Origin of the sequence: Actinomadura formosensis, assembly GCF_050948385.1 — a bacterium.
Lineage (GTDB): Bacteria > Actinomycetota > Actinomycetes > Streptosporangiales > Streptosporangiaceae > Spirillospora > Spirillospora formosensis.
The window spans coordinates 1,867,770-1,924,575 of record NZ_CP192011.1; the positions used below are offsets into that span (position 1 = coordinate 1,867,770).

Here is a 56,806-nt window from a genome sequence, read left to right on the forward strand (position 1 = left end):
ATGCCGAACAGCATGGCCAGCATCAGGATCGGCATCGCCGGGGCGATCGACCCGGTCGCGGTGAAGCCCAGCGGGCCGGACAGGTGCCCGTCCTGGAAGATCAGCACCACCGCGCCGAACGTGGCCGACAGCGACAGCAGGTTCATCACGATCGCCTTCAGCGGCAGGACCACCGACCCGAACGCCAGGAACAGCAGCACGAACGTCACCCCGCCCACCAGGACCGCCAGCCAGGGCAGGGTCGCGCCGATGCTGCCGAGCTGGTCGACGACCTCGGCGGTCATGCCCCCGACGTGGACGTGCGCGCCGGCCGGCGGCGGGACGTCCCGGACCCGCTTGACGAGGTCGCGTGCGGCGCCGGAGTCGGGGTGCGCGTCGTAGCGGAGCGCGATCCGCGTCGTGGCGCCCTTGGCGCCGGTCACCGCCGTGCCGGTCACCCCGGGCACGGCGTCCAGACGGCCCCTGTACGCCTGGACCGCGGCCCGGTCGGATGCCCCGGTCACCACGGCCTCGATCGGGCTGGTGGCGTTGCGGGGGAACTGCGTCTCCAGCGTCTCGGCGACGGCTCTGGCGTCGGTGCCGGCCGGCAGTGCGGCGGCGTCGACACCGCCCCAGTTGATGCGCAGGAACGGGCCGCCGAGCGCGGCGAGCAGCGCCACCGTCGTCACCGCGTAGACCACCGGACGGCGCATGACGCTGCGGGCGACCCGTCCCCACCAGCCGCGCGACGGCCTGCGGCCGCGCAGCACCGACAGGGCGTTGACCTTCGGGCCGAGGACGGCGAGCAGTGCGGGCAGGACGGTCAGCGCGCCGATCATGCACACGAACACGGTCGCGATGCCGCCGTAGCCCATGGAGACGAGGAAGTTCTGGTCGAACAGCAGCAGTCCGGACAGGGACACCGCGACCGTGACTCCGGAGACGGCGACGGTGCGTCCGGCGGTGGTCATGGTGGCGGCGAGGGCGTCCTCGGTCGAGGTCCCGTCCCGCCGGAGTTCCTCGCGGAACCGGCTGACCATGAACAGCCCGTAGTCGATCGCGAGTCCCAGGCCGAGGAAGGTGGTGATGTTCACCGCGAAGATGGACACGTCGGTGACGTAGGTGAGCGCGTGCAGGGCGGTGAACGAGCCCAGGATCGCGATGCCGCCGATCAGCAGCGGCAGGCTCGCCGCGACCAGGCCGCCGAAGATCAGCACCAGCAGCACGAGCAGGATCGGCATGGCCATGCCCTCGGCCCGCCCGATGTCGGACGAGACGCGCTCGTTGACCGCGGTCTCGGTGCCGACCGAGCCGCCGACCTTGGCGGTCAGCCCGCCGCCGACCTTCGTCAGGTCGTCCTGGATCACCTTGTAGCCGTCACTGCGGGCGCCCTCGTCGGCACCGGTGAGCCGCAGGACGGCGTAGGTGGCGGTGCGGTCCTTGCTCACGAACTGCGCCGCGCCCGTCGTCCAGTAGGTGGCGGTCGAGGCGATCTTGTCCTGCGGCAGGGCGGCCAGCGCCTTCTCGACCGACGCGCGGTAGGACGGATCGTCGACCGTCGTCCTGCCCTGGTAGAGGACGACGACGTCCGCCTCGTCCCGGCCGAGGTCGCGCTCGGCGATCTGTGCCGCCTTCGCGCTCTCGCTGCCCGGCGTCTCGAAACCGCCGGACGAGGTCAGCGCGCCGAAGACGCCCGTTCCCCACACCGCGGCGAACACCAGCACGGCGCCCGCGGCGGCGAGGACCCACCGCCTGCGCCGGTGCACCCACCGTCCCCATCGATCGAACATGTTCGGCTCCCCCGTCTCCGTTACACTCCGTCAGGATGGTGAACGCTGTAAACTGCGAATGGCGTTAACTTCGCATACGGCGTTAGCCTTCGTCAAGGGTGTTCTTGGGGAATCATGCGGAGGACGGCCAGGGCAGGCAGAGCGGGAGAAGAGGCGGCGTAGTGGAAACACGGCGTGATCGGCTGCGCGCGGCGACGGTCAAGGAGATCTCCGAGACCGCCCGGCGGATCCTCGTCGAGGAGGGGCCCGAGGCGGTGACGCTGCGGGCCATCGCCCGCGAGATGGGCATGACCGCCCCGGCGCTCTACCGTTACTTCGGCAGCCACGGCGAGCTGCTGCGGCACCTGGTCGGCGACCTGTTCACCGAGCTGACCGGCGAGCTGCACGAGGCCATGGCCAATGTGCCGGCCGGCGACCTGAGCGGCAAGTTCATGGCGGTGGCCCGCCGGTTCCGGCTCTGGGCCCTGGCACATCCGCGCGAGTACGCGCTGCTCTTCGGCGCGCCGGTCCGCGGTGTCAGGCACCAGGAGGAGATCGACTTCGCCGAGGGGTGCGCCCGCCGGTTCGGCTGGACGTTCATGGAGCTGTTCCTGGAGCTGTGGAGCAAGAAACCGTTCCCGATCCCGGCCGACGAGGACATGGACCCCGTCCTGCTCCCGCAGCTCCGCCGGTACCGGGACACCGCCCTGGGCGTGGACCTGCCCCTGGGCGTGATCCAGCAGTTCCTCAAGTGCTGGATCCGCCTCCAGGGCAGCGTCAGCCTGGAGGTCTTCGGGCACCTGGAGTTCGCCCTGGACAACGCCGCCCCGATGTTCGAGCTGATGCTGACCGAGATCGCCGACGACCTCGGCCTCACCTACGCCCCGCCCTCCGCCTGACCGGCGGGACGGGCGAGGAGGGCCGCCGGCGGCGCGAACGGGACGGCGCGAACGGGACGGCGCGAACGGGACAGGGCCGCCCCGCGATGTCCGCCGCTGTCCGGCCCCGCTCATGCGAAGGCCCCCGGACCGGCGGGTCCGGGGGCCTTCGGCGGCACGGTCAGTAGGACGGCTGGCTGGGGTCGATCTGGTTGACCCAGGCCAGCACGCCACCGCCGACGTGGACGGCGTCGGCGAAGCCGGCGTTCTTCACCACGGCGAGGGCCTCGGCGGAGCGGACACCCGACTTGCAGTGCAGGACGATCTTCTTGTCCTGCGGGAGGCGCTCCAGGGCGGAGCCGTTCAGGAACTCGCCCTTCGGGATCAGCGTCGCGCCCGGGATCGAGACGATCTCGTACTCGTTCGGCTCGCGGACGTCGACGAGGAAGATGTCGTCGCCGTTGTCCTGCATGGCCTTGAGGTCGTGGACGGTGATCGTGGAGTCCTTCGCGGCCTCGGCGGCCTCGTCGGACACCGCGCCGCAGAACGCCTCGTAGTCCTCCAGCAGCTCGGTCTGCGTCGGGTTCTTGCCGCAGAGCGGGCACTCGGGGTCCCTGCGGACCTTGACCGAGCGGTAGTTCATTTCGAGGGCGTCGTAGATCATCAGCCGGCCGACGAGCGGCTCGCCGATGCCGGTCAGCAGCTTGATGGCCTCGTTCACCTGGATCGAGCCGATCGACGAGCACAGCACGCCGAGGACCCCGCCCTCGGCGCAGGACGGGACCATGCCGGGCGGCGGCGGCTCGGGGTAGAGGCAGCGGTAGCAGGGGCCGTGCTCGGCCCAGAAGACCGACGCCTGGCCGTCGAACCGGTAGATCGACCCCCACACGTACGGCTTGCCCAGCAGGACGGCCGCGTCGTTCACCATGTAGCGGGTCGCGAAGTTGTCGGTGCCGTCCAGGATCAGGTCGTACTGGGAGAAGATCTCCATGATGTTGTCGCGGTCCAGCGCGGTGTTGTGCACGACCACGTCGATCAGCGGGTTGATCTCGCGGACCGTCTCGGCCGCCGACTCCACCTTCGGCCTGCCGAGGGACGACTGCCGGTGGATGATCTGCCGCTGCAGGTTGGACTCGTCCACGACGTCGAAGTCGATGACGCCGAGGGTGCCGACGCCGGCGGCGGCCAGGTAGAGCAGGGCGGGGGAGCCGAGACCGCCCGCGCCCACGACCAGGACCTTGGAGTTCTTGAGGCGCTTCTGACCGGACATGCCCACGTCGGGGATGATCAGGTGCCGCGAGTAGCGGTTGACCTCGTCGCGGGTGAGCTCCGGGGCGGGCTCGACCAGAGGTGGCAACGACACGGTGGGTGCTCCTGTGCTGACGCTCGGCTGCTAGGGAGGGCGGGACGCCATCGTCCTCTCCGCACAACCTTCCCATGTCCTGCGGAATTCCCCGGCGGCCGCCCTGTGGTGACGCCCACGTCATCGGGCCCGCCGGAATGAATCTTTACCAAAGGGGCAGAAGCGAACGGTGCGGGGCCGGCGGAGGACCGGCCCGTTGTGATGGAGGTGACGGGCCATGGGGTTCTTCAAGCGGCTCACGCGGGGCCGGGACGGCCGGGCGGCGGCGGGGACGCACCGCCGGCCGGGCCTGCGGGAGCGCAGGGCCCGGCAGCGCACCCGGGAGGCGGAGGCCAGGCTCCTGGAGACCGAGACTCTGATCCACCGGGAGGCGGACCGCATCCGCCGCGACATCCAGACCTCCTCGTAGGGGCGGCTCGCCGGGCCGGACGAGGTCTGCGCACCGGAATGTGAGGTCCCCTCACCGGAATGTCAGGACGGAATGTCGTAAAGCACAGTTAATCTTGGCTGTTGTGGCATTCCCGCCTCCCTCCCAGCAGCCGCCTCCGCCGCGGCCCCCGTACCGGCCCGGCATGCCCGGAGTCCCCGGGGGGCCGCCCGGTCCCGGCGGTCCGTACGCGGGGCCGCGGGGGCCGATGGGGGCGCCCCCGCCGGCCGTTCGCGCCGGCCGCCCGACGGTGCTGGGGCTGACCGGGCGTCAGTGGATGGTCGCGGCGCTCGCCGTCGGCTGCTGCTATCTCCTCACCACCGGGATCGCCATGACCGGCGCCTGGACGACCCTCAACCGCGAGCCGACGAACGCCGAGCTCCAGGTCGCCGCGAACAAGGAGGTCGCGCGGCGCTGGCAGGCGTGGCCCGCGGACCGCATCTTTCCCGGCCGGATTCCGTACAGTCCCGCCGGCGACCACAGCGAGTACGCCTCGCGGACGGGCATCGTGCCCGACACCGGCTGCGCCCAGGCCGTGGACGAGGAGATCGCGGTGACGATCACCAGGCACGGCTGCCGGGCCGTCCTGCGCGCCACCTACGTCGACCAGTTGCAGGGCGTCGTCATCACCGTCGGCGTGGTCGCCTTCCCCGACCCGTGGAAGGCCGACCGCGCCTACAAGGAGCTGCCCGGCTCGCAGGGGCCGGGCGAAGCCCGCACGGTGCGGCCCGCGCTGCACGCCGCCGGGTTCCCCGGGACGGCGTCCGCGAGGTTCACCGACGAGGCCCGGCAGGACCGGACCATCGACCGCGGCGGCCCGTACGTCGTGCTGACGACCTCGGGGCAGGCCGACGGGCGCCCCGCGTCGGTGATCAAGAGGGAGCGGCCGGGCGAGCCGTTCGCGCCGGCCCCGCAGCTCGCCCACGCGATCGCGCGGTCGCTGTCGGCCAAGGCGCTGCCCGACTGCGACGACCCGGAGTGGGAATGCTGATGCCGGCGCGGACGGCCGCCGTCCTGCTGGCGGGGGCGCTGGCCGGGGGCTGGCTGGTGCCCGTCGAGGCGCACGCGGACGCGGTCCGCGACCGGCAGCGTCCCATCCTCGGCATCCTCGGCATGGACGCCGCCTGGAAGACCACCAAGGGCGCGGGGGTGACCGTCGCGGTCGTCGACTCCGGCGTCGACCCGAACCACGCGGACCTGCGCGGCAAGGTCACCACCGGCCCCAACATGCTCGCCGACATCGACCGCGGGGCGAGGCCCGCCCGGCTGCACGGCACCGGGATGGCGTCCATCATCGCCGGGCACGGCCACGGCGCGGGAGGCCGCTCCGGGATCATCGGGCTGGCCCCGCAGGCGCGCATCCTCGCCATCCGGGCGATCGCCGAGCCGGAGGACGCCGGCTACGTCCGCTACCGGACCTCGCAGAAGGCGGAGAGCCCGGTGGCGCGCGGCATCCGCTACGCCGCCGACCACGGCGCCGACGTCATCAACCTCTCGCTCGGCCGCACCGACGAGGTGCCCGACGACCGTGAGGCCGTCGGGTACGCCATCGGCAAGGGCGCCGTGGTGGTCTCGGCGGTCGGCAACGACGGCGACAAGCAGCGCCTCCTGGACGGCGACGGGTTCGCGCCGTACTCCTACCCGGCGTCCTATCCCGGCGTCATCGCGGTCGCGGCGACCATGCCCGGTCACGCCCGAGCGCCGTTCTCCAACCGCAACTACTCGGTGCTGGTGTCCGCGCCGGGCGCCGACATACCCGTCGCGGGTCCCGGCGGCCGGTACTTCATCAGCGCCGGCACCAGCGACGCCAGCGCGGTCGTCTCCGGGATCGCCGCGCTGATCCGCGCGAAGCATCCGAAGATGTCCCCGGCGCTGGTGTCGCAGGCGCTCGTCCAGAGCACGCGGCACGGGCCGCGCGGCGGCTACGACCCCGAGGTCGGGTTCGGTGAGGTGCACGCGGCCCGCGCGCTGGCGGCGGCGGACTCGATCGCGTCGGCGCGTCCGGGCCCGGCGCGGGGGAAGGCCGCCGGGCAGCGGTTCGGCGCGCAGGATCCGGGGCCGGTGCGGGTCATCGAGCGTCCGGCCTGGGTGAGCTGGGTGATCGCCGCGATCCTGGTGCTCGGGGTCGGCGGGACGGCCGGGGCCGGCGCCCTCGCCCTCACCTTCCGGCGCCGCCACCCGAAGCCCGCGGACGGCCCGTCCCCTGGCCCGCCGCCCGGCCCGCCCCTCGGCCCGTCCCTCGGCCCGCCTCCCCGGAGCCCGCAGGGCGCCGCGCCGTACGCCCCGCGGACGCCCCCGTTCTGAGCCGGCTTCGGCTAGCCTCCGGAGCGTGTCGAGCGCCGAGATCCAGGGCCCGGACACCGGGCCGGAACCGGGATCTCGCGAGCCGTCCGGCGGCCGGTGGACGTCGCGCCGGACGGCGGCGCTGGTGGCGGCGTCCGCGTGCGCGACGGTGCTCGTCGTCGCCGGGGTGCGGCTGTCGGCGGAACTGGGCCGCGGGCCGACGGCCGCCGAGCGCGTCGCGGCGATGGCGGCGGAGGTGTCGGGCCGCTACCGCACCTGGCCCGCCGGGCGGATCTTCCCCGCCGAACTCCCGTACACGCTCGGCCAGTCGTCCCCGGAGACGGCCCGCCGGGTCGGGATCGGCACCGACACCCGCTGTGAGACGGCCGCCGACGACACGCTCGTCCGCTCGCTGGCCGCCCGCGGCTGCCGGGCCGTGCTCCGCGCCACCTATCTCGACCAGGCCCAGGGGCTCGCGGTGACGGTCGGGGTGGCGGTGTTCCCGGACGAGCGGCGGGCGCGCGAGGCGGTCGACTGGTTCCCCGGCGGCACGCCACGTCCCGGCCTGCGGGCGCTGCCGTTCGCGGGCTCGGCGGCCGCCCGGTTCGGCGACGCGGCCCGGCAGACCTCCGCCGCCGCGCAGCGCGGCCCGTACGTGGTCGCGGCGACCGTCGGGTACGCCGACGGGCGTCCCACGCTGCGCGGCCCGCAGGCCGACCTGTCCGAGCTCGCGCCGCAACTGGTGCGGGGGGTGCTGCGTCCGCTGACGACGCCCGCGAAGGTCCGGTGCGGCGACCGGGAGTGGCGGTGCTGAGGCGCCTCGCCGCCGCGCCGGCCGCCGTGGCGCTGGTCGGGGCGCTGGTCGGGGCGCCCGTGGCGGGGCCCGCGCCGGCCGCCCGCGCGGATCAGGTCCGGGACGCGGTGATGCCCGTCCTTGAGTCGCTGAACGTGCCGCGTGCGTGGGAGATGACGCAGGGCGGCGGCGTGACCGTCGCCGTCCTCGACACGGGGGTGGACGCGGAGCAGCCCGACCTCGCCGGGTCCGTCACGTCCGGGCCCGACTACACGCGCGGTGCCGGGCCGCCGGGCGTCGCGCCGAAACGGCTGCACGGCACCAACATGGCGTCCATCATCGCCGGGCACGGGCACGGTCCCGGCGGCGCGCTGGGGATGATCGGCGTCGCGCCCGCGGCGCGGCTGCTGTCGGTGCGGGTGATCCTGGAACGCGACGAGCCGGGCTTCGCCGAGTTCACCGGCGGCGCGCGCTTCGCGGGGACGATCGCGCAGGGCATCCGCTACGCGGCCGACCACGGTGCCGACGTGGTCAACCTGTCGCTGGGCCGCTCCTACCCGACGCCGCGCGAACGGGAAGCCGTCGCCTACGCCATCCGCCGCAATGTGGTCGTGGTGGCGGCGGCCGGTAACGCGGCGGGTAGCGAAGCGGTGGAGCGGGGGGCCGGGCGGGGCGGGCACCCCAGGTACTCGTATCCCGCGTCGTTCCCCGGTGTCATCTCCGTCGCCGCCGTGGACGCGGAGGGGCGCCACGTCGCGTTCTCCAACCGCAACTCGGGTGTCGTGGTGTCCGCGCCCGGCGTGCAGATCATCGGCGCCGGGCCGGACGGCCGGTACTGGATCGGGGACGGCACGAGCCCCGCGACCGCGTTCGTGTCCGGCGTCGCCGCGCTCATCAGGTCACGTCATCCGGGGCTCGCGCCGGCGCTGGTCGCGCAGGCGATCGTGACGGGCACCCGGGACCGCCCGGCGCGCGGCTATGACCGCGGTGTCGGGTTCGGGCGGGTCGACGCCGCCGCCGCGCTCGCCGCGTCCGACGCCCTCGCGGGGGCCCGGATGGGCGGCGCGGGCCTGCCGGGCGATCGCCGGTTCGCCGCCGGGCCCGTCCGCCCGGTCCAGGTGGTGCATCGTTCGGGCAGGCGGGTCTTCACCTACGCGCTGGCCTGCGCCCTGGCCCTGGTCGGCCTGGCGGGCGCGGCCGTGTTCCTGCGCGGCGCCCCGCGCGATCCGGGAGAATCGGCGGATGTGGTCCGAACCTGACGAGTACGCCGAGGCGGTGCTGGACGCGGTGGAGCGCATCCCGCCGGGCCGTGTCCTGTCCTACGGCGACGTGGCCGAACTGGTCGGCCGGGGCGGCCCGCGTCAGGTCGGGCGGGTGATGTCGCTGTACGGGGGCGCCGTCCCGTGGTGGCGGGTGATCCGCGCGGACGGGAGCCCGCCGCGGTGCCATGAGGGACAGGCGCACGAGCACTACCGCGCCGAGGGCACCCCGCTGCGCCCGGACGGCCGCCGCGTCGACATGGGCAGGGCCCGCTGGTCCGGCCCGTCCTGACGCCTCACCCGGCCCGGTGGAGCCGGAAGGCGCCGAGGATGACGGCCGCCAGCACGAGGGGGCTGAGCGCGGCGGCCAGGACGGGGGAGCCGGTCATCAGCGCGCCGGCCACCGCGGCGCCCGCGGCGAGGCTGAGGATCACGCCCGTGCGGAGCCCGGACGCCGCGCCCTGACCGACCGCGAGGGCCCCCATCATCGACGTCAGCGTCCCGGTGACGAACGTGGTGGTGATGCCGTCGGCCGACAAGCTGCGGGCCGCCGCCGTCTGCGCGCCCATCGCGGTGGACGACACGGCGATGAGGGCGAGCAGCGCGCCGCCGCGCGGTTCGGCGTCCGCCAGGGCCCAGCCCGCGAGGAACACGGTCTGCAGGGCCAGCACGAACCCGAGGACGGCGGTGACGCGGGGCGGCCAGATCCGCCCGGGGCGGGGACGGCCCGCGACGAGGAACCCGGCGAGCAGGCCGAGCGCGAACGCGAGCGTCGCCGCGCCGCAGCGTGCCAGGTCGGCGCCGTTCCCCTCGCCGGCGGCGAGCCCGAACAGGACGATGTTGCCGGTCATGTTGGCGGTGAAGACCTTCTCCATGCCGAGGAAGCCGACGATGTCGGTCGTCCCGGCACCGAACGTCAGCAGCATCAGCAGCGCGGCGCGCAGCCGGAGCGGGGCGGCGGGGGACGGGGTGCGGGGACGTGCCCCCGCCGCCGCGGCGGGCGCGGCGGCGGGGGTGAGATCGGACGAGGCGGTCACCGTGCTCCTAGTAGATGATCAGCCCGGCGACCGTGGCGACGACCAGGCCGGCGATGACGGGCAGGAACGAGCGGCGGACCAGTTCCAGCACCGGGACGCGGGCGAACCCCGCCACGGCGATCAGCGACGACCAGGCGACCAGCACGCCGCCGCCGGCCCAGATGCAGCCCATCTGCCCGATCGCGGCGAGCAGCGCCGGATCCACACCGGACGCCGGGCCGAGCGAGCCGGCCAGCGAGCCGGTGAGCGGCAGCCCGGAGAACCCGGAGCCGTCCAGCCCGGTGATCATGCCGATGATCAGCACGCCGAAGCCGACGACGTACTGGCTGTCGGGGATGGCGTCCTGCATCCGGACGACGATGTCGAACAGGAAGCCCGGCGCCGCCTTCCCCTCCTCCATGCCCATGATCTTCCCGGCGAAGTCGGCGTTGCCGATGAAGAAGAACCCGGCGATGGGAATCACCACGCCCATCGCCTTCATCGAGAACACCAGGCCGTCCACGATGTGGTCGGCGCACCGCTCCAGGCTGTTCCGGCCGTCCTTCGCGATCGTTGCGGACAGCAGCAGCGCGGTGGCGATCCCGCCGACGAGCGCCGCCGCGTCCCCGCCCACGACCTCGGGGACCAGGTCGGTGAACTTGCCCAGCATCAGGTAGCCGACCAGCCCGATGAGGGCCAGCGGGACGATGGCGGCGAACGCCTTGGACCGCCGCGGGCAGTCGGCGCCGGGCAGGTCGCCGTCCGATGCCGCCAGTGCCGCGCGGGCCATCGCGTCCCTCGGCTCGTCCGCCCCACCGCCCGTGCCGCCCGCCCCGCCGCCCGTGCGGGACCCGCCCGATCCGGGGCCGGGGTCGAGGACGGCCACCGGCTCCTCTCCGCCGCCCGCCGTCTGGAGCACGCGCCGCCGCGGCAGCACGCGGATGAACGACCGGCGCGGCGCCGGGACCGCGACCTCCGACTCACCGGCCTCCCAGCGCTCCAGCAGCAGGGCGTCCGGCTTCTGGAATTCCGAGCGGGTCATCAGGTAGCCGAGGACGAGCGCGACCCCGCCGGTGATGAGGGACAGCACCATGGACCGGTCGGCGACCGCGCCGGTGTCCACCCCCGCCGCCTTGGCGGACAGGCCGGGCGCCACCTGGATGACATAGTCGCTGGACAGCGCCATGCCCTGCCCGGCGATGGCGATCGCGACCCCCGCGCTGATCGGCGGCAGCCCCGCGGCGATCGCGGCCGGCAGCAGGATGGCGCCCATCAGCGGCACCGCCGGCGTCGGCCAGAAGAACAGGCTGATCACGTAGGTGACCAGCGCGAGGACCCAGAAGGCGGAATGGCCGGACCGCATGACGACGCGGAACGGCTCCACCATGCGGCGGTCGGCGCCGAGCGCGCGCAACGACCCGAGCAGCGCGGTCACCAGCGCGATGATCAGGAAGATGCTGAACAGCTCGGTCGCCGCGGTGAGGCTGGCGTTGAAGATCGACTCCAGGCCCGTGACGAAGTCGCCGGTGAACACCCACGCGGTCAGGAACGTCGCCGCGAGTGCGGGGATGACGACGTTCTTACGGGCGATCATGACGGCGACGATGAGGACGATTCCCGACAGATAAAACCAGTGAGCGGCTCCCAAAGCGCGCCCCCTCCCTGTACGCGCGCCCTTTCGAGGCCGATGGACGCAACGGTTGCAGAGAATGTGCTCGATCGGTCCTAGGTGAACAATGAGGAACCTGCACACTACGCGGGTAGTCATTTTGTGCACCATGCCTGGCTTCCCACCGATGAACGCGCACCGCGCCGGGGCCGTGTGCACGGTGCCCAAGGAAGGTGCGGAATTCTCGGCACTCGGTCCGTATCGGTGCTGATCAGCGCCGCCGAGACTGGGCGGCATGTCAGCACAGAGCACCTCGGCGGCCGGTTTCGGCCTTCCCGGGCGCGGTCCCGCCGTCGCGTCCGGCGGCATGGTCGCCTCCAGCCACCCGGCGGTCAGCCTGGCCGGCGCCCGCGTCCTTGCGGGCGGCGGGAACGCCGTGGACGCCGCCCTCGCCATGGCCGCGCTGTCGTGGCTCGCGCTGCCCGGCCAGTGCGGGGCCGGCGGCGACGCGTTCGTGCTGCTGCGCCGCCCGGACGGCACCGTCGCCGCGTTCGGCGGCAGCGGCTTCGGCCCGGACGGCGGCGAGCCGGCCTTCTACCGCGACCGGGGCCTGTCCGCCGTCCCGCTGGAGGGCGCGCTCGCCGTCGCCGCCCCCGGCGCGGTCGCCGCGCTGGCCGCGCTGCACGCCGACTCCGCGTCCCGGGGGCTGCCCGAGCTGTGGGCGCCCGCGATCGCCGCCGCCGAGGACGGGCTGCCCTGCACCGTCAAGACACGCGCCGACATCGTCGAACGCCGCGACGCGCTCTCCCGCGACCCGGGGACGGCCGAGGTCTTCCTGCCCGGTGGCCGCGTCCCCCGTGTCGGCGAACGCATCTACCAGCGCGCGCTGGGCGCGTCCCTGCGCCGCCTGGCCGGCGACCCGGGGGACCTGTACTCCGGCGGCCTCGCCGAACGGTCCGTGGCCGCGCTGGCCGAGGCCGGGGCGCCGTTCTCCGGCAACGAGTGGACGGCGAGCGGACGCTCGGCCCCCGAACCGGCGCTGACCCGCACGTACCGGGGGGTGACCGTCCATCTGACCCCGCCGCCGACACCCGGCTGGATGGTCGCGCAGCAGGCCGGCCTCTGCGACGGGGTCCTGCCCGGCCTGCCCTGGCTGTCGGCGGAGGCCGTGCACCGGATGGCGGCGGCCGCCCGCCTGGCCTTCGCCGACCGCTTCGCGGGCTGCGGCGCCGGCGACGACCACTGGCGCGGCCTGCTCACCCCGTCCGCGCTGGCCGCGGCCCGGGCCCGCCTCGACGCCGGGGAACTCCCGGTGACCGCGGCCCCGCCCGTCCCGGCCGGCGGTGACACCACCTCCATGGTCGCGGTGGACGCCGACGGCCGCGCGGTCAGCCTCATCCACTCGCTCGCCTTCACCTTCGGTGCCCGGGTCACCGTCCCGGGGACGGGCATCGTCCTCAACAACCGGCTCGGCCGCGGCGCCTACCTGATCGACGGGCACCCCAACGAGGTCCGCCCGCGCCGCCGCCCCCTGCACACCCTGAACGCCTGGCTGGTCACCGACGCCGCCGGCCGCCTCCTGCACGCCGGCAACACCCCCGGCGGGGACGGCCAGGTCCAGTGGAACACCCAGCTGCTCTCGCACCTGCTCGACCACGGCCACGACCCGGCGACCGCCGTCGCCGCGCCCCGCTTCACCGTCCACCCGGGCAGTGACGCCGACGTCCTCGGCCACCCGCCCGAGCTCCGTGTCGAGTCCCGCCTCGGGCCCGCGCGGATCGACGCCCTCCGTTCGTCCGGCCACGACGTCACCGTCCAGGGCCCCTGGGACGCGGGCGGCAGCGCCCAGGTCATCTCCGTCGCGGACGACGCTCTCCTCGGCGCGTCCGACCCCCGCCAGGACGGGGTGGCCCTCGGTGTCTGAGCCTCCCGTGTCCGAGCTGCCCGCCATGCCCCGTCCCCAGGGCGCCTACGTTCCCGCGGTGGCCGAGCCGCTCCGTCCCGGCGACGTCCTGCTGGCCACCGCCGGCATGACCCCCCGCGTGGACGGCCGCCTGACGGTGACGGGTCTCGTGGGCCGCGACGTGGACGTGGCCGAGGCCCGCCGGGCCGCCGCCTTGGCCGCCCGCAACGCCGTGGCCGCCTGCCGCGGGGAGCCGGGCGGCATCCGCCGGTGGGTGCGGATGACCGTGTACGTGGCCTGCGCTGACGGGTTCACCGAGTTGTCCGCGGTCGCGGACGGCGCCTCCGCCGCCCTGGCGGAACTGACGCCGGCGCTCGGCCGCCCGGCCCGCAGCGCGATAGGTGTCCGCGCCCTGCCGGGCGGCGCCCCCGTCGAAGTCGAACTGACCGCCATCGCCGGCCCCGCGCCCCCGGCCGCGGGCGCGGCGGACCCGCCCGCGCGCAGATCCCGGCCGGCCGATCCGGAAGTGGAGGACGAGTGACCGTGCACCAGGGCCTGAACTTCGTCGGCGGGGCGTGGGTCCCCGCGTCGTCGGGCGCGACGTTCCGGCGGCGCAACCCGGCCGATCCGGGCGACGTCGTCGGCGAGTTCCCCGAGTCGTCGGGCGCCGATGCCGGCGCGGCGGTCGCCGGTGCCGTCGAGGGGGCCGCCCTGTGGGGCGCCGCGCCCGCGGAGAAACGGGCCGACGTGCTGGAGGCGGCGGCGCGGTGGCTGGAGGAGCGGGCGGACCGGCTCGTCGCCGAACTGGTCCGCGAGGAGGGCAAGACGCGGGCCGAGGCCGCCATGGAGATCTCGCGGACGCCCCGGAACCTGCGGTTCTACGCGGCCGAGGCGCACCGGATCACCGGGCAGAGCCACCCGGCGGCCGATGGCGGGATCGTCTACACGCGGCGGGAGCCCGTCGGGGTCGTCGGGGCCATCACGCCGTGGAACTTCCCGCTGAACATCCCGTCCCGCAAGATCGGGCCGGCGCTGGCCGCGGGCAACGCGGTGGTGTTCAAGCCGAGCCCGGTGACGCCGCTGCTGGCGCAGCGGCTCGTGGAGGCGCTGCTGGCGGGCGGGCTGCCGCCGCTGGCCATCGCACTGGTGCACGGCGGCGCCGACGCCGGCGCGGCGGTCGCCGCGGACGAGCGGGTCGGGGCCGTGACGTTCACCGGGTCCACCCGGGCCGGACGCGCCGTCCACGCGGCGGTCGGGCCGACGCGGCGGGCGCAGCTGGAGATGGGCGGCAAGAACCCGGTCGTGGTGCTGGACGACGCCGACCTGGAACGCGCCGCGCAGCTCATCGTCAAGGGCGCGTTCGGGCTGTCCGGGCAGGCGTGCACGGGGACGAGCCGCGTCATCGCGCACGAGGCCGTCCACGACGAACTGCTCGGCCGGGTGGCCCGCGCCGCCGAGGCCCTGGTGGTCGGGGACGGACGGCGCGACGGCGTCGACATGGGGCCGCTCGCCGCCGACTTCCAGCTGGAGAAGTTCCTCGGCTACGTGCGGATCGGCGAGGAGGAGGGCGCCAGGCTCGTCACCGGCGGGCGGCGCCTGAGCGGCGCGGGGTACGGCGGCGGGTACTTCGTGCGGCCGGCGGTCTTCGACGGTGTGACGCCGCGGATGCGGATCGCGCGGGAAGAGATCTTCGGGCCGGTGCTGGCGTTCCAGCGCGCGTCCGGGTTCGACGAGGCGATCGAGCTGGCGAACGGCACCCCCTACGGGCTCTCCGCCGGGATCGTCACCCGGGACCTCGACCGGGCGCTGGAGTTCGCGCGGCGCTGCGAAAGCGGGCTCGTCAAGGTCAACCAGCCGACGTCCGGAATGGCGATGACCGTGCCGTTCGGCGGGCTCAAGGAATCGAGCACACAGACGTTCAAAGAGCAGGCGGGTCCTTCGATGATGCTCTTCTACACGCAAGAGAAAAGCGTCTACATATCACCGCGGTAATTGGTCCTGGGAAGGGCTGGAAGGGAGCAAGGAAATGGCAGAGCTGCTGTCCAAGGACGCGTTCCGGGCCGAGTTGCAGAACGCCATCAAGGGACGCGAGGCGAAGGACGCCTCGTTCAGCCAGGCGTGGGCGGACGGCCTGCTCAAGCGGGAGCACTTCGCCCGCTGGGCGGAGAACCACTACCACTACGTGGGGCCGTTCGCCGACTACCTCGCCTACGTCTACGCCAACACGCCCGACGAGTGCACCGGTGCCAAGGACTTCACGCTCCAGAACATGTACGAGGAGGAACTCGCCGACATCCGGCACACCGACCTGCTCATCCGGTTCGCCGAGGCGTGCGGCACCACCCGGGAGCGGGTCGAGGACCCGTCCAACATGAACGCCATCACCCGCGGCCTCCAGGCGTGGTGCTACGCGGTCGCGATGCGCGAGCACTTCGTGGTGGCCACCGCCGCCCTCGTGGTCGGCCTGGAGTCGCAGGTCCCGAGCATCTACAAGAAGCAGATCGTGCCGCTGCGCGAGGTGTACGGGTTCAGTGAGGACGAGATCGAGTTCTTCGACCTGCACATCACCTCGGACGTGGTGCACGGGGAGCGCGGCTACCAGATCGTCCTCGACTACGCCGACACGCCGGAACTGCAGCAGCGCTGCCTGCAGATGTGCCGGTGGGGCGCGGAGATGCGGTTCTCCTACACGCAGGGCCTCTACGACACCTACGTGAAGGCCGACCTGGTCGGCGCCTGATCCGATTCGACCCGGCGGCGGGACGGGACCGTCCCGCCGCCGGCCCACACGCGAGGAGTAACCGTGGAGCAGCAGACGGGCGAGTGGGTGCAGGCGGCCCCGCTCGCGGAGGTGCGCAGGCGCAAGCGCCTCGCGGTGACCGTGGAGGGACGGCGGATCGCGCTGTTCCTCGTCGGCAACGACGTCTACGCGCTGGACGACGTGTGCGTCCACAAGCAGCGGTCGCTGTCCAAGGGAGCCGTCCTGAACGGGCGGGTGATCTGCCCCGGGCATCAGTGGGTGTTCGACCCGGCGACCGGCCGGGCGGAGGGCCGGGACGAGTGCCAGCCGAGCCACGCCGTCCGCGTCGAGGACGGTGTCGTCTACGTCGACCCGCGAAGGAGGGACCCCGAATGATCGAGTCCGTCGTGGTGGCCGGGGCGGGGCAGACCGCCGCCGTCGCCGCCCGCACGCTGCGCCGCCGCGGCTTCGACGGCCGGATCACGCTGGTCGGCGCCGAGCACGACGCCCCCTACCAGCGTCCGCCGCTGTCGAAGGAGTACCTGGCGGGGGAGCAGGACCGCGACGAGCTGAGCCTGCTCACCCCCGACTGGTGCGAGTGCAACGGCGTGGAACTGCGGCTCGGGGCCGCGGCGGCGGCGATCCGCCCCGCCGAGCGATCCCTGGAACTGGCGGACGGGACCACCGTCCGGGGCGACGCCGTGCTCATCGCGACCGGCGGGCGGCCCCGCAGGCCGCCCGGCCTGGACGGCGACCGCGTCCGCTACCTGCGGACCATCGCCGACGCCGACCGGCTCCGCGCCGAACTGCGGCCCGGCGCGCGGGTCGTGGTGGTCGGCGCGGGGTTCATCGGCTGCGAGGTCGCCTCCGCCGCGATCGACCGCGGCGCGCACGTCACGATCGTCGAGCAGGCCGGGCGTCCCCTCGGGCACGTCCTCGGCGACCCGATGGGCGACGTGATGGCCGCGATGCTCCGCGCGAACGGCGTCGACCTGCGCACCGGTGAGAAGGTCGAGCGCTACGCCGAGACCGCGTCCGGCGCCGTCCTCACCACCGCCGGCGGAACGTCCCTGGAGGCGGACGTGGTCGTCGTCGGCGCCGGCATGGTGCCCAACGTCGAACCCGTCACCGGGGCCGGAATCGACACCGCCGGCGGCATCCCCGTCGACGCGTACTGCCGCACGGGCGTCGACGGCGTCTACGCGGCCGGTGACGTGGCCCGCCAGTGGCAGCCGCGGCTGGGGCGCCACGTGCGGGCCGAGCACTTCGACAACGCCAACGCGCAGGGGATGGCGGCGGCCAAGAACATCCTCGGCCTGAACACCCCGCACACCGCGCCGCCGTGGTTCTGGTCCGACCAGTTCGGGCACGGCGTCCAGCACGCGGGCCACGCCGACGGCACGGACCGGCTCGTCGTCCGGGGCCGCGTCGAGGACTTCGACTTCATCGCCTTCTACCTCTCCGGCGATGTGCTGCGCGCCGCGTTCGCCATCGACCGCGGCGGCGACCTCGCGATCGCCCGGCAGCTCATCGCCTGCGACGCCGCCCTGGACTCCGACGTCCTGCGCGACGAGGACGCCGACCTGACCGACCTGTTCGACGCACTCAGCTGAGATCGAGGAGCGACCCATGGAATACCAGCGCGTGGCCCGCTCGGGCCAGGTGCCCGAAGGCGTCGTCCGCCGCTTCTTCGTGGGCGAGGCCGAGGTGGCCGTCGCCCGCCGGGACGGCGAGGTGCACGCCATGTCGAACTACTGCACGCACCTCGACTGCCTGCTGTCGTCCGGCCACGTCACCGAGGACGGGCTGCTGTGCTCCTGCCACGGCAGCGTGTTCGACTTCGCCTCCGGCGAGCCGATCACGCCGCCCGCCACCAAGCCGATCGAGGTGTACCCGGTGAAGGAGGAGGACGGGCAGATCCTCGTGCACATCCCCCCGGAGGACACCGCGAGCGGCCGGCCGCGGCGGCGCAGGCCCGTTGGCCGAGGCTGAACCGCGGCGGGGCGCCGGGCCGCGCCCGGGGGACTGGGCGGCGCTCGTCCCGCTGCTGCTCGGCACGTTCACCGGGACCGTCGCCAACACGATCGTCAACGTCCCGCTGACCCTCATCCTGCGGGACCTGGACGCCTCGATCTCCGCCGGAACCCTGATCGTCGTCGCGTTCACGCTCACGTTCGCCGTGCTGCTGCCGGTGTCGGGGTGGGTCGGCGACCGCTGCGGCCCGCGCCGGGTGTTCGTCGCCGCGATGCTGCTGCTCGGGCTCGGCTCGGCGGGCGCCGGGCTCGCCGGCGACCTGACCGTCCTCGTCGCGATGCGCGCCGTGCAGGGCGTCGCGACCGCCGCGATGCTGCCCGCCGTCATGGCGCTGATCGCGGCGCGGTTCGACGGCGGGCGGCGCGGCCGGGCCCTCGGGCTGTGGGCGGCCGCCAACGGCGTCGGCCAGGCCGCCGGGCCCGCGCTCGGCGGCGGCCTCGCCACCTGGTTCGGCTGGCACGCCGTGTTCTGGCCGGTCGTGCCGCTGTGCCTGGCCGCCGCCGCGCTCGCCGTCCGGTTCGTGCCGGCCGGGCGGGCGCGGCGCGTCCCGCTGGACTGGCGCGGCGCGACCCTGCTCACCCTCGCCGCCGGGCTCACCCTCGGCGCCACCTCGTCCGCCACGGTCCTCGGCGCGGCCTCCCCGGTCGTGTGGTGCGGCGCTCTCGCCGGCCTCGTGGTCGCCGCCGCCTATGTGGCGTCCTCCCGTGGCCGCCCGGACGCGTTCCTGCCGCCGAGGCTGCTGCTGGAGACCCGCTACCTGCGCTCCTGCCTCACCGTGTTCGCGCAGATGTTCTGCCTGGGCGCGACGCTGCTCGCCGTCCCCGTCCACCTGACCACCGAGCGGCACACCGGCACCCTGTACGCGGGGGCCGTCCTGCTGAGCCTGCCGGTGGTCATGGCGGTGCTGGGCCCGGTCACGGGCGTGCTGATGGAACGCCTGTCGCCGCGCACGGTGCTGCGCGGCGGCCTCGCCGTCCTCACCGCCGGGCAGGTGCTCCTCGCCGCCGTCCTCGCCGGCTCGGGAACGGTGCCGTGGCTGCTCGCCGGCCTCGCCCTGACCGGGGCCGGCGTCGCGTTCGTCCAGACGCCCGCCGCGACCGGCGCCACCCGCTCGGCCGCCGGCCGCCGCGGCGCCGGCCTCGGCCTGTTCAACCTGCTGCGGTTCGGCGGCTCCGCGCTCGGCGCCGCCTGGGTCGGCGCCGTCCTCGACCAGGCGCCCGCGTTCGGTGTCATGTTCGCCGTCTGCGCCGCCACCGCCGTCCTCGGCCTGCTCTCCTCCTTCGCGGGCCCCGACCCCGCCTGAGTCAGCGGGGGGCGGCGGCGGGCGGCGCCATCTCGTCCGCGAGCACGCCGGTCACCGTCGTCAGCGTGTCGATGTGGTGCGCCAGCCAGAACGTGAACTGGGCGTCCGCCGACCTGATGTCCATGCGCAGCGCGCGGGACGCCCGGTCGAGCTTGTAGAGCATCGTGTTGCGGTGCATGCCGAGTTCGCGGGCCGCCGCGTTCAGGTTCCCGGACGTCCTGATGTAGGCGAGCACGATCCGCTCCAGGTCGCCGCCGTTCGCGCGGCGCAGCGGGGTGAGGGTCTCGCGGGCGAACGACTTGGCCTCCGTGCTGCCCGCCACGTCCTTCAGCGCCGCGAAGATCCGCAGGTCGTCGTAGCCGCAGACGGGATCGGCGGCGGTGTGCCAGGCCAGGCCCATCGTCAGCCGCGCCTCGTGGTAGCCGGCCGCGACCCCCGCGGCGCCCTGCCCCGGGCGGCCGTGCGCGATCCGCAGATCGTCGCCCAGCAGCGGGCGCAGCGCCAGGTGCAGCCGCTCGGCGAACCGGGCCGCCTCCGCGCGCTGCCGGATCGGGTCCGGCCCCGCCGCGACCTGCTGGATCACCACGATAGTCGAGCTGATCGCGGCGGTCAGCACGCAGCCGCCCGGTTCGAGGTCCTGCGCGGTGCGGGTCGCCGTCACCGTCTTGCGCAGATAGTCGCGGCCGACCGGCAGCAGCGACGCCGCCGCCACCACGTGCACGGCGAAGTGCCCGTCCACATCGAAACCGTGATGCCGGGCCCGCGCGCCCAGCTCGTAGGAGTCGGCGAACCGGCCGTGGACGAGCGCCTCCACGAAGTCGCCGCGCGCCCGCTCCTCGGCCGCCCGCACCGACCGCTGCCGCAGCATCTCCGACCCGACCAGCGTCGCGCCGTGCTCGGCGACCACGCGGTGCTGCGCCAGGTCGTGCGGGTCCGGCGGGCAGTCGCGCTCCACCATCACCATCCGCCCGAACACCTGGCCGCCCACCAGGACGGGCGTGACGAGCGCGTGCACCGGCGGCCCGTCCGGACGGATCCGCAGCCGCACCTCGGCCGCGTGCGTGTTCCCGTCCTCGAACTCGGGATGGTCCTCGGGACGGGCGAGGTCCTCCGGGAGGGCGTGCAGCAGGGCGTCGGGGTCGGGCGGCTCGGCGTCCGGCGCCTCCTCCCAGGCCAGCCGCTCGCCGTCCGCGTCGCAGATGAGGACGCTGCAGCGGGACAGCCCGACGACCGCGCGGGCCATCGCCGGCACGCCCGGTCCGCGCGCGAGGACCTCCGCGAGCGTGCGGTGCACGCGGGAGCCGTACTCCAGGACGTGCGCGGACAGGGCCAGCGCCTTCTGCCCGATGAGCCGGCTCACCGCCCGGTAGTCGGCCTCCGCGGGCAGGACCAGCAGCGGGATGGCGGCGGCGTCGGCGGCGCGGGCCGCCATGGTGAGCTCGCGGGAGAGGTCGGACTCGACGCCGGGTGGATGCCAGGCCAGCAGCGCGGCGGCGTCCCGGCGGGCGAGGCCGGTGACCAGGGCGGCCGCCTCGTCCGGTGCGGCCAGCGTGGTCACCGGGAGGTGGACGGCGATGCCGCCGAGGTCGGGTTCGGTGCTCGCCGCATCGGCGAAGCGGCGGGTCTCCGACAGGGGGAGACACCAGCCGACGCCGCGTCCGAGCCCCGCGCGGCCGGCGAGCAGCGTGCCGCGCAGCAGCGGTTCGGCCAGCAGGGCCCCGACCGGTACGTGCCCGTCGGTGCTCCCGTCGATGGTCGTCACGATCGCAGGGTGATGTGCCATGTGCCCACATCCCGTCGGGTTCGTTCGGCAGAGTGTACATAGCCTCGACGCACGGGGGCCTTCGAGACTGACGGGAGTGGAGGAGTTCGTGGCGGACGGCGCAAAGGGAAAAACCGTCCCTCACATCCTGCTTTACCGTCCTGAATACGGCAATACCCCGCATTTTTAATTCGGGGTGGCGCCCGAAGTGGAGGTCCCGTGCACACCGTTCACCGGCTCACCCTGGAAGACGCCCTCGTCATGCTGACCGCGGCCGAGGAGGAGGCGCGCCGCATCGGCGTCAAGCAGACGATCTGCATCGCCGACGACGGGGCGCACCCCATCGCGGTGCACCGGATGACGGGCGCCCGCCTCACCGGCGTGGAGATCGCCATCGCCAAGGCGTTCACCGCCGCCGGGCACCAGCGCGACACCCACAAGTTCAACGAACCGCCGAACGGCCCCGCCCTGCCCGGCAACGAGGCGTTCGGCATCAACCAGATGCACCCTGGCAAGTTCGCCATCTTCGTGGGCGGGTTCCCGATCGTCCACGAGGGCGAGGTCGTCGGCGCCGTCGGCGTCAGCGGCGGCAACGGCGAGCAGGACAAGGCCGTGGGCGCCGCCGCCCTGCGCGCGTTCAGGGAGAAGGTCGCCACCGCCTGAGGCCGCGATGTGGGTTTTCTCCCTGGCGACATGAGTGCGTTCTGGTCAGAACCGTCACGGTGATCTGTTCCAATGAACTGTTGTGCCCCCAGGTTCCTACCGTCTCGTGCGCCGCGCGGGTCCCGCGCGTGCCGTCCCGCCCGCGCTCGACGAGCGGCAGCGGCGGGTGGTCGAGCACGCCGGGGGGCCGCTGCTGGTGCTGGCGGGGCCGGGCACCGGTAAGACGACGACGATCGTCGAGGCGGTCGTCGACCGCATCGAGAACCGGGGCGTCGATCCGGAGCGCGTGCTCGTCCTGACGTTCAGCCGCAAGGCGGCCGGGGAACTGCGGGAGCGGATCACCGGGCGCCTGCACCGGACGACGCGGACACCGCTGGCGCTCACCTTCCACAGCTACGCCTACGCGCTGCTCAGGCGGGACGCCGTGCTGAACGAAGAGCCGGCCCCGCGGCTGCTGTCCGGGCCAGAGCAACTGCTTGAAGTGCGCCGGTTGCTGGAAGGTGAGCTGGCGGACGGCGCGCATGGCTGGCCGGAACGCTTGAGGGCCGCTCTGGCGACGCGCGGGTTCGCCGAAGAGTTGCGTGACTTCGCCCTGCGGGCCGTTGAACGCGGGTACTTCGCCGAAGACCTCACCGCGGCGGGGCGTGTGCGGGGACGGGACGACTGGGCGGCCATCGGCGGGTTCATGGAGCGGTACGCCGACCGGTTCGGGCTCGATCCCGTCCCCACCTACGACTACGGCGAGCTGATCCACATGGCCGCGGGAATGCTCGCGGACGAGGAGGTCCGGATCAGGGAGCGGGACGCCTACGACGCGGTGTTCGTGGACGAGTATCAGGACACCGACCCCGCGCAAGAGGCTCTTCTGCATCACCTTGCCGGGGAGGGGCGCGACCTCATCGTGGTCGGTGACCCTGACCAGTCCATCTACGGGTTCCGCGGCGCCGACGTGCGGGGGATCCAAGAGTTCCCCAACCGCTTCCTCACCCTGGACGGCGAGCCGGCACCCGTGGTGGCGCTGCGGACGTGCCGCCGGATGGGACCGGCGATCCTGGCGGCGTCGCGGCGGATCGCGCGGCGCCTGCCCGCCGGGGCGGCCGGCGCCGCCGAGCACCGCGCGCTGCTTCCCGCAGAAGAACTGGACGACGGCGAAGCGCGCGCTGCGTCTTCCAGGGGGAGCGACTCCCCGGGACCCCCCGATGAAGTGCGCGCTGTGATCGCCGACTCCGAAAACCAGGAATCGGCCCTGGTGGCCGACGAGCTGCGCCGCGCCCACCTGCTGGACGGTGTGCCCTGGTCGCGTATGGCGGTGCTGGTGCGGAGCGCGGTACGGCAGGTTCCGGTCCTTCGGCGTGCGCTCGCCCAGGCCGGTGTGCCGGTGGTCGTCGCGGGCGACGAGGTCCCGCTGATGGGCGAACCCGCCGTCCGGCCGTTCCTGCTTCTGCTCAAGGCCGCGCTGAAGAAGGGCTTCCTGGACGAGGCCGTCGCAGAAGACCTCCTGACGGGCCCGCTGGGGGGCGCCGATGCGCTCGCCATGCGCCGCCTCAAGCGGGCCTTGCGCGACCTTGAGGATCTGTCGGGCGGGGACCGTCCGCTGGGCGAGCTTCTGGTCGCGGCGGTCAACGACCCACGGGAGCTGATCCTCGTCCACGAGAAGGTGCGGGCGCCCGCTGAACGGATCGCGCACCTCATCGACGTGGCACGGCGGTCCGTTCACGACGGCGGTACCGCCGAGGACGTGCTGTGGGCCGTATGGCAGGAGAGCGGGCAGGCCGACGTCCTGCTGGAGCAGAGCGTCAGGGGCGGGACGCGCGGCGCGGCGGCCGACCGCGACCTGGACGCCGTCGTGGCGCTGTTCGACCACGCGGCACGGTTCGTGGACCGGCTTCCCCAGGCGGGCCCCGAACTGTTCGTCGACAACATCGCGTCCCAGGAGATCGCCGGTGACACGCTGGCGGAGCAGGCACCGGAGGGCGAGGCCGTCCGCATCCTCACCGCGCACCGCTCCAAGGGGCTGGAGTGGGACGTGGTGGTCGTCGCCGGCGTGCAAGAGGGCGTCTGGCCCGATGTGCGGCTGCGCGGGTCGTTGCTGGGCGTCGAGGAGCTGATCGAGCACGCCGCCGGGACCGAGCCGGAAGGCGCCGCCGCGGCCGGTGCCTCCATGGCCGCCAAGATGCTGGACGAAGAACGACGGCTCTTCTATGTGGCGGTCACGCGCGCGCGCAAGCGCCTGGTCGTGACGGCCGTCGGAGGCGACGACACCGAAGAACGGCCGTCACGGTTCCTGAACGAACTGCTCCCCGGCGCCATCGAGCAATCGCAACTCGACGAGAAGACACGGTGGCTCTCACTGGCCGCCCTTGTCGCCGACCTGCGTTCGGTGGTCGCCGACCCGTCCCGTCCCGAACCGCTGCGGCGCGCCGCCGCCGGGCACCTGGCGCGGCTCGCGCGCGCGGGCGTGCGCGGCGCGCGGCCGGAGAACTGGTACGCCATCACCGCGCTGTCGGCCTCCGGGCCCGCGTTCGCCGAGGACGAGCAGATCACGATCTCCCCGTCCCAGGTCGAGGCGTTCACCACCTGCGGGCTGCGCTGGCTGCTCGCCTCGGCGGTCGGCGCGCAGGAGGGCGGGCCCAACGAGTACAGCACGATGGGCAAGGTCGTCCACGCGGTCGCCGAGATGGCCGGCGCCGACGACGGGATCGACGAGGTCCACGTCGCGCGGCGGCTCGACGAGATCTGGAACGACCTGGAGTTCCGCAGCTCCTGGTACTCGGAGAAACAGCGCGAGCAGGCCACCGCGATGGTCGACAGGTTCCTCGCCTGGCACCGCGACAACCCCAACGAGGTCGTCGCGCTGGAGGAGGCGTTCAAGGTCGACCTCGGCCGCGTCGTCATCAAGGGCCGCATCGACCGCGCCGAACGCGACGACCAGGGCCGCGCGGTCATCATCGACATCAAGACCTCCTCCACGGCCGTCCCGAAGGACGACCTGGCGCGGCATCCCCAGCTCGGGGTCTACCAGTACGCGGTGATGCTCGGCGCGTTCGAGCGGCACGGGCTGATCGAGCCCGGCGGCGCCAAGCTCATCCAGGTCGGCAAGGCCGCGTTCGCGGCGCGGGCGAGGGAGCAGGAGCAGCCGCCGCCCGGCGAGGACGCCGACCCCGAATGGCCCAAGAAGCTCATCGAGATCGTCGCGACCGGCATGGCGAGCGAGGTGTTCCAGGCGCGGGCGAACGACAAGTGTCGCACCTGTCCCGTACGCTCCTGCTGTCCCGTCCATGACGAGGGCGGTCAGGTCGGCGAGTAGCTCGGGGGGAGCGAGGTGATCACGCCGGGAGAGCTGGCCCGGCTGCTGGAGATCCCCGAGCCCACCGAGGAGCAGGCCCGGGTGATCGAGGCGCCGATGGCGCCGATGGCGGTGATCGCGGGCGCCGGGTCCGGCAAGAGCGAGACGATGGCCGCGCGGGTCGTGTGGCTGGTCGCGAACGGCTTCGTCCGGCCGGAACGGGTGCTCGGGCTGACGTTCACCCGCAAGGCCGCCGCCGAGCTCGGTGTGCGGGTCCGCAAACGGCTCGACCGGCTGCGCGAGGTCCTGCCGGCGAGCGAGCTTGAGCGGCTCGGCGGCGAGGCCCTGTTCGACGGCGAGCCGATGGTGTCGACGTACCACTCGTACGCGGCGCGGCTGTTCGGTGACCACGCCCTGCGCGAGGCGCTCGAACCGACCATGCGGCTGATCTCACCGGCCGTCGCCTGGCAGATCTGCTCGCGGGTGGTCGACACCTACAACGGGCCCATGGACCGCATCGACTGGCAGCCCGACACCGTCACCAAGGCCGTCATGGAGCTGGCCGGCGACCTGGCCGAGCATCTGCGGACCGGTGACGACATCCGCAAGGTCGGCGCCTGGCTGGACGAACGGTTCGCCGCGCTGAAGAAGCCGCTCAAGGCGCAGCGCGACATCCTCGCCAAGCACGCCGTCCGCGAGCAGCTCATGCCGCTGGTCGAGGCGTACGGACGGGCCAAGGCCGGCCGGGAGGTCATCGACCACGGCGACCAGATGGCCCTCGCCGCCCGTATCGCCCACGGGCATCCCGAGGTCGGGATGATCGAGCGGTCCCGGTTCTCCGTCGTCCTGCTGGACGAGTACCAGGACACCAGCCAGGCGCAGCTCGTCCTGCTGCGATCGCTGTTCGCGGGCGGGCACCCGGTGACGGCGGTCGGCGACCCGTGCCAGTCGATCTACGGGTGGCGCGGTGCGAGCGCCGGGAACCTGCTGCGGTTCGCCTACGACTTCCCGGCGCAGCCGGGGGCGGCGGGCGCGCGCCCGGTGCCGGCGCCGGTCGTCCAGCTGAGCCGCTCGTTCCGCAACGGCGAGCTGATCCTGGAGGCGGCGGCCCGGGTGCAGGAGGAGCTGCGGGCCGAGACGAAGGCCGTGCCCCGCCTCATCCCGGGCGCGGGGCGCGAAGGGCGCGGGCGCGTCGAATGCGCCCTCTTCTCCACCGTCGAGGACGAGGCCGACCGCATCGCCGCGCGCATCGCCGGGCTCCTGGCCGCCGACCCGGAGACGGCACCGGACGGCGGCCCGCAGCCCGAGCCGCTCCAGTACTCCGACATCGCCGTCCTCGCGCGGAAGCGGTCGCAGTTCCCGCTGATCCGGCGGGCGCTGGAGGCGCGCGGCATCCCCGTCGAGGTGGTCGGGCTCGGCGGGCTCCTCACCGTCCCCGAGGTGCAGGACGTCGTCGCGACGCTGCGGGTCATGCACGACCCGACCGCCGGCGCGTCCCTCGCCCGGCTGCTGACCGGCCCGCGCTGGCGGCTCGGGCCGCGCGATCTCGTCGCGCTCGGGCGGCGGGCCCGCACGCTGGCGCAGGAGTCGGCGCGCGACGTCACCCCGCCGGAGGGCTCCGCCGAACCGGTGCCGGACGAGCCCCCGCCGGAGGGCGATCCGCTGCGGCAGCTCGTCGGCGAGCTGAACCAGGAGACCGGCAGCCTCGTCGACGCGCTCGACGACCTCGGCTCCCCGGAGGCGTACTCGCCCGAGGGCCACGGGCGGCTGCGCCGCCTCCGCGACGAGCTGCGCGCCCTGCGCGGCCAGGTCGGGCTGCCGCTGCCCGATCTGGTCACCGAGGTCGAACGGGCGCTCGGCCTCGACATCGAGGTCGCCGCGCGGTCCGGCCTGGACCCGGTGACCGCCCGCGCCGACCTCGACGCGTTCATCGACGCCGCCGCCACGTTCGCGGGCGACGCCGAGGACCCGACGCTCGGCGCGTTCCTCGCCTACCTCAGGGCCGCCGAGACCGAGGAGTTCGGGCTGGAGGCCGGGCGGGTCGGGGAGACCAACAGCGTCAAGCTGCTCACCGTCCACGCCTCCAAGGGCCTCGAATGGCCGGTGGTGGTCGTGCCGGGCCTGTCGTACGTGCCGCAGAAGAACGGCGCCCCCGCCAAGGGCTCGATCTTCCCGTCACCGCCGCAGAACGCCACCCGCTGGACGGCGAACCCGCGCGTCCTGCCGTTCATGCTGCGCGGCGACCGCGCCGACCTGCCGCCGCTGAACGGGCTGGAGAAGGACGACCTCGCCGCGTTCGACCGGGCGTGCTCCGAGCGCGACCTGCGGGAGGAGCGGCGCCTTGCGTACGTCGCGGTCACCCGCGCGTCCAGCCTGCTCATCACGACCGGCTACTGGTGGGGTTCGTCGGGGCGCCCGCTCGGCCCGTCACCGTTCCTGGAGGAGGTGCGGGCCGTCTGCCTGGCGGGCGCCGGGTCCGTCGCCGTGTGGACCGACCCGCCCGAGGAGGGCACCGAGAACCCGCTGCTCGCCGAGCCCGAGGAGGCGCGGTGGCCCGCCGCGCCCGGGGAGCGCGGCCGTTGCGATCTCACCGCCCGCGAACGGTACGAGGCGGTCGTGGCGGCCGCCCGCATGGTCGAGGACGAGATGACCGGGCGGACCCGGCACTGGCCCGGCCGCACCGGGCTGTCGGACGCCGACCGGGCCCGCATGACCGCGTGGGCGCGCGACGTCGAGCTGCTGCTCGCCGAACGCGACCGGGGCCGTTCCGGTGACGGCCTGCTCGTCGAGCTGCCCGCGCACCTGTCGGTGTCGTCGCTGGTCTCGCTGGCGCGTGACCCGGCGGCGCTGGCCCGGCAGATCCGCCGCCCGATGCCGCGGCCGCCCGCCCCCTACGCGCGGCGCGGCACCGCGTTCCACGCCTGGCTGGAGAGCCGCTGGGGGCAGCAGCGCCTCATCGACCCGGACGAGCTGCCCGGCGCCGCCGACGAGGGCGCCGCGGGCGACGCGCACCTCGCCCGGCTGCGGGCGCGCTTCGAGGAGTCGCAGTGGGCGTCCCGCGAACCGCTCGACATCGAGGTGCCGTTCGAGACCATCATCGGCGACCGGCTGGTCCGCGGCCGGATGGACGCGGTGTTCCGCTCCCGGGACGGCTACGAGGTCGTCGACTGGAAGACCGGCTCGCCGCCGCCGGAGGAGGAGGCGCGGTTCGCGTCGGTGCAGCTCGCCGCGTACCGGCTGGCGTGGGCGCAACTCGCCGGGGTGGACGTCGCGAAGGTCAGCGCGGCGTTCCACTATGTCGGCGCCAACGTCACCGTCCGCCCGGCGGACCTGCTGGACGCCGACGGGCTCGCCGCGCTGCTCGACGGCGTCCCGGCGGTGTGATTCGTCCCTGAAACGGGTGATGAGCCTCACTCCCCCCTGTTCACCGTGCGTGCTTTCGGGGGATGATCCGGGCAACCATCCCAGGGAGGCGACGTGACGGTGACGCATGACGAGAAGGTCGTACGGGAGTTCTCCAAGCAGGCGGCGGGGTTCGCCGACCCGAGGCTGAACGGCGCGTTCACCCGTCATCTGGACCGGCTCGTCCGCTTCATGGACCCCGAACTCGACCTTGAGGACGTCGTGCTGGAGGTCGCGGCCGGCACCGGCATCGTGTCCCGCGCGATCGCCCACCGCGTCCGGCACGTGACGGCCCTCGACCTCACGCCCGCGATGCTCGCCGAAGGCAAACGCGACGCCGACCACGCGGGCATCACGAACATCACCTTCACCCGCGGCGACGGCACCGCGCTGCCGTACGTGGACCGGTCGTTCACGCTGGTCGTCACCCGGTTCTCGCTGCACCAGGTCGCCGCCCCGGCCGCCGTCGTGACGGAGATGGCCCGGGTCAGCCGGCCCGGTGCCGCGCTGATCATCGCCGACCTGGTCCGCCCGGACGGCCTGGCGGGCGACCCCGACCGCATCGAGCGCCTCCGCGACCCCTCGCACGGCACCGCGCTCACCGAGGCGCAGATCGCGGACTTCGTCACGGCGGCCGGCGCGGAGGTGAAGCGCACCGAGCGGTTCGACTACGTCCGCCCCCTCGACCCGTGGCTGGAGTTCGCGCGCACCCCGGCGGAGGACGCCACGCGGATCCGGCGGGAACTGGAGGACGAACTGGCGGGCGGCCCGGCGACCGGCATGCGCCCGAGCAGGGTCGACGGCGCCCTGCACTTCACGCATTCGTACCTGTTCGCGCAGGCGATCGTCGGATAACTTTTCGACCGTATGTTCGGCGCGGATCGCTCATATGTTCTATGTTGTCGAACATGGGTTCCAACACCGTGCGGTCCCTCGATCGTGAGCCCGCCGCGCTGGCGATGCGCATCGGCGTCGCCGCGGCCGAGGCCGCCCTCGCGACCTTCGCCCGCAACCTCGACCTCGACGACCTCGCGGACGGCGTCGACTTCCAGGGCGCCATCGGCCCCGCCGAATGGCCGGTGTTCTCCCTGGTCATCGACACCCTCGCGGAGGCCGCCCCGGGCGATCACCGCACGTTGGACGAGCGCCGCGCGGGCGCCCTCGACGACCTCGCCCGCATCTGCATCGCCGCCAGGAACCGGGGTGCGGCGTGAGCGTGTGACCGGGCGCGTCCGGGACCGTGCGGCCTTGGGCCCGGGCGCCGCCCTCAGTCCGGCGGCGCCCCGGTCCTGACCTTGCCGGTGCCGGTGCGCGGCAGCTCCCGGACGAACCGCACGTCGCGCGGCACCTTGTACCGGGCGAGGTGCCCGCGCACGTACTCCTTGAGGTCGTCCTCGGTGACCGCCGATCCGGCCTTCCGCACGACGCGGGCGGCGAGCCGCCGGCCGAACTGCTCGTCGTCCACGCCGGTCACCGACACCTCCGCGACGTCCGGGTGGCCGCCGAGCAGGTCCTCGACCTCGCCGGGGAACACGTTCTCCCCGCCGGACACGATCATGTCGTCGGCGCGGCCGTCGATGAACAGCCGCCCCGCCGCGTCGAAGTGGCCGAGGTCGCCGGTGCCGGTCAGGCCGCGCAGGACGCGCTTGCCGCCGCCCCCGGTGTAGCCGGCGAACCGCAGGCCGCCGCCGGTGTAGATCTCCCCGGTCTCGCCGGGCGGCAGTTCCCGTCCGTTCTCGCCGAGGACCTTGACGGTCAGCCGGTACGACGGCCTCCCGGCGGTGCCGGGCGCGTTCCGCAGGTCCTGCGGTGTGGCGATCGTGGCCCAGCCCGTCTCGGTCGCGCCGTACACGTTGACGAGGACGTCGCCGAACGCGTCCATGAACGCCTCCGACAGGTGGGGGTGGAGCACCGAACCGCCGGACACCACCACGCGGAGGGCCGGGGTCCGCGGCCGGTCGTCCACGGCCAGGATGCGCTGGAGCATCACCGGCACGGCGACCAGCGCCTCCGCCTCGTGGTCGGCGATGGTCCGCAGGATCTCCCGCGCATCGAACCTGCGGGGCAGCACGAGCGGCATGCCCATCGCGAGCCCCACCGCCGTGTAGGCGAGGCCCAGGATGTGGAACAGCGGCGGTGCGATCACGATCGGCGCGCCCGACCGGAGGGGGACGCGCATGAGATGGGTGAGCGCGACGGGCACCAGCGCCGACAGCGACATGTCGTGCCGGGCGCCCTTCGGCGTGCCGGTGGTCCCGGACGTCATCACGATCACGTTGCCGGTGCGGCCCGGGACGATCGGCTCGGGCTCGGTGTCGCCGATCAGCGCGTCGATCGTGTCCGCCCCGGTGCCGGCCCAGGCCAGGAGGCGCCGCCCGGCGAAGCCGGACCCGTCCACGGTGGCGGTGAACTCCTGATCGTGGACGAGCAGCTCGATGCCTTCGCGTTCCGCCACCTGGCCCAGCTGGGTGGCGGAGAAGTCGGTGTTGAGCAGCACGATGTCGTTGCCCAGGCGGGACGCCGCGAGAACCGTCTCCACGAACCCGCGATGGTTGCGGCACAGGACGCCGACGCGTCCGTCCCCCATCCGGCCTCTGAGGGCGGTGGCCAGCGACGCCGCGTGCTCCTCGAGCTCCGCGCAGGTGAGCGTCCCGCGCTCGTCGATCAGCGCCGTCCGGCCGGGGAACCGCAGTGCGGCCATCGCGCCGAGCGTCGCGGGCACCGGCCCGAACCGCGCGTAGGAGAAGACGAGCCGGGCCGCCCGGTCGGGGCGGATGGGCCGCAGGACGCCCGCGTCCCGCACGGCGCGGGTCGCTCTGACTCCGAGTCCCGCGACCGAACGCATCCGATCGAGCACCACTGAACCCTTCCTTTGCGGCCCGTCCATGAGCTGCCCGGCGGGCATACCCGGCACTTCAGAGGATATGTAGATCTGTCGTCAGGGTGTGCGCGGAAGCGCCGCGGTCAGGATGCCGTGGACGGCCCGGACGGCGGGGGAGCGCCATCCGGCCGCGGGTTCGGCGAGCCACAGGTGCTGCCGGGACAGCCCGCCCGGTGGCCGCAACTCGGCCAGCCGCCCGTCGGCGAGTTCGCCGGCGACCGCGACCGCCGGCAGCAGGGCCACACCGAGCCCGGCCTCGGCGCATCGCTTCGCCGTCTCGATGCCGCCGAAGCGGGGCGGCGTCGTCGTGGGGTCGCTGGACGTCACCAGGGCCGCGAGTTCGTCGCTGTAGGAGCAGCCCTCCTCCAGCAGGAGGACACCCGCCGAGGCCAGCTCCGCCGGCGTGAGAGGGCGGTGCCGGGGAAGGCCGGTGGCGGCCGCCGCGACGAGGGACAGCGGCTGGGCCCCGAGGTCCACCAGGTCCACATCGGGCGGGCTCGGCGAGGGTTCGAGGATCAGGGCCAGGTCGGCGCGGCGGTCGGCGAGCGCGGTCAGCGCCGTCCGCGTGTCGGAGGGGAACAGCGACAGGCTGACGTCCGGGAGCTTCGCCCGCACCTCGGGCAGGACGGGTGCCAGCCAGTAGGCGCACACGGACTCCGGGGCCCACAGCCGTATCGGGCCGGCCGGCTCGGTGGCCGCGGCGGTGAGCTCGGTGAGCATCCGTTTCTCCAGGTCGAGGATCTGCCGGGCATGCTCGGCCAGCAGCGCGCCGGCGCGGGTGGGGGAGACGCCACCGGGACGCCGGTCGAGCAGCGGCGTTCCCACCTGGCGTTCCAGCGCCTGGATGTGCGCGGTGACCGTGGACTGCACGAAGCCGAGTTCCGCCGCCGCGGCGGTGATCCCGCCGACGCGGAGGACGGTCAGAAAGCTGCCGAGCAGGCGCGTGTCCATCGACGACTCCGATGTGCTCCATCACAATTCATCGTTGGACGTGATACTAGGCGGGGCTGCAGACTTCCGGCATGAGCAGCCCGGCAAGAACAGGCGAGCGTTCCGCCGCCCTGCGTTACACCGCCTTCGACGTGAACGGCGAGGGCGGCAACCCGGCCGGTGTCGTCCTTGACGCACGGGGGATGGACGCCACGCGGATGCAGGAGATCGCCGCCGAGATCGGATTCTCCGAGACGGCCTTCCTGACGGACGACGGAGGCGCGGACGAGCGCCGCTTCACGATCAGATACTTCAGCCCCCTGGCCGAGGTCGCCTTCTGCGGGCACGCGACGATCGCCACCGCCGTCGCGCTGGCGGAGCGGCAGGGCACCGGACGTCTCCGGCTCAACACCTCCGCCGGGGAGGTCGGCGTCGAGACACGGCCGGTGGACGGCCGCATCCTCGCCACCCTCACGAGCGTCGCCCCGGCCGTCCGCGACGTCGGCGAGGCCGATCTCGCCTCGGCCCTGAAGGCGCTGCGCTGGAACGCCGCGGAACTCGATCCGCTGCTCGCGCCGCGCATCGCCAACGCGGGCAACGACCACCTCGTCCTCGCGGCGTCCTCCCGCGCGCGGCTCGCCGACCTCGACTACGACCAGGGGGCGCTCGGCGGCCTGATGGCACGCCGCGGCTGGACGACCGTCCACCTGGTCTGGCGGGAGTCGGCGACCGTCTTCCACGCCCGCGACCCGTTCCCGCCGGGCGGGGTCGTCGAGGACCCGGCCACCGGCGCCGCCGCGGCCGCCTTCGGCGGGTACCTGCGGGCGCTGGAACTCGTCCGGCCCCCGGCCCGGATCACGATCCACCAGGGCGCGGACATGGGCCGGCCCAGCCGGCTGCTCGTCGACGTGCCGGCGGGGGACGGCAGCGGAATCAAGGTGAGCGGAACCGCCGCCCCGATCCCCGGTTGAGGACCTGACCGTTCGGCGGGCCCGGGAGATCGGTACGGTCGGGGGATGCCTCGACCAGTGGATCCCGTCACCGCGGACGACCTCGACCGGACCGTCCAGCTCGCCATCGCCGTCCTGCGCGAGGTGCCGCCGGAGGCGTGGGAGGAGAAGGCCGGCTCGCTGGAGTGGACCTGCTGGGAGACCGTTGAGCATCTGGCCAACGCCTTCTTCTCCTACGCTACGCGGCTGGCCCCGAAGGAGCCCCCGCTCAACGGCAGGGTGCCCTTCCCGCGGTGGAGCCGCCGCGCCGGCGGCCCCCAGAACGCCGTCCACGCGGACCCCGACGCCAGCCCCGCGGGCCTGCTACAGGTACTCGACGCGTGCGGCGGCCTCCTGGTCGCCATGGTCCGCACGGCCTCCCCGGAAGTCCGCGCGCACCATCCCTGGGGCGTATCGAACCCCGAGGGCTTCGCCGCGATGGGCATCGTGGAAACCCTCGTCCACACCCACGACCTGGCGGAAGGTCTGGACATCCCCTGGGAACCGTCCGCCGCCCTGTGCTCCCGCGCCCTGCACCGCCTGTTCCCCGGCACCCCGGACGGCACGGAGCCCTGGCCGGCCCTCCTGTGGGCGACGGGCCGTACGTCCCTGCCGGGCAGGCCCCGCCAGACCTCCTGGCGTTGGCACGCCGCCCCTCGTCCCTGACCTGGGCTCACAGGGGGGCGAGACCGTCGCCGCGCTGTCGCCGGCCGGGGAGACCGGCGCCGGCGTCCAGAGCGGCGGGCAGGCTCTACATCTCCGTCCCGGCTGTCAGCGCAGGTAGTGGAAGGCCGGTTTCGGGTGCATCAGGAAGTCGTGGTGGGAGATGTTCCAGGCGTAGGCGCCGGCCATGGTGAACGCGACGACGTCGCCTGGGGTCAGGGGCGGGACGAGGACATCGCGGGCGAAGACGTCTTTCGGGGTGCACAACTGACCTACGAGTGTGGCCGGGCTCTCCGAGCCGGTTGCGGTGAGGACTTCGAAGGGCTGGTCGTGGCCTTTCGTGACCGGGGTTCTTAGGTGGTGGGTGCCGCCGCGGAGGATGACGTAGGTCTCGCCCCGGATCGTCTTCACATCGAGGACGTCGGTGACGTACCAGCCGTGATAAGCGGTGATGGCGCGACCGGGTTCGATGCGGATCCTGGCGGGGATGGAGGCCAGGCCCGTTCCGTAGGCGTGCCAGTCGAAGAGGGCTTCGGGGGAGGCGTAGTCGACGGCCATGCCGCCGCCCACGTTCAGTTCGGGTTCTTCTGCACCACGGGTGTTCAGCCAGGGAATCGCCCATTCGGCGATCCGGTGGGCCAGGTCGAGCATGGTGGGGGCGTCCAGGCCGGAGGCGAGGTGGGCGTGCACGCCCCGGAGGGTGAGGCGGGGGTTCCCGGCTATGAGGCGGGCGCATTCGTTGAGGGCGTCCTCGTCCATGCCGAAGGGGCCGCTCATGGTGAGGGCGGCGTTCGGGGTCTTCAGGGGGAGGTTCGCGCGGAGGAGGATCTCGGCGGAGCGGCCCAGGGCGACCAGGCGCGCGAGTTCGGTCGGGCTTTCCACGTGGATTCGGGTGGCGTTGTGGGCCAGGCGCAGTTCTTCGGGTGTCTTGCCCGGGCCGCCGAAAGCGACCGGCTTGCCCGGCAGGGTTTCGCGGACGTGAGTCAGTTCGCCGCCCGAGGACACCTCTATGCCGTCCACATGGGGCGCCAGGGTACGGAGTATCTCGGCGTCCGGGTTGGCCTTCGCGGCGTAGAACAACTCTGTGCCGCCCAAGGCCGTGCGGATGGCCTTGATGTGGTTTTCCAGGCCGGGCAGGTCGTAGATGTAGGCCGGGTAGGCGTCGAGGCTCAGGGCGAGTTCGTTCATAGCGGTCGGGGCGCGGCGAGCGGGTTCGGGGCCGGGACGTAGGCGGCGCCACGGTCGGCCATGCGGGACCAGCGCGTGCGGAGGTTCGCCTTGGCGGGCAACGGGACGCCGGCCAGCAGCGCCCTTACCTGCGGGTGATGGTCGTGGGCGGTGAAGTGCCCTCGCGCGATCTGCCATAGAGCCTGCTCCAAGGGCGGGTGGAGGTCCGCCACGGCGGCTGCGATCTCGGTGAGGTGGTTGACGAGGAGGCAGTAGACGACGCGGTTCCAGCCTCGGTCGGGCGCATAGGTGAGGCTTTCGGCCACGCGGGGTGGGACGTGTGCCAGGTCCCAGCGGCCCGCGGTCAGCTTGGTGCCTTCGAGGTCGCGGAACGCGGCGTGGACGGGCATCCCCGTTGCGTCGACGCAGACGAGAACGTTCTGGAGGTGCGGTTCAAGGACTATGCCGTAGTCCAGATAGGCGCTCAGGACGGGTGGTGCTACCTGGCCCACGTAGGCGTCCCACCATGCTTGGGCGCTCTCCGGGGTCGAGAGGGCGGGCAGGCCGGCGAGGAACGTGCTGTAGGGGTCGGCCAGGGCGCCGGCCAGGAGCGGTGTGCCGGGGAGGGGGGTGACTCCTTGGCGCAGGATCACGCCCAGCCCCTCGTAGAGGCGGCGGTCGGGGAGCGCGATGCTGCGGTAGGCGGGCTCTGCGAGGAAGGTCGCGTCCAGCTTCTCGAAGATGGGTTGCAGCAACGCGTTGAGGGTGATCGCGCCGGCCAGTTCGTACCAGGCGTTCTTGCGCACGCAGTTGGTGATGCGCACGTCCAGGCTGAACTTGCAGAACACGTCCGCGTCCGGCAGATACGCCGTCCGGACGGAAGAGGTCGGGATCGCTTCGACGTCGGACGGGCCGAGGTCGAGCACGAGGCCCTGCGCCAGCGCCCTCCGAAGGACGGGTTCGTCCGCCAGCAGGGAGTACTGCCACGGATGGACGGGGAGCGACTTCCGGCCGGGCGGCGCGGGCGGTCCGTACGACGACAGGGCCGTGAACGCCTCCGGTGCGCCTTCCTCGGCGATGAGGTCTTCCGGCACGGCCAGCCAGCGCGGACGGAAACGTGCCCCGGTCTCAGGCGCGTACCGGAGCCAGTCGCCTGGCGACCCCTGCCGCGACTTCGGGGAGGGGTGGAAGCGATGGCCCGCGATGAGAGCCTGCTCTGAGGCGATGTACCGGTCGTCCGGGGGTTCGCCCCTGGCGGCGATGATGGCGGTCAACGCGGTGTGGCTGTTGTCCACCTGGGCGAGGAACTCGGGGTTGGGGCGGCCGGTCGCGAGTTCCAGTTCCCCCGCGACAAGGTTCGCCAGCCTGTCCCAGGAAGCCGCGATCCACTCGTCTCCGCGCCGCTCCTCATACGGCGGTACCAGGCGGTAGGTGGGACCGACCGGGGGCCGGCTCAAGCCCGTCCGCAGGACGACGCCTGCGCGGGGCAGCCGGGCCACGAGGTGGCCGCCGTCCGGCCACACCTGCTGCTCGGGCGCGCAGACCTCCCGGATCAGGCAGTTGAGCAGCGCGGTCGAGGTGGCGTCGTCGGCCGTGACGGCCGGTCCGGTCAAAAGCACGTCGCGTCCCGTAGGTAGTTGGGCCCTGGCGGGCCGTAGTGCTTGTTGATGTCGGCCGCGCCGGTCCTCGCCTTGTCGACGAGGGTTCCGGCGGTGACCATGGCCTTGCCCGGCAGGGCGCCGGCGTCCAGCGTGCGGGAGCGCAGGAACGCCTCGCCCGGCCCGAGCGCCGCGTCCAGCCGCTCGCGGATCATCGTGAGCCCGGTGCGCCAGGGGAGCAGGCCGCGTTCGTCCAGTCCCAGTGCGGGCGCGGCGGCGCACAGGTGCAGCGTGATGGTGACGAACACGCGGGCGAGGGTCTCGGGGTCGCCGGTCGTCATCCTGCGGTCGATGAGGTCGCGCGGGTCCGTACCGGGGGACGGGCTGAGGTGCTCTCGGAGCCGTGCCGGGTCGATCAGCGCGCCGTCGTTGTCCTTGATGAGGAGGCGGAGCGGGGCGGCGTCGTCCAAGACGAGGGCGACGTTCTGCTGATGCGCCTCCAGCGCGATGCCATAGCGGAACAGCGTGACGTTCCAGGCGAACAACGCCGACAGGTAGGCGCCGAAGAGTTCTTCCACGTCCCAGCGCTCGATGACGTGGCCCCCATCGGGAGCAGCGGCGAGCAGCGCCGCCACCGGGACGATGTGCGCGCGCGCCGTCTCCGCAGGAAAACGCCGCACCATGTACGCGAGAAGCGGGTCGTCGGTGTGCCCGTAGGTCTGCTCGTCGGCGAGAAGGACGGGAAGCCCCGGTTCGCACGCGAGGACCTCGCGCAGGATGCGTTCGACCAGCGCGCCGTCCGCGAGCGTGCCCGGCATGATGGTCCGCCGGTTGCGGAGGCCCAGCGTGCTGGTCGGCAGCGGCATCTTCAGATGGGCGAGCGGCGCGACGACCACGGTGCGCATGGACAGGGTCGGCCCGGCCCGCAGATACGGGCCGGGCGCGAGGTCCGCGCCGGGCTGCTCGCGCACCCGCCGGACCGTCAGCGGATGGACGGGGAACAGCGCGCCGGCCGACTCCAGCCCCACGTCGGACGGGCGGGGCCACCAGCAGGGGAGCCGCCCGGAGAGCACCGGATCCCGGACCGACGCCCACCGCAGCGGGAACGACGGCGCGAACTCGGGGGCGTAGCGGCTCAGATCGGCCATGGAGAGGCCGGTGCGGCCCTGGCCGGCCGGATGTACCGGATGGTCGCCGTAGGCCGCGAGCGTTTCGTAGAACGTGCCGGGACCCCGGCGCAGCCCGTCCGGGATGCGGGCCAGCCGCCGGTGTACGGCCGGGCGTGCGTCGGAGCGCAGCGTCACGGCCGCCAGCGCGTCCAGGCACTCGCGCTCGAAGGCCGCCGTGTCGTCACGCGGATCGGCCACCGCACGGACTGCTTGGAAGACGTCCCTCAGCCGGAGACCCTGCCCAGGGTCGACGACGAGTTCGGAGAGGAAGACCGGACGTGCCCGCAGGAGCCGCACGGAACGGCCCGGCAGCTCCAGTGTCCGGTCCCGCACGAAGCGCCGTAAGCCCGCGTAGTCCTCGCGCAGGAGCGCGTCCAGGACGCGGGCCGCCAGCGGACCCTCGATGTCGCCGGTCACGCGATCGTCCAGTCGTGGGCGGCGCGGAAGCGCGCCAGTGCGGCCTCGACCTCCTCCGGCCCGGGACCGATCGCCCGCACGGTGCCCAGGTAGTCGCGGTTGGTGCGGGTGACGGCGACGGAATCTCCCACCGCGCGCTGAGGCCGGTAGGACAGCCGCACCGGGCCGTCCTCCATGAGCAGTGGGCCGGGCGCGGCGGTGAGCGTGCCGGAGCGGTCGGCGATGACCGGCTCCGCGATGGCGTGCCGCGGCCGAGGGACCGGCGGATCGGGCAGAGGCTCACCCAAGTGAACCCGCAGAATCTGCTCGAAGAGCGGAACGCCCAGCAGGTCGGCCAACAGGAAGTCACAGTGGTCGCCGATCAGCCGGTAGTTGACCTCGATGATCCGGGCACGGCCCTCATGGACGACGAACTCGGTGTGGCACGCCCCGAACCCGATGCCCAGCGCGTCCAACTGGCGCAACACCTGGGACGTCTCTGGGGGCGGCTCCGCCCACTCAAGGCGCTCCTCCACGAAGAAGGGCGGCGGCGAAAGGGTGGTGCGGAACGAGCCCAGCACGCGTCGTTCCCGCCCGTCGCCCAGCGTCTCCAACGTGTGGAGACGCCCCGGCAGGTACTCCTCCGCGACCAGTGGATCGTCCCGCCGTGCCGAGATCTCGCCGACGCGGGCGGCCAGTTCCCGGGCGTCCTCGACCAGGAACACGTCCTCGCTGGCGACACCCTCACGCGGCTTGAGGACGAGCGGATACGGCGCGTCCTCCGGTACCCGCTGCGCGTCCGCCGAGAAGACCGGGTCGATCGGCGCCAGGTGCCGGCGCATGAGGGCCTTGTTCTTCGCGCGGGCCGCCGCCCGCCAGTCCTTGCCGGGCAGGCCGAAATAGGCGGCCGCCAGCGCGGCGGGCACCTGCAGGAAGTCGCTGTTGGAGAAGACGGCCGCGGGCTCGCGGCCGATGCGGGGGACGATGTCCCGGAAGTCGGAGACGTCGCACTCGACGACCGGCCCGTCGAAGGCGTGCCCGCCGGCGCGGTGGGCGGCGGGACGGTCGGTCAGCAGCGTCACGTCGAGGCCGAGGCGCGCGGCGGCGGGCAGGAGTCCGTGCGTCACCGAGTCGGTCGCCTTCCCGGCGACCAGGTAGAGAGAGGCGGCCACAACCGGCCCTTCCAGTGAATGAGGTAAGGCTTGCCTAACTCGCGTTGATCATCATAGTGCCGGGCGGTCTCGCGTGCGCAAGGACGGCGGCATCGCGTGGCCCGGCTCTCCGGTGATCCGTCAGGATGGGGCCATGGATCTTGTCGACCGGTGGGTCGCGCTCGCGGGGCCTCACACCCGGCATATCGGGACGGAACTGGATGAGCGCTACGGCGAGCCGCACCGCCGCTACCACACCCGGGCGCATCTGACCGCCGTCCTCGACCTTGTGGACGAACTGGCCGGCCATGCCGCCGCCCCCGACCTCGTGCGGCTCGCCGCCTGGTTCCACGACGCCGTCTACGACCCCCAGCGGGGCGACAACGAGGAGCGCAGCGCCCGCCTCGCCGTCCGGATGCTCGCCGACACCGACCTGCGCGAAACCGATGTCGAGGAGGTCGTCCGGCTGGTCGAGCTGACCGCCGCGCACGCGCCGGACGAAGACGACCGCAACGGCCAGGTCCTGTGCGACGCGGACCTCGCCATCCTCGGCGCAGGCCCCGACCAGTACGCCGCCTACGCCGCCGCCGTCCGGGAGGAGTACGCGTTCGTCCCCGAGGAGTTCTTCCGTGCCGGACGGGCCGAAGTGCTCAACGGCCTGCTGAAACTGCCCAGGCTGTTCCACACCCCCGTCGCCCGCGACCGCTACGAAGAACGCGCACGCGACAACATCCGGACGGAGCTGATGCTCCTCAACGCCTAACGCGAACGCCTAACGCAGGCGCGGGCTGTACTCCTTGCGGCACCGCAACCCCGCCCGGGTGAGCCGCAAGAGCAGCTCTTGGCAGCCGACGGCCACCGCCCCCTGGAGCAACGCGGCCTCGTACAGTTCGGACGGGACGTCGTAGTGGTCGCGCTCGAACGCCCGCGGCGGCATCCCCAGATCCGCGGCGAACAGGTGCAGCTCCTCATACGACACGTCGCTCACCATGTGTGACCAGATACGGCCACGCGCGGGCCACAGCGGCGGGTCGATAAGGATCACGGCTGCTTCCCCTCTAACACGATGCTGACACCAAATGTAAGCTCACTGCCCGTGCGTACGGCGTCCAAGACTCACGTCCCGGCCGCCGGAGCGCAGGTGACGGCCTTGGGTGCCGGTGCACAAAGTACGACAGGACACACATGCAAAGGGGCATGCGGGTGAACGACGTAGTCGCCTATATCCAGGCCGAGCGGGCCCGGTTCATCGCCGACCTCAAGGAATGGCTGACGATCCCGTCCATCTCCGGCGACCCCGGCCACGCCGCCGACGTCCGCCGGTCGGCCGACTGGCTCGCCGCCCACCTGCGCGACCAGGGCTTCCCGACCGTCGAGATCTGGGAGACCGGCGGGCTGCCCACCGTCTTCGGCGAATGGCCCGCCGACGACCCGGACGCCCCCACCGTCGTCGTCTACGGACACCACGACGTCCAGCCGGTCGAGCCGCTGGAGGAATGGGAGACCGACCCGTTCGAGCCCGTCGAGAAGGGCGACCTGCTCATCGGCCGCGGCTCGTCCGACGACAAGGGGCAGATCTTCTTCCACACGCTCGGCATCCGCGCCCTGCTCGCCGCGTCCGGCCGGCAGGCCCCGCCCGTGACCATCAAGCTGCTGGTGGAGGGCGAGGAGGAGTCGGGCTCGGTGCACTTCGCCGACCTGCTCCGCACCCGCCGCGACCGGCTCGCCTGCGACGCGATCGTCATCAGCGACACCACGATGTGGGCGGCGGACGTCCCGTCCATGTGCACCGGGATGCGCGGTCTCACCGAGGCCGAGGTCACGCTGCGCGGCCCGTCCACCGACCTGCACTCCGGCTCGTTCGGCGGCGCCGTCCCGAACCCGCTGCACGCGATGGCCGCGCTGCTCGCCGCCCTGCACGACGCCGACGGACGCGTCACCCTCCCCGGCTTCTACGACGACGTCGTCCCGCTGACCGACGAGGAACGCGAACTGTTCGCGCGCCTCCCGTTCGACGAGGAGGAATGGCTGCGCACCGCCGGTGAGAGCCGCGCCGCGTACGGCGAGAAGGGCTACACGACCCTCGAACGGATCTGGGCGCGCCCGACCGCCGAGATCAACGGCATGTGGGGCGGGCACGACGGGCCGGGCGGCAAGACGATCGTGCCCAGCGACGCGCACGCCAAGATCTCGTTCCGGCTCGTCGGCGGCCAGGACCCGCGCAAGGTGCAGGAGTCGTTCAAGGCGTGGGTCGCCGAGCACACCCCGCCCGGGGTGGACGCCGAGGTCCGCGTCCCGGGCGGCGGCGTCCGGCCGTGCTTCTCGCCGATCGGCTCGCCCGGCGTCGCCGCCGCACGGCGCGCGATGGAGCGGGCGTTCGGCACCGATGTGCTGTTCACCCGTGAGGGCGGCAGCGGCCCTGAGGCCGACCTCGCCGACATCCTGGAGGCGCCGCTGATCTTCGTCGCGGTCGGGCTGAACGGCGACCGCATCCACGCCCCCAACGAGAAGGTCGAGATCCCGCTCCTGCTCAAGGGTGCCGAAGCCGCCGCGTACCTGTGGGAAGAACTCGCCACCGCGCTGCGCTGACATGGGCGGAGAGGAGCACAAGTGACCGAGGCACCGCTGGAGTGGCTGGCGCTCGCGCGCGGAACGCTCGACCGGGTCGCGGTGAACCGCCGCGACGACGCCTGGCTGGACGCGACCTGGAGCGATCCGAAGACCCGGGTCGTGGTCGTCCAGGACGGACGTTCGCTCGTGGCCTACGAGCCGGCCCCCGCACTCGTCCTCGTCCCGCCGGACCGGGCGCCGGACGGTGACCGCTGGCTCCTCGGCGTCGACGAGGACGGCGCCGCCTACTTCGGGGTGTCCGGCCCGCTGCCCGTCATCGAGGGGGCGCAGCCGGCCGGGCTCCGCCGCGTCGGCGCCCTCCTCGGCGACCGGGACTCCGGCCTGCTCACCCATGCCGTCGCGCTGGAGTACTGGCACGGCACCCACCGGCACTGCCCGCGCTGCGGCGCCCCGACCCGGGTGACGTCGGCCGGGCACGTCCGCGTCTGCCCCGAGGACGGCTCCCAGCACTTCCCCCGCGTCGACCCGGCCGTGATCATGCTGGTGACGGACGAGGCCGACCGCATCCTGCTGGCCCGCGGCCCGCAGTGGCCCGCCGACCGCCGCTCGATCCTCGCCGGCTTCGTCGAGCCGGGCGAGTCCCTCGAACAGGCCGTCGCGCGGGAGGTGCTGGAGGAGGTCGGGCTGCCCGTCCGGGACGTCCGCTACCTCGGCAGCCAGCCGTGGCCGCTGCCGCAGAGCCTCATGCTCGGCTTCACCGCCCGGACCGACGGCGGCGTTCCGCTGCGCCCCGACCCGGAGGAGATCGTGGACGCCGCCTGGTACACCCGCGGCGAACTGCGCGCCGCCGTCGAGGCCGGGGAGATCGTGGCACCCGGTCCGCTGTCCATCGCCGCGCAGCTCATCATGCGCTGGTACGGCGACGAACTCCCCGGCATGCCCCCGTTCTGACACATGCGAAGGCCCGCCGGCCCGATGACCGGCGGGCCCTTCGTCCTCAGCGCTCCTTCGCGAGCGTCGCCAGGTGGCGCTTCACTTCCTTCGCGCTGGGGTTGGTGAGGACGATCTCGTTGTCGATCATGACCGTCGGCACCGTCCGGTTCCCGCCGTTGACGCTCATGACGAAGTCGGCGGCCGCCGGGTCGCGCTCGATGTCGACCTCGACCATCTCAATGCCGTCGCGGGCGAGCTGGCTCTTCAGCCGGCGGCAGACCCCGCACCAGGACGTCGTGTACATGGTGAGCTGGCCGGTCGAGCCCGCACCCCGGTCGGTCGAAGGGGTCGCCATCGCCTCGTCGTCTCCTCGTTCGTTCGGACGATCAGTGTCTCCTGAAGAACAGTAGACATCTTCTCCGCATTCCAGGTTGTCCACAGTTGGCGTGCAGGCTGATACAGGTGGGACGGGCTGCGAGTATGGGGGCATGTTGGCTGAGTCGGTGCTGGAGGGACTCGACCCCGAACAGCGGGCGGTCGCCGAGGCGGTGAAAGGGCCGGTGTGCGTGCTCGCGGGCGCCGGGACGGGCAAGACCAGGGCCATCACGCATCGGATCGCCTACGCGACGCTGACCGGCGTGGTGACGCCGCAGCGGGTGCTCGCCGTGACGTTCACCACACGGGCGGCGGGCGAGCTGCGCAGCCGGCTGCGGCAGCTCGGCGCGCCCGGCGTGCAGGCCCGGACGTTCCACGCGGCGGCGCTGCGGCAGCTCGGCTACTTCTGGCCGCGCGTCGTCGGCGGCGAACCGCCCAAGATCATCGACTCGAAGATCGGGCTGGTCGCGGACGCCGCGCGCGCGTGCCGGCTGTCGTTCGCGCGGACGGAGCTGCGCGACCTCGCGAGCGAGATCGAATGGGCGAAGGTCACCCAGCACCGCCCCGAGGACTACCCGGCCGCGGTCGCCAGGGCCGGGCGCAGGCCGCCCGCCGAGATCGTGGACGTCGCCCGCGTCTACGCGATGTACGAGCAGCTCAGGCGCGAGCGCAACCTGCTCGACTTCGAGGGGATGCTGGAGCTGACCGCGGCCGTCCTCAGCGAGCACCGGGAGGTCGCGAACCAGGTCCGCGAGCAGTACCGGTACTTCGTCGTCGACGAGTTCCAGGACGTCAACCCGCTGCAGAAGATGCTGCTCGACACCTGGCTCGGCGACCGCGACGACCTGTGCGTCGTCGGCGACCCCAACCAGACGATCTACTCGTTCACCGGGGCGTCCCCGTCCCACCTGCTCGACTTCACCCGCGAGCATCCGGACGCGAAGGTGATCAGGCTCGTCCGCGACTACCGGTCGACGCCGCAGGTCGTCCGGCTGGCCAACGGGGTGATCGGGCAGGCGAGGGGGAGCCGTCCCACGCCGTCTTTGCCGGAGGGTCTGGGGGGTCGTCCCCTCAACGGGTATGCGCTGGAGCTGATCGCCCAGCGCGCGGACGGGCCCGAGCCGGTGTTCAACGAGTACGACGACGAGATCGCCGAGGCCGACGACGTCGCGCGGCAGGCCCGCAAGCTGATCGACGAGGGGGTGCCGGCGCGCGAGATCGCGATCCTGTTCCGGATCAACGCGCAGTCCGAGACCTACGAGTCGGCGCTGGCGGCGGCGGACGTCCCGTACGTCCTGCGGGGCGCGGAGCGGTTCTTCGAGCGGCCCGAGGTGCGCGAGGCGGTGGTCCGGCTGCGCGGCGCGGCGCGGGCGGGCGCCGACGCCGAGACCGAGGGGATGGGGCTGATCCAGACCGTCCGGCACGTCCTGTCCGGGGCCGGGTTCTCCGACCGGCCGCCCGAGGGCGCGGGGGCGGCCCGCGCGCGCTGGGAGTCGCTCGCCGCGCTCGCCCAGCTCGCCGAGGACATGGCCGCCGACAACCCGAAGGCCGGGCTCACCGATTTCGTCGCCGAACTGGAGGAGCGCGCCGCCGCGCAGCACGCGCCGCCGCTGGAGGGCGTCACGCTGGCATCGCTGCACGCCGCCAAGGGCCTGGAATGGGACGCCGTGTTCCTCACCGGCCTGGCCGAGGGCACACTGCCGATCATCTACGCGAAGACGCCCGCGCAGATCGAGGAGGAACGCCGCCTGCTGTACGTCGGCGTGACGCGGGCCCGCGTCCATCTGGCGCTGTCGTGGGCGCTGGCGCGCTCGCCCGGAGGAGCGCGGAGCCGCCGCCCGTCCCGGTTCCTGGACGGCCTGACCGGCAAGACCACCACGCACACGCCGCCCCGTGCCGACCGGGCGAAGCGGCGCCCCGCCAAGGGGCCGCAGCCGTGCCGGGTATGCGGGCGCCCGCTGACCGCCGCCGTCGAACGCAAGCTCGGCCGCTGCGAGGACTGCCCGTCCGCGCTGAACGAGGAACTCCTCATCGCGCTCAAGGAGTGGCGCGCCGAGACGGCGGCCGAGCAGAAGATCCCCGCCTACGTGGTGTTCACCGACGCGACCCTGCAGGCGATCGCCGAGCACTGCCCCGAGTCGCTGGAGGACCTCGCCCGCATCCCCGGCGTCGGGAAGGTGAAGCTCGACCGGTACGGCGACGCCGTCCTGAGCCTGTGCGGATACTGACCCATGGGTGAGACCGCGGTCACAAATGCCGACAGGGAATACTGGCCGCCGTGAAGGAACCGCTGAAGGCCCTGCTGGACCTGCTCGACCTCGAACAGATCGAGAACGACATCTTCCGCGGCCGCAGCCCCGAGGAGCGGCGGCAGCGTGTCTTCGGGGGCCAGGTGGCCGGGCAGGCGCTCGTCGCCGCCGGGCGCACCGTCCCCGCGAACCGGCCCGTGCACTCCCTGCACGCCTACTTCATCCGGCCGGGCGACCCGCTCGTCCCGATCGTCTACACCGTCGACCGGGTCCGGGACGGACGCTCGTTCACCACCCGCCGCGTCACGGCGATCCAGCACGGCAAGGCGATCTTCACGCTCTCGGCGTCGTTCCAGATCGTCGAGGACGGCCCGTCCCACCAGGCGGAGATGCCGGACGCCCCGGCGCCCGAATCGCTGCCGGACGGCCTGACCCGGCTGGCGCCCATCTTCGGCGAGGCCGGCGCCCGCGAGTTCGTCACTTACCGCCCGTTCGACATCCGGCATGCGACGCCGCTGACCTGGGAGGCGGCGAGGGACCCGTCCCTTGCCACCCCCGAGTCGAAGGTGTGGCTGAAAGTGGACGGCGAACTGCCGGACGACCCGCTGCTGCACGTCTGCCTCATGACGTACGCCTCGGACATGACGCTGCTCGACACCGTCCTGCTGAACCACGGCCTCGCCTGGGGCGACAAGCGGACGATGGGCGCGAGCCTCGACCACGCGATGTGGTTCCACCGGCCGTTCCGCGCCGACGACTGGCTGCTGTACTACCAGGACACGCCGTTCGCCGGCGGCGCCCGCGGCCTCGCCCGCGGCCAGGTGTTCACCCGGGACGGGGAGCTGGTCGTCTCCGTCATGCAGGAGGGTCTGATCCGGGTCGCCGACGCCTGACCGGTATAGGACAGGCCCCCCGGGTGCGGCCTCGGCGTCCGGGGCCGTCGTGCGCGCGTCGTACGCGACGACGGCCGGGCCTGGCGATCCGGCGATGGCGGCGCGCGTCAATCCTTCCTGGGAATGATCTACGAAACCGCATGAGCGGTCCGCCGGGTGGATCACGTGACGAGCGGTGCAGCACAAGAATCAGTGGACCATTCCGCATCTTTACGCGGAGAAGACACTGCTCCCGGAAGGGAACTGCATGCGCTTTAGGCACAGGATTCTCGCGGTCGGCGTCGCCGGTGCGACGCTCGTGCCGGTCGTGTCCGTCACCGCCTTCGCCGATCCCGGCGCCCCCGGCGTCCGGGCCGCGTCCGCCGCCGCCGCGACGAGCCCGGCCGAGGGCACGCGCGTCGACCGCGTGCCCACCCCGAAACTCGCCTGGTACAAGTGCTACGAAACCGCCGAATGCGCGACCGTCCGGCTGCCCTTGGACTACGACGCCCCGAAGGGTGCGACCACCGAGATCGCCGTCCTGCGGTTGAAGGCCCGCAACGCCAAGAAGCGGATCGGCAGCCTGTTCGTCAACCCGGGCGGACCCGGCGGCCAGGGCACCGCCCTGGCATACGCGGCGCCGTACTTCCTCGGCGCGGACGTCCTCGACCGCTTCGACATCGTCGGCTTCGACCCGCGCGGCATCGGCTTCAGCGACAACGTCGCCTGCTTCAGGTCCACCAGGGACCAGGCGCTCGCGCTGGCCGGGATGAATGTGGCGTTCCCCGTCGGCGCGAAGCAGGAATCGGCCTACATCAAGTCCGCGAAGGCGCTCGGCAAGGGCTGCTCCACCACCGGCAAGAAGCTGGCGGGCGCGATGTCCACCGCCGAGGCGGCGCGTGACATGGACGTCCTGCGCCGCGCGGTCGGCGACAAGAAACTGTCCTACCTGGGCTTCAGCTATGGCACGGCGCTCGGCCAGTACTACGCCGGCATGTTCCCCGACCGGCTGCGCGCCGTGGCCGTGGACGGTGTCATCAACCCGGTCTCCTGGGTCGGCACCCCCAAGACCGGGAACCAGATCCTCGACGAGCGGCTGCGGTCCGCCGACGGAGCCTACAAGGCACTGAAGGAGATCCTCGTCCGCTGCGGCAAGGCGGGCAAGACGAAGTGCGCGTTCGCGGCGTACGGCGATCCCGTCAAGAACTTCGACGTCCTCGCCAAGCGGCTGAAGGCGAAGCCCGCCGACATCGGTGGCACGAAGGTCACCTACGCCGACTTCGTCGGCGCCATGCTCGGCGATCTGTACGCCCCGGACGGCTACATGTACATCGACTCGGACGCCACCGACCTGTGGAAGGCGACCTCGCCCGCCTCGACGGCGGCGCAGGCCGCCGCGGCGCGCAAGACGCTCGCCGCCCGCATCGCCGAGCGCCGCGCCGAGGTCCGGCGGCAGCGGGACGCCGCCGGGAAGATCACCGCCAAGGACTTCCCCTACTTCAACGACCTTGATGCGTTCAGCGGTGTCACCTGCACCGACGGCCGGCACCCGAAGAAGGCCGGGAGCTGGCCCGGGCTGACGGCGGCGGCCGACAAGCGCGCGCCCTACTTCGGGCGGGCGTGGGGCTGGAGCAGCGTCCAGTGCGCCGGCGACTCCTGGAAGGTCCGCGACGAGGACGCCTACACCGGCCCCTTCAACCGGCGGACGAACGCTCCCGTCCTGTTCGTCGGGAACTACTACGACCCGGCCACGAACTACAACGAGGCGGTGTCGTCCAGCAGGCTGCTGCCCAACAGCCGGCTGCTGTCCAGCAACAGTTGGGGGCACACCGCCTACGGCACCTCCGCGTGCGTGACGAAGGCCGTCGACGGCTACCTCGTCAGCGGCGCGCTGCCGCCCGAGGGCACGGTGTGCGTCGGCGACATCCAGCCGTTCGCGCAGAACCCCCCATCGGCGCTCGACACCAGGGGACCCGCGAACGCCGCCGCGATGGCGACCCGGCCGGCCGCCGCCGGGCAGGCCACGCAGCTGCCGCCGGTGGCGACCCGGGTACCGGCGTCCATCCTGCTCGGGACCCGGTGACCTGAGCGGCCGCGACGCCGGGCGGCCCGCCCCGACAAGGGCCCGCCCGGCGTCACGGCCGCCGCCGTGCGCGGAAACGACCGATCCGCGGCCCCACGGCATGAGATGATCGTTTCCCGGGGGACTCCCGTGAGCTCCGACGCCGCGGAGAAGGCGCGGGTTCCCCGGGAAAAGGGTGAAGTCACCCACGAAACCGCAGGTCAAAAATATCTTGCTTGATTCGGCGAGGTCCCCGTACGCTCAATGCGAGCGATCAACCGGCCGACCGTGTGGATCTTGAATCCGCCGGCCCCGGCCCGAGGAGCCAGGAAGGTGGTGTGCAGTCCGGTGAGCAACACGTTGAACAAACTCGCGTCGTCCTGGACCGCCGCATGCCCTGGCGCCTCGATGTCTTGTGCCTCGATGTCGCGCATCTCCATGCCCGGCGCCTATTTCCAGGCCCCCGGCGGACGGCTGCGCATGTGGCAGGGCGTGGATCTGCGCGATCTGCGTGTTGAGCAGCGAATCCAGGACGACCAGGGACGCAGTGTCTTCGAACACCTCATCGAGGACCTGAGCGTCCCGGCTCCGGCCACGGCCCACACGGGCGCCACCGCCAAGGGTGGCGTGTCGGGTCCGTACCCCTGGAGGCGACCGGTCTAGCAAGACAACCGGCAAGCCCCCAGGCCGCGGATCCAGACACCGGATCCGCGGCCTTCTTGTTTGCCCAGACAACCCACCGACACATCCGTTGAGAACCAACGAGAGGAACAAGGGTGACTGTGATGCCGGGGGCACTCGCGATCAGCGAGGAGGACCTCACGCTTCCGTGCCGGACCGACCCGGAGCTGTTCTTCGCCGAGGCTCCCGCCGACGTCGAGCTCGCCAAGGCCCTGTGCCTGGAGTGCCCGCTGCGCAAGGAGTGCCTCGCCGGCGCGCTTGAGCGCCAGGAGCCCTGGGGCGTCTGGGGCGGTGAGCTCTTCGTGCGCGGTGTGATCGTCCCGCGCAAGCGGCCCCGTGGCCGCCCGCGCAAGCACCCGCGCCCGGACGAAGTGACCGTGTGATGTCCGGCATGCTCGGCCGAATCGACCCCGGAGGCGTGATCCCCGCGCTGGGACCGCGCCTCCGGGCCGCCGGAGAGAACGAGATGATGTTGCTCAGCCAGGACCTGTCCAGAGAACGAATACCGGCGGCCGTGCCGGACGAGCTGGCCGCCCGCGTGCGGGTGCTGCGCCGCGCCCGCCGCGACGCCCGGACGCGGGCGTCCCGCGTGCGGCGCGTCCTGCTCGCCCCGACCACGCCCGGGGAGACCTACGCCCACACCCCGAAGCCGCGTCACCACGGCTGACCGTCACCGCTCCGGCGGCCCGGTGCCGATCAGGGGCGTGGTGCCGGTCAGGGCATGGGGAGCAAGCCGAGAACCCGTGCGGTCGCAGGCCGCCGTCCGTCCTTCTTGGATGGTTTGGCGGACGGCGGGCCTCCCGGCGGGTGTGGAGCGCGTCCGGTGCCCCACTTCGCCGGGCGCGCGAACAGCGGGGCCCCGCGCACCTCATCAATGCGCGGGGCCCCGAAATCCTCCGGTCAGCCGGTGACGAGCTCGCCGTCCTCGTCGTCGGCGAAGCCCGGCACCCACTTCAGCGACTCGGCGCGGGCCGGGATCTCGCACTCCAGCTGGCACAGCACGCCGGTGCCCGCCGACAGCACCCGGTGGATGATCACGTACTCGGGCGGCAGGTTCAGCTGCCGGACGACGTTCGACGGATGCAGGTCGGTGACGCGGGCGGCCATGTCCCGCAGCCACTCCCGGTTGAACTTGAACGTCTCGGTGACGAACGGCTCGGTGATCGGCGCCAGGAACGCCTGCAGCGACTCGGCGTCGACCTCCACCCCGTCCCGGATGAAGTCCTCCCGGCGCAGCGCCTCCTCGATCTCGTCGATGTCGGCCATCGTGCCGATGCGCAGCAGCAGCCCGAGCCGCCGCTGGAAGCCGCCCGGGATGCGGTCGACCGCGCCGAAGTCGAGGACGCCGAGCCGGCCGTCCTCCAGCAGCCGGAAGTTGCCGGGATGCGGATCGCCGTGCAGCATCCCCGACCGCTTCGGCCCGGACAGCAGGAACCGGCAGTACAGCAGCGCCGCGTGGTCGCGGGTCTCCTGGTCGCCCTCGCTGATGATCTTCGAGAGGGCGGTGCCGTCCATCCATTCGGTGATCAGGACGTTGCCGGACTGCGCGATGACCTCGGGAATGGAGAAGTCGGGGTCGTCCAGGTAGGCGTTCCGGAAGATCGTCTGGGACTCGGCCTCGATCGTGTAGTCGAGCTCCTCGACCACCCGCTCCTTCAGCTCGGCGAGCATCGCCTTGACGTCCAGCCCCGGCATCAGGACGCCGAACAGCCGGCCGAGCCGGGCGAGCTGGTTGAAGTCGCTGATCAGCGCCTTGCCGGCGCCCGGATACTGCACCTTCACCGCGACGGCCCGGCCGTCGTGCCAGACGGCGCGGTGCACCTGGCCGATGGACGCGGCGGCGGCCGGCCGGTCGTCGAACGAGTCGAAGTAGTCGCGCCAGTCCGCGCCGAGGAACTCCTCCAGCACCGCGTGGACGGTCGACGCGGGCAGCGGGGGAGCGGCCTCCTGCAGCCTGGTCAGCGTGGCCCGGTACGGGCCGGCGATCTCCGGCGGCAGCGCGGCCTCGAAGATCGACAGCATCTGGCCGAGCTTCATCGCCCCGCCCTTGAGCTCGCCCAGCACCTTGAAAAGCTGCTCGGCGGTCCGCGCCTGGATCTCCATCGCGACGGCCTCGGCCGGCTTGCCGAAGGTCCGCTTCCCGACGCCGAGGGCGGTGCGTCCCGCGAAGCCGATGGGGAGGGACGCAAGCTTTGCTGACCGCGTCACCGCGCGGCGGGGGAGATCGCTCACGCCGTACATTGTCGGTGATCGACTGTCGTTTACGCCACAACCATCCGCAACTATCGTCGGCCCCGCCCCCGGCGCACTTCTTTGACCTGCACAAATATTGTAAGTGTGCGCTTTCTCACGGGGAGGGCGGGGGTGGGCGGCCCCATGCCGAGCAGCATTCGGTAGCGTGCGGGCCATGTCCGGAGAGTCCGCCGATGTGCTGCTGGCCGAACGCCGTCCCGACGGGATCGCCGTCCTCACCCTGAACGACCCCGGCCGCCGCAACGCGATGTCGGACGAGATCACCGCCGCGTGGCGGACGGCCATGGCGGACCTGCGCGCCGACACCGGGCTCCGCTGCGTCGTGGTGACCGGCGCCGGAAGCGCGTTCAGTTCCGGCGGCAACCTCTCCTGGCTGGCCGATACGGGTTCCGTCGCCGTCCCGCCGCTGCGCGACCGGATGCTGGAGTTCTACCGGACATGGCTTTTGATCCGCGGCCTTGAGGTGCCGACGATCGCCGCCGTCAACGGGCACGCCGTCGGTGCCGGGCTGTGCCTCGCGCTGGCCTGCGACCTGCGCTACGCGGCGGACGACGCCAAGCTGCTCGCCCCGTTCACCGCCCTCGGCCTGCACCCCGGCATGGCCGCGACCTGGCTGTTCCCCGAGGTGGCGGGCTTGCCGCTGGCCCGCGAGATGCTGCTGGCCGGACGCGTCCTCACCGGCGCCGAGGCGGCGGCGCACGGATTGGTCAACCGGGCCGTCCCGCGCGAGCGGGTACTGGACGAGGCCCTCACCGTCGCCGCGAAGATCGCCGCGCAGGCGCCGATCGCGACGCGGCTCACCAAGGTCGCGCTCGCGAACGGCGGCCACGCCGACATGGAATCGGCGCTGCGCTGGGAATCGCTCGCGCAGCCGGTCACGATGTCGTCCAAGGACATGCTCGAAGGACTGGCCGCCCGGCAGGACAGGCGCAGCCCCGAATTCACCGGCGAGTGAAGCCGCCTCCACCGGTCGCGGGGATTTCCGCAAAGCCCCCGGAGTCGGTCAAAACATAGGTGCTGACCTGCGGGAACATCAAACACCCCTTTTGGTGGACGCAAAATTTCGAGTACGGTTCGAGCGTGCCCCCTAACGTTGAGGTCCGTCGCAGCAGCAGGCGCAGGCGCACCGTGTCCGCCTACCGCGACGGCGACAAGGTGGTGGTGATGGTGCCGTCCAGGCTGACGAAGGCCGAAGAGGAACAGTGGATCGCGACCATCCTGGAACGCCTGGAGGAGCGCGAACGCCGCCGCCGGCCCACCGACGCCGACCTGCAGTCGCGCGCCCGTGAGCTGTCCCGCCGCTACCTGGACGGCCGCGCCGACCCCGTCAGCGTGCGCTGGGTCGCCAACCAGCGCACCCGCTGGGGCTCCTGCACCCCGGACGACCGCACGATCCGGCTGTCCACCCGGCTGCGCGGCATGCCCGGCTGGGTCGTCGACTACGTCCTCGTGCACGAGCTGGCGCACCTGCTCATCCCCGGACACGGCGCCGACTTCTGGGAACTGGTCGGCAACTACCCGAAGGCCGACCGCGCCCGCGGCTACCTGGAGGGCGTCGCCGCCGCCGCGCACCTGCCGCTCGAAGCGGACACACCCGACGACGAGATCACCGGCGTCCACCACGGCGACGGCCTGCACCCCGGGGACGAGTTCCCGCACGAGGCCGCCGGGTGACCGGCGTCCCCGACCGGGTGCCGGGAACGTCCCGCTTCGCCGCGGTGCTGGCGTTCCCGCCCCGGCAGGCGCACGCCCCGCCCGGGATCGACCCCGACGAGTTCCGGCTCGCGCTGCTGGAGGACACCTACGAGGCCGTCGCCGGGCTCGAACTGGTGACGCCCGCGCTCGTCCTCCACCCGCCCGACCAGCCGGACGCCGAGGCCGTCACCTGGCCCGGCACACCGATCGTCCGGGAGGCGACGCTCGCCGGCGCGTTCGCGGCCCTGCACGCGCTCGGCGCCGGGTCCGCCGCGCTGATCGCACCGGACGCCCCCGACCTGCCGCCGCTGCTGATCGGCAAGCTGTTCCGCGCCCTCGGCAGCGCCCCCTCCGCCGCCTGCCAGGCCGAGGGCGGGACGGGCGCGCACGGCCTCGTCGCGCTCGCCGCGCGGCTCCCGCTGCCGGACTGGCTCGCCACCGCCCTGCACGATGTCGATCTCGACACCCCGGACGCCCTGGCCCGGCTGCGCGCCGCCGCACCGCGCCCCGGGGCGATGCCGCAGGGCCCCGGCTGGCACCGCCTGCGCACCGCCGCCGACCTGCGCTTCCTCGACCCGGGCCTGGAAGGCTGGGAGAACACCCGCGCCCTGCTGGAAGGCCACCCGCTCGGCATTTGACGGCGTCAGCCGCGCGCCGGCACCGCCCGCGCCACCAGCCGCCGGACGGCGTCATCGGCGGACTCGGGAAGATCGTCCACGGGGAACCAGCGAAGATCGTCCGACTCGTCCGACACCGCGTGCCGGGCACCGTCCGGAGCGATCGCGACGTACTGGACGTCCAGATGCCAGCTGCCCCGCGGATGGCAGCGGACCGCATGCCGGTCCAGCCGAACGGGCTCGGGCAGCAGCCGCAGGCCCCCGATCCCCGACTCCTCCGTCGCCTCCCGCAACGCCGCGTCCGCGAGCGTCACATCGCCCGGCTCACAGTGCCCGCCGAGCTGCAGCCACGCCTTCACCTTCGCGTGCAGGGTCAGCAGCACACGCGACCGGGACGCGTCGAGGACGGCGGTGCTGGCGGTGAGATGACCCGCCGCGCACTCCCGCCACATCCCCGCCACGGGATGCTCCTCCAGATGCCGCAGGAACTCCCGCCGGAGCCGATCCTGCCCGCCATCGGGCGCCCGCCACGACGAAAGCACCCGCACCGCGTCGTCGTACAGCGGCGTCACCGACCGGGCGCTCACCGGGAGATCCGGATCACGCGCGGCCGACGCGCGGGTAGCGGGAGTTGTCGGGGCGGCGGCGCCGCCGCTCCTGGTCGAACGGGCGCTGCCAGCACAGGCTCGCCCGCGTGACCCGACGCCTGACCGCGTTCGCGGACGACCCGGGCTCGTAGCTGCAGCCGTTCACCCGGGACAGGCGCGGCCGGCTCATGCGCGCGGCCCGCCGTCGGCTGGACCGGGCCCGTCCTCAGGCCCCTTGTCGTCGGGCTTCTCCTCGTCGGGCTTCTCGCCCTCCTCGCGCGCCTTGGTGAGGTTGGACAGGTCCAGGTCGGACAGGCCCTCGATCTCGTCGCGTCCGTGCACGAAACCGTCCGGGTCGTCGAGGTCGTCGGCCGTCGGGAGCAGGTCCGGGTGGTCCCAGACGGCGTCCCGCCCCTGCGTGCCGCGCGCCTCGGTCAGCGACCGCCACAGCGCCGCGGCCTCCCGCAGCCGGCGTGGCCGCAGCTCCAGGCCGACCAGCGTCGCGAACGTCCGCTCCGCCGGGCCGCCGGTCGCGCGGCGCCGCCGCACCGCCTCGGCCAGCTTCACCGAACCGGGCAGCCGCCCCTCCGCGGCCTCGTTGACGACCGTGTCGACCCAGCCCTCGACCAGCGCGAGCGCCGTCTCCAGCCGGGCCAGCGCGGCCTTCTGCTGCGGGGTCTCCTCCGGCTGCAACTGGATCTCGCCGCCGAGCGCCTCCTGGATGGCCTCCGGATTGCTCAGATCAAGCCCCTGCACGGCCTGCTCGATACCCGACAGATCGACGGTGATGCCGCGCGCGTAATCCTCCACGGCGCCCAGCAGATGCGAGCGCAGCCACGGGACGTGCATGAAGAGCCGCTGGTGCGCGGCCTCCCGCAGCGCCAGGTAGAGCCGGACCTCGTCGGCGGAGACCTCCAGGCCCTCGCCGAAGGCCTCCACGCCGGCGGGCAGCAGCGCGCCCACGCCGTCCGGCGCCAGCGGCAGGCCCACGTCGGCCGAGCCGGTCACCTCGCGGGCCAGCGCGCCGAGCGCCTGCCCGGCCTGGCCGCCGACCATCGCGCCGGCCATCTGCTTGACCATGCCGATCAGCGGGCCGGCCATCGCCTGCATGTCGGCGGGGATCTCGCCGCCGCCGAGTACCCCGCCCATGGAATCGACCATGCGGGTCGCGATCGGGTCGCACACCTTCGCCCACACGGGCAGCGTCTGCTCGATCCATTCGGACCGGCTCCACGCCTGCGGTGTCCGGATGCCGGCGGGCAGCGTCGTCCGCTCGTCCAGCCACAGGTCGGCCAGGCGCAGCGCCTCCTCGACCTGCCGGCGCTCGGCGTCGACGACCGACGGGTCGCCCTGCTCCACCACCGTGTGCCGCGCGATGTTCTTGGCCAGGTCCCAGTTCAGCGGGCCGCCGCCCCCGCCGCCCGCACCCTGCGCGCCGATCATGTCGGCGAACCGGTGCAGCATGTCGGCGAACTGCGCCATGTCGCCGCCCATGCCCTTGAATGGATCCTGGGGCCGGTTGTCGTCTCCGTCACCGGGACGGTTGAAGCCGAAGGGAGTGTCGCTCATCGGATCGCCCCTGGGATGCATGATGGGCTCATATCCGCAACGTTAGCCGGTCTCGGCAAGGTCGCGTACTCAAGGAAGGGGGCAGCACCGTGGCAACGGGCAAGGTTCGCCCTCGGCGTAGCAAGGGCCCGGTCGTCGCCGTCACCGGCGCCGCCTCCGGGGCGGGACGGCTGCTGGCCGCCCGGCTCGCCGAACGGGAAGAGATCCGCAAGGTCGTCGCCATCGACGGGCACCGCGGCGACGTGGCCGGGGTCACCTGGCGCGTCGTCGACATCCGGGATCCGCTGCTGTCCGGCCGGCTCTCCGACGTCGACGTACTCGTCAACCTGGACATCGAGCGGTCCCCGGACGTGGACCCGCGCGACCGCCGCACCCACAACGTCCGCGGTGCCCAAACGGTCATCACGGCCGCCGCGGCGGCCCGCGTCCGCCGGGTGGTCCTCGTCACGTCCGCGATGGTGTACGGGGCCGGGCCGGACAACGAGGTGCCGCTGAACGAGGACGCGCCGCTGCTCGCCGAGGCCAGCACCAGCATCGCCGGCGACTACCTGGAGATGGAGGAACTGGCCGCGACCGCGCCCGTCACCCATCCCGGCCTGGACGTCACCGTCGTCCGGCCCGCCGCGCTCGTCGGGCCCGGTATCGACACCGTCGTCACCCGCCACTTCGAGGCGCCCCGGCTGCTGTCGGTCAAGGGCAGCACGCCCGGCTGGCAGTTCTGCCACATCGAGGACCTCGCGTCCGCCCTGGAGGTCGTCGTCACCGACGCGGTCACCGGGCCCGTCGCGGTCGGCTGCGAGGGCTGGCTCGGCCCGGACGAGGTCGCCGAGATCACCGGCAAGCGCAGCTTCGAACTGCCGGCCGCCCTCACGTTCGGGATGGCGCAGCGGCTGCACCGGCTCGGCATGACCCCCGCGCCCGCCACCGAC

The 56,806-nt window shown here is 73.1% G+C and carries 53 protein-coding genes (2 of these 53 only partly in view); 35 read left to right on the top strand and 18 right to left on the bottom strand.

The genetic code is table 11. The annotated features are described in order from the left end of the window. Positions 1-1,769 carry the 5' portion of an MMPL family transporter gene (locus tag ACQP1N_RS08815; RefSeq protein ID WP_433230317.1) on the bottom strand. The gene continues 382 nt to the left of window position 1, outside the view, so the window shows 1,769 of its 2,151 coding nt (coding positions 1-1,769); it begins with the start codon at positions 1,767-1,769; its stop codon lies beyond the left edge, outside the window. Between the two features lie 161 nt (positions 1,770-1,930). Here ACQP1N_RS08815 and ACQP1N_RS08820 point away from each other — a divergent pair, with 161 nt between their 5' ends. Next, on the top strand, positions 1,931-2,647 hold the full coding sequence (locus tag ACQP1N_RS08820) for a TetR/AcrR family transcriptional regulator (RefSeq protein ID WP_067804227.1): 717 nt from the start codon (positions 1,931-1,933) through the stop codon (positions 2,645-2,647). A gap of 160 nt (positions 2,648-2,807) precedes the next feature. Here ACQP1N_RS08820 and moeZ read toward each other — a convergent pair whose 3' ends face one another. Further along, positions 2,808-3,989, bottom strand: a complete 1,182-nt coding sequence (gene moeZ / locus ACQP1N_RS08825; protein ID WP_067804224.1) for an adenylyltransferase/sulfurtransferase MoeZ — start codon at positions 3,987-3,989, stop codon at positions 2,808-2,810. 217 nt (positions 3,990-4,206) lie between these two features. On the opposite strand from moeZ, the gene ACQP1N_RS08830 reads away from it, so the two are divergent. The 6 genes from ACQP1N_RS08830 to ACQP1N_RS08855 all read left to right on the top strand — a co-directional run bounded on the left by ACQP1N_RS08830 (position 4,207) and on the right by ACQP1N_RS08855 (position 9,043). After that, positions 4,207-4,398: a hypothetical protein gene (locus ACQP1N_RS08830; RefSeq protein ID WP_067804222.1), complete on the top strand. Its 192-nt coding sequence runs from the start codon at positions 4,207-4,209 to the stop codon at positions 4,396-4,398. 163 nt (positions 4,399-4,561) lie between these two features. Next, a complete protein-coding gene (locus ACQP1N_RS08835; protein ID WP_131732703.1) occupies positions 4,562-5,407 on the top strand; it encodes a hypothetical protein in 846 nt (281 codons plus the stop codon). Beyond that, positions 5,401-6,720, top strand: coding sequence for a S8 family peptidase (locus tag ACQP1N_RS08840; protein WP_433230321.1), 1,320 nt, complete (start codon positions 5,401-5,403; stop codon positions 6,718-6,720). The genes ACQP1N_RS08835 and ACQP1N_RS08840 overlap by 7 nt, the downstream gene beginning before the upstream one ends. A gap of 25 nt (positions 6,721-6,745) precedes the next feature. After that, the gene (locus ACQP1N_RS08845; protein ID WP_433230324.1) at positions 6,746-7,513 is read left to right on the top strand and encodes a hypothetical protein; all 768 of its coding nucleotides are present in this window, start codon (positions 6,746-6,748) and stop codon (positions 7,511-7,513) included. Further along, a complete protein-coding gene (locus ACQP1N_RS08850) occupies positions 7,507-8,751 on the top strand; it encodes a S8 family serine peptidase (RefSeq protein WP_433230326.1) in 1,245 nt (414 codons plus the stop codon). The genes ACQP1N_RS08845 and ACQP1N_RS08850 overlap by 7 nt, the downstream gene beginning before the upstream one ends. Beyond that, positions 8,735-9,043, top strand: a complete 309-nt coding sequence (locus ACQP1N_RS08855) for an MGMT family protein (RefSeq protein ID WP_067804209.1) — start codon at positions 8,735-8,737, stop codon at positions 9,041-9,043. Before ACQP1N_RS08850 ends, ACQP1N_RS08855 begins: the two co-directional genes overlap by 17 nt. A 4-nt stretch (positions 9,044-9,047) precedes the next feature. Here ACQP1N_RS08855 and ACQP1N_RS08860 read toward each other — a convergent pair whose 3' ends face one another. After that, entirely contained in the window at positions 9,048-9,788 is a 741-nt protein-coding gene (locus ACQP1N_RS08860; protein WP_067804206.1) for a DUF1275 family protein, read from the bottom strand. A gap of 7 nt (positions 9,789-9,795) precedes the next feature. Next, positions 9,796-11,361: a hypothetical protein gene (locus ACQP1N_RS08865; protein WP_433230330.1), complete on the bottom strand. Its 1,566-nt coding sequence runs from the start codon at positions 11,359-11,361 to the stop codon at positions 9,796-9,798. 310 nt (positions 11,362-11,671) lie between these two features. Here ACQP1N_RS08865 and ACQP1N_RS08870 point away from each other — a divergent pair, with 310 nt between their 5' ends. The 8 genes from ACQP1N_RS08870 to ACQP1N_RS08905 all read left to right on the top strand — a co-directional run bounded on the left by ACQP1N_RS08870 (position 11,672) and on the right by ACQP1N_RS08905 (position 19,356). Beyond that, positions 11,672-13,300, top strand: a complete 1,629-nt coding sequence (locus ACQP1N_RS08870; protein WP_433230332.1) for a gamma-glutamyltransferase — start codon at positions 11,672-11,674, stop codon at positions 13,298-13,300. Continuing rightward, the gene (locus ACQP1N_RS08875) at positions 13,293-13,820 is read left to right on the top strand and encodes a RidA family protein (RefSeq protein WP_207394077.1); all 528 of its coding nucleotides are present in this window, start codon (positions 13,293-13,295) and stop codon (positions 13,818-13,820) included. Before ACQP1N_RS08870 ends, ACQP1N_RS08875 begins: the two co-directional genes overlap by 8 nt. Next, complete coding sequence (locus ACQP1N_RS08880; protein WP_067804197.1) at positions 13,817-15,271, top strand: aldehyde dehydrogenase family protein; 1,455 nt, start codon at positions 13,817-13,819, stop codon at positions 15,269-15,271. The genes ACQP1N_RS08875 and ACQP1N_RS08880 overlap by 4 nt, the downstream gene beginning before the upstream one ends. A gap of 34 nt (positions 15,272-15,305) precedes the next feature. Continuing rightward, on the top strand, positions 15,306-16,019 hold the full coding sequence (locus ACQP1N_RS08885) for a TenA family transcriptional regulator (protein WP_067804195.1): 714 nt from the start codon (positions 15,306-15,308) through the stop codon (positions 16,017-16,019). A 63-nt stretch (positions 16,020-16,082) separates the two neighbouring features. Further along, positions 16,083-16,415, top strand: coding sequence for a Rieske (2Fe-2S) protein (locus tag ACQP1N_RS08890; protein WP_433230337.1), 333 nt, complete (start codon positions 16,083-16,085; stop codon positions 16,413-16,415). Then, positions 16,412-17,632, top strand: coding sequence for an NAD(P)/FAD-dependent oxidoreductase (locus tag ACQP1N_RS08895; RefSeq protein ID WP_433230340.1), 1,221 nt, complete (start codon positions 16,412-16,414; stop codon positions 17,630-17,632). The genes ACQP1N_RS08890 and ACQP1N_RS08895 overlap by 4 nt, the downstream gene beginning before the upstream one ends. 16 nt (positions 17,633-17,648) lie before the next feature. Beyond that, a complete protein-coding gene (locus ACQP1N_RS08900) occupies positions 17,649-18,011 on the top strand; it encodes a Rieske (2Fe-2S) protein (protein WP_067804191.1) in 363 nt (120 codons plus the stop codon). Then, positions 17,998-19,356 carry an MFS transporter gene (locus tag ACQP1N_RS08905; protein WP_433230343.1) on the top strand — a complete coding sequence of 453 codons (1,359 nt, stop codon included), beginning with the start codon at positions 17,998-18,000 and terminating at the stop codon, positions 19,354-19,356. The genes ACQP1N_RS08900 and ACQP1N_RS08905 overlap by 14 nt, the downstream gene beginning before the upstream one ends. Position 19,357: 1 nt before the next feature. Here the strand turns inward: ACQP1N_RS08905 and ACQP1N_RS08910 are convergent, their stop codons facing one another. Next, positions 19,358-21,118, bottom strand: coding sequence for a PucR family transcriptional regulator (locus ACQP1N_RS08910; RefSeq protein WP_433230345.1), 1,761 nt, complete (start codon positions 21,116-21,118; stop codon positions 19,358-19,360). A gap of 219 nt (positions 21,119-21,337) precedes the next feature. Between ACQP1N_RS08910 and ACQP1N_RS08915 the strand changes: the two genes are divergently transcribed. The 5 genes from ACQP1N_RS08915 (at position 21,338) to ACQP1N_RS08935 (ending at position 29,683) form a co-directional block, all read left to right on the top strand. Then, positions 21,338-21,781: a GlcG/HbpS family heme-binding protein gene (locus tag ACQP1N_RS08915; protein WP_067804181.1), complete on the top strand. Its 444-nt coding sequence runs from the start codon at positions 21,338-21,340 to the stop codon at positions 21,779-21,781. Positions 21,782-21,863: 82 nt separating this feature from the next. Continuing rightward, complete coding sequence (locus tag ACQP1N_RS08920; RefSeq protein ID WP_433230348.1) at positions 21,864-25,088, top strand: ATP-dependent helicase; 3,225 nt, start codon at positions 21,864-21,866, stop codon at positions 25,086-25,088. Positions 25,089-25,103: 15 nt separating this feature from the next. After that, positions 25,104-28,451, top strand: coding sequence for an ATP-dependent helicase (locus tag ACQP1N_RS08925; RefSeq protein WP_433230351.1), 3,348 nt, complete (start codon positions 25,104-25,106; stop codon positions 28,449-28,451). A gap of 93 nt (positions 28,452-28,544) precedes the next feature. Then, a complete protein-coding gene (locus ACQP1N_RS08930) occupies positions 28,545-29,324 on the top strand; it encodes a class I SAM-dependent methyltransferase (protein ID WP_067801852.1) in 780 nt (259 codons plus the stop codon). Positions 29,325-29,377: 53 nt separating this feature from the next. Then, positions 29,378-29,683 carry a hypothetical protein gene (locus ACQP1N_RS08935; RefSeq protein ID WP_067801849.1) on the top strand — a complete coding sequence of 102 codons (306 nt, stop codon included), beginning with the start codon at positions 29,378-29,380 and terminating at the stop codon, positions 29,681-29,683. A 53-nt stretch (positions 29,684-29,736) separates the two neighbouring features. Here the strand turns inward: ACQP1N_RS08935 and ACQP1N_RS08940 are convergent, their stop codons facing one another. Together ACQP1N_RS08940 and ACQP1N_RS08945 are read right to left on the bottom strand one after the other, a co-directional pair. Next, a complete protein-coding gene (locus ACQP1N_RS08940; protein WP_433230354.1) occupies positions 29,737-31,329 on the bottom strand; it encodes an AMP-binding protein in 1,593 nt (530 codons plus the stop codon). Positions 31,330-31,407: 78 nt separating this feature from the next. Continuing rightward, on the bottom strand, positions 31,408-32,301 hold the full coding sequence (locus ACQP1N_RS08945; RefSeq protein ID WP_433230357.1) for a LysR family transcriptional regulator: 894 nt from the start codon (positions 32,299-32,301) through the stop codon (positions 31,408-31,410). Between the two features lie 71 nt (positions 32,302-32,372). Between ACQP1N_RS08945 and ACQP1N_RS08950 the strand changes: the two genes are divergently transcribed. Then, the gene (locus ACQP1N_RS08950; protein ID WP_433230359.1) at positions 32,373-33,251 is read left to right on the top strand and encodes a PhzF family phenazine biosynthesis protein; all 879 of its coding nucleotides are present in this window, start codon (positions 32,373-32,375) and stop codon (positions 33,249-33,251) included. A gap of 45 nt (positions 33,252-33,296) precedes the next feature. Then, positions 33,297-33,935 carry a DinB family protein gene (locus ACQP1N_RS08955; protein ID WP_433230362.1) on the top strand — a complete coding sequence of 213 codons (639 nt, stop codon included), beginning with the start codon at positions 33,297-33,299 and terminating at the stop codon, positions 33,933-33,935. A 105-nt stretch (positions 33,936-34,040) separates the two neighbouring features. On the opposite strand, the gene ACQP1N_RS08960 is transcribed toward ACQP1N_RS08955, so the two are convergent. From ACQP1N_RS08960 to ACQP1N_RS08975, 4 genes are read right to left on the bottom strand one after another with little or no spacing between them, the layout of a single operon-like run. Then, positions 34,041-35,120, bottom strand: a complete 1,080-nt coding sequence (locus tag ACQP1N_RS08960) for an alanine racemase (RefSeq protein WP_067801837.1) — start codon at positions 35,118-35,120, stop codon at positions 34,041-34,043. After that, on the bottom strand, positions 35,117-36,718 hold the full coding sequence (locus tag ACQP1N_RS08965; RefSeq protein ID WP_433230364.1) for an IucA/IucC family protein: 1,602 nt from the start codon (positions 36,716-36,718) through the stop codon (positions 35,117-35,119). Before ACQP1N_RS08965 ends, ACQP1N_RS08960 begins: the two co-directional genes overlap by 4 nt. Further along, positions 36,709-38,283, bottom strand: a complete 1,575-nt coding sequence (locus ACQP1N_RS08970; protein WP_433230366.1) for an IucA/IucC family protein — start codon at positions 38,281-38,283, stop codon at positions 36,709-36,711. The genes ACQP1N_RS08965 and ACQP1N_RS08970 overlap by 10 nt, the downstream gene beginning before the upstream one ends. Continuing rightward, on the bottom strand, positions 38,280-39,434 hold the full coding sequence (locus tag ACQP1N_RS08975) for an ATP-grasp domain-containing protein (protein ID WP_433230368.1): 1,155 nt from the start codon (positions 39,432-39,434) through the stop codon (positions 38,280-38,282). Before ACQP1N_RS08975 ends, ACQP1N_RS08970 begins: the two co-directional genes overlap by 4 nt. Positions 39,435-39,567: 133 nt before the next feature. On the opposite strand from ACQP1N_RS08975, the gene ACQP1N_RS08980 reads away from it, so the two are divergent. Beyond that, positions 39,568-40,176 carry an HD domain-containing protein gene (locus ACQP1N_RS08980; RefSeq protein WP_433230371.1) on the top strand — a complete coding sequence of 203 codons (609 nt, stop codon included), beginning with the start codon at positions 39,568-39,570 and terminating at the stop codon, positions 40,174-40,176. A 9-nt stretch (positions 40,177-40,185) separates the two neighbouring features. Here ACQP1N_RS08980 and ACQP1N_RS08985 read toward each other — a convergent pair whose 3' ends face one another. Beyond that, on the bottom strand, positions 40,186-40,404 hold the full coding sequence (locus tag ACQP1N_RS08985; protein WP_433230373.1) for a DUF4031 domain-containing protein: 219 nt from the start codon (positions 40,402-40,404) through the stop codon (positions 40,186-40,188). Positions 40,405-40,610: 206 nt separating this feature from the next. Between ACQP1N_RS08985 and ACQP1N_RS08990 the strand changes: the two genes are divergently transcribed. Together ACQP1N_RS08990 and nudC are read left to right on the top strand one after the other, a co-directional pair. Next, positions 40,611-42,002, top strand: a complete 1,392-nt coding sequence (locus tag ACQP1N_RS08990; protein WP_067801815.1) for a dipeptidase — start codon at positions 40,611-40,613, stop codon at positions 42,000-42,002. 21 nt (positions 42,003-42,023) lie between these two features. Then, complete coding sequence (gene nudC, locus ACQP1N_RS08995) at positions 42,024-42,935, top strand: NAD(+) diphosphatase (RefSeq protein ID WP_084263176.1); 912 nt, start codon at positions 42,024-42,026, stop codon at positions 42,933-42,935. 46 nt (positions 42,936-42,981) lie between these two features. On the opposite strand, the gene ACQP1N_RS09000 is transcribed toward nudC, so the two are convergent. Further along, positions 42,982-43,272: a mycoredoxin gene (locus ACQP1N_RS09000; protein ID WP_067801813.1), complete on the bottom strand. Its 291-nt coding sequence runs from the start codon at positions 43,270-43,272 to the stop codon at positions 42,982-42,984. Between the two features lie 133 nt (positions 43,273-43,405). Between ACQP1N_RS09000 and ACQP1N_RS09005 the strand changes: the two genes are divergently transcribed. The 3 genes from ACQP1N_RS09005 to ACQP1N_RS09015 all read left to right on the top strand — a co-directional run bounded on the left by ACQP1N_RS09005 (position 43,406) and on the right by ACQP1N_RS09015 (position 48,496). Continuing rightward, positions 43,406-45,520 (top strand): ATP-dependent DNA helicase UvrD2, encoded by a 2,115-nt coding sequence (locus ACQP1N_RS09005; RefSeq protein ID WP_433230376.1) that lies wholly within the window; start codon positions 43,406-43,408, stop codon positions 45,518-45,520. Positions 45,521-45,570: 50 nt separating this feature from the next. After that, entirely contained in the window at positions 45,571-46,434 is an 864-nt protein-coding gene (gene tesB / locus ACQP1N_RS09010; protein WP_067801808.1) for an acyl-CoA thioesterase II, read from the top strand. A gap of 247 nt (positions 46,435-46,681) precedes the next feature. After that, a complete protein-coding gene (locus tag ACQP1N_RS09015; protein WP_433230379.1) occupies positions 46,682-48,496 on the top strand; it encodes an alpha/beta hydrolase in 1,815 nt (604 codons plus the stop codon). Positions 48,497-48,696: 200 nt separating this feature from the next. Here ACQP1N_RS09015 and ACQP1N_RS09020 read toward each other — a convergent pair whose 3' ends face one another. Continuing rightward, positions 48,697-48,909, bottom strand: coding sequence for a hypothetical protein (locus ACQP1N_RS09020; protein ID WP_433230382.1), 213 nt, complete (start codon positions 48,907-48,909; stop codon positions 48,697-48,699). Between ACQP1N_RS09020 and ACQP1N_RS09025 the strand changes: the two genes are divergently transcribed. The 3 genes from ACQP1N_RS09025 to ACQP1N_RS09035 all read left to right on the top strand — a co-directional run bounded on the left by ACQP1N_RS09025 (position 48,899) and on the right by ACQP1N_RS09035 (position 49,823). Then, positions 48,899-49,138, top strand: coding sequence for a hypothetical protein (locus ACQP1N_RS09025; RefSeq protein ID WP_157419261.1), 240 nt, complete (start codon positions 48,899-48,901; stop codon positions 49,136-49,138). The two genes, ACQP1N_RS09020 and ACQP1N_RS09025, sit on opposite strands and share 11 nt — an antisense overlap. A gap of 122 nt (positions 49,139-49,260) precedes the next feature. After that, on the top strand, positions 49,261-49,539 hold the full coding sequence (locus ACQP1N_RS09030) for a WhiB family transcriptional regulator (protein WP_067801790.1): 279 nt from the start codon (positions 49,261-49,263) through the stop codon (positions 49,537-49,539). An 8-nt stretch (positions 49,540-49,547) separates the two neighbouring features. Continuing rightward, positions 49,548-49,823, top strand: coding sequence for a hypothetical protein (locus ACQP1N_RS09035; protein ID WP_131732708.1), 276 nt, complete (start codon positions 49,548-49,550; stop codon positions 49,821-49,823). A 233-nt stretch (positions 49,824-50,056) separates the two neighbouring features. Here ACQP1N_RS09035 and ACQP1N_RS09040 read toward each other — a convergent pair whose 3' ends face one another. Then, positions 50,057-51,388, bottom strand: coding sequence for an ABC1 kinase family protein (locus ACQP1N_RS09040; protein WP_067801863.1), 1,332 nt, complete (start codon positions 51,386-51,388; stop codon positions 50,057-50,059). A 175-nt stretch (positions 51,389-51,563) separates the two neighbouring features. On the opposite strand from ACQP1N_RS09040, the gene ACQP1N_RS09045 reads away from it, so the two are divergent. The 3 genes from ACQP1N_RS09045 to ACQP1N_RS09055 all read left to right on the top strand — a co-directional run bounded on the left by ACQP1N_RS09045 (position 51,564) and on the right by ACQP1N_RS09055 (position 53,742). Further along, positions 51,564-52,364, top strand: a complete 801-nt coding sequence (locus tag ACQP1N_RS09045; RefSeq protein WP_067801786.1) for an enoyl-CoA hydratase/isomerase family protein — start codon at positions 51,564-51,566, stop codon at positions 52,362-52,364. A gap of 173 nt (positions 52,365-52,537) precedes the next feature. After that, on the top strand, positions 52,538-53,083 hold the full coding sequence (locus ACQP1N_RS09050; protein WP_084263175.1) for a M48 metallopeptidase family protein: 546 nt from the start codon (positions 52,538-52,540) through the stop codon (positions 53,081-53,083). Then, positions 53,080-53,742 carry a hypothetical protein gene (locus tag ACQP1N_RS09055; protein WP_242608865.1) on the top strand — a complete coding sequence of 221 codons (663 nt, stop codon included), beginning with the start codon at positions 53,080-53,082 and terminating at the stop codon, positions 53,740-53,742. Before ACQP1N_RS09050 ends, ACQP1N_RS09055 begins: the two co-directional genes overlap by 4 nt. Positions 53,743-53,747: 5 nt before the next feature. Here ACQP1N_RS09055 and ACQP1N_RS09060 read toward each other — a convergent pair whose 3' ends face one another. From ACQP1N_RS09060 to ACQP1N_RS09070, 3 genes are read right to left on the bottom strand one after another with little or no spacing between them, the layout of a single operon-like run. Beyond that, a complete protein-coding gene (locus ACQP1N_RS09060) occupies positions 53,748-54,308 on the bottom strand; it encodes an NUDIX hydrolase (protein ID WP_242608866.1) in 561 nt (186 codons plus the stop codon). 13 nt (positions 54,309-54,321) lie between these two features. Beyond that, a complete protein-coding gene (locus tag ACQP1N_RS09065) occupies positions 54,322-54,498 on the bottom strand; it encodes a hypothetical protein (protein WP_433230389.1) in 177 nt (58 codons plus the stop codon). Then, positions 54,495-55,877: a zinc-dependent metalloprotease gene (locus ACQP1N_RS09070; protein WP_433230392.1), complete on the bottom strand. Its 1,383-nt coding sequence runs from the start codon at positions 55,875-55,877 to the stop codon at positions 54,495-54,497. Before ACQP1N_RS09070 ends, ACQP1N_RS09065 begins: the two co-directional genes overlap by 4 nt. Positions 55,878-55,966: 89 nt before the next feature. Here ACQP1N_RS09070 and ACQP1N_RS09075 point away from each other — a divergent pair, with 89 nt between their 5' ends. Further along, a protein-coding gene (locus ACQP1N_RS09075; protein WP_433230395.1) for an NAD-dependent epimerase/dehydratase family protein crosses the window boundary here: on the top strand, positions 55,967-56,806 show its 5' portion. 243 nt of this gene lie beyond the right edge of the window; 840 of the gene's 1,083 nt are visible here — the first part of the coding sequence; its start codon is at positions 55,967-55,969; its stop codon lies beyond the right edge, outside the window.

Coding starts and splice junctions, on each gene's coding strand:
- ACQP1N_RS08830 (WP_067804222.1), top strand. CDS start 4,207: ATGGGGTTCTTCAAGCGGCTCACGCGGGGCCGGGACGGCCGGGCGGCG.
- ACQP1N_RS08835 (WP_131732703.1), top strand. CDS start 4,562: ATGCCCGGAGTCCCCGGGGGGCCGCCCGGTCCCGGCGGTCCGTACGCG.
- ACQP1N_RS08840 (WP_433230321.1), top strand. CDS start 5,401: ATGCTGATGCCGGCGCGGACGGCCGCCGTCCTGCTGGCGGGGGCGCTG.
- ACQP1N_RS08855 (WP_067804209.1), top strand. CDS start 8,735: ATGTGGTCCGAACCTGACGAGTACGCCGAGGCGGTGCTGGACGCGGTG.
- ACQP1N_RS08865 (WP_433230330.1), bottom strand. CDS start 11,361: ATGATCGCCCGTAAGAACGTCGTCATCCCCGCACTCGCGGCGACGTTC.
- ACQP1N_RS08870 (WP_433230332.1), top strand. CDS start 11,672: ATGTCAGCACAGAGCACCTCGGCGGCCGGTTTCGGCCTTCCCGGGCGC.
- ACQP1N_RS08885 (WP_067804195.1), top strand. CDS start 15,306: ATGGCAGAGCTGCTGTCCAAGGACGCGTTCCGGGCCGAGTTGCAGAAC.
- ACQP1N_RS08895 (WP_433230340.1), top strand. CDS start 16,412: ATGATCGAGTCCGTCGTGGTGGCCGGGGCGGGGCAGACCGCCGCCGTC.
- ACQP1N_RS08900 (WP_067804191.1), top strand. CDS start 17,649: ATGGAATACCAGCGCGTGGCCCGCTCGGGCCAGGTGCCCGAAGGCGTC.
- ACQP1N_RS08935 (WP_067801849.1), top strand. CDS start 29,378: ATGGGTTCCAACACCGTGCGGTCCCTCGATCGTGAGCCCGCCGCGCTG.
- ACQP1N_RS08945 (WP_433230357.1), bottom strand. CDS start 32,301: ATGGACACGCGCCTGCTCGGCAGCTTTCTGACCGTCCTCCGCGTCGGC.
- ACQP1N_RS08950 (WP_433230359.1), top strand. CDS start 32,373: ATGAGCAGCCCGGCAAGAACAGGCGAGCGTTCCGCCGCCCTGCGTTAC.
- ACQP1N_RS08955 (WP_433230362.1), top strand. CDS start 33,297: ATGCCTCGACCAGTGGATCCCGTCACCGCGGACGACCTCGACCGGACC.
- ACQP1N_RS08960 (WP_067801837.1), bottom strand. CDS start 35,120: ATGAACGAACTCGCCCTGAGCCTCGACGCCTACCCGGCCTACATCTAC.
- ACQP1N_RS08980 (WP_433230371.1), top strand. CDS start 39,568: ATGGATCTTGTCGACCGGTGGGTCGCGCTCGCGGGGCCTCACACCCGG.
- ACQP1N_RS08985 (WP_433230373.1), bottom strand. CDS start 40,404: ATGGTGAGCGACGTGTCGTATGAGGAGCTGCACCTGTTCGCCGCGGAT.
- ACQP1N_RS08990 (WP_067801815.1), top strand. CDS start 40,611: ATGCGGGTGAACGACGTAGTCGCCTATATCCAGGCCGAGCGGGCCCGG.
- ACQP1N_RS09000 (WP_067801813.1), bottom strand. CDS start 43,272: ATGGCGACCCCTTCGACCGACCGGGGTGCGGGCTCGACCGGCCAGCTC.
- ACQP1N_RS09005 (WP_433230376.1), top strand. CDS start 43,406: ATGTTGGCTGAGTCGGTGCTGGAGGGACTCGACCCCGAACAGCGGGCG.
- ACQP1N_RS09015 (WP_433230379.1), top strand. CDS start 46,682: ATGCGCTTTAGGCACAGGATTCTCGCGGTCGGCGTCGCCGGTGCGACG.
- ACQP1N_RS09025 (WP_157419261.1), top strand. CDS start 48,899: ATGTCGCGCATCTCCATGCCCGGCGCCTATTTCCAGGCCCCCGGCGGA.
- ACQP1N_RS09020 (WP_433230382.1), bottom strand. CDS start 48,909: ATGCGCGACATCGAGGCACAAGACATCGAGGCGCCAGGGCATGCGGCG.
- ACQP1N_RS09030 (WP_067801790.1), top strand. CDS start 49,261: ATGCCGGGGGCACTCGCGATCAGCGAGGAGGACCTCACGCTTCCGTGC.
- ACQP1N_RS09035 (WP_131732708.1), top strand. CDS start 49,548: ATGCTCGGCCGAATCGACCCCGGAGGCGTGATCCCCGCGCTGGGACCG.
- ACQP1N_RS09045 (WP_067801786.1), top strand. CDS start 51,564: ATGTCCGGAGAGTCCGCCGATGTGCTGCTGGCCGAACGCCGTCCCGAC.
- ACQP1N_RS09065 (WP_433230389.1), bottom strand. CDS start 54,498: ATGAGCCGGCCGCGCCTGTCCCGGGTGAACGGCTGCAGCTACGAGCCC.
- ACQP1N_RS09070 (WP_433230392.1), bottom strand. CDS start 55,877: ATGAGCGACACTCCCTTCGGCTTCAACCGTCCCGGTGACGGAGACGAC.